46 protein-coding genes and 1 tRNA gene (1 of these 47 running past the window's edge) are annotated in these 57,671 nt (G+C 64.8%); 26 read left to right on the forward strand and 21 right to left on the reverse strand.

Annotation, left to right across the window (positions count from 1 at the left end; genetic code table 11):
- The 3 genes from UYS_RS18420 to UYS_RS18430 form a co-directional block, all read left to right on the forward strand.
- A partial coding sequence (locus tag UYS_RS18420; protein WP_237738433.1) for a hypothetical protein occupies positions 1-2,455 on the forward strand: 2,455 nt, incomplete at its 5' end.
- A gap of 573 nt (positions 2,456-3,028) precedes the next feature.
- Positions 3,029-3,742 carry a hypothetical protein gene (locus tag UYS_RS18425; RefSeq protein WP_156821567.1) on the forward strand — a complete coding sequence of 238 codons (714 nt, stop codon included), beginning with the start codon at positions 3,029-3,031 and terminating at the stop codon, positions 3,740-3,742.
- On the forward strand, positions 3,742-4,044 hold the full coding sequence (locus tag UYS_RS18430; protein WP_156821568.1) for a hypothetical protein: 303 nt from the start codon (positions 3,742-3,744) through the stop codon (positions 4,042-4,044). The genes UYS_RS18425 and UYS_RS18430 overlap by 1 nt, the downstream gene beginning before the upstream one ends.
- Positions 4,045-4,301: 257 nt before the next feature.
- Here the strand turns inward: UYS_RS18430 and UYS_RS18435 are convergent, their stop codons facing one another.
- From UYS_RS18435 to UYS_RS0207105, 8 genes are all read right to left on the reverse strand, one after another.
- Positions 4,302-5,261: a hypothetical protein gene (locus UYS_RS18435; protein WP_156821569.1), complete on the reverse strand. Its 960-nt coding sequence runs from the start codon at positions 5,259-5,261 to the stop codon at positions 4,302-4,304.
- Between the two features lie 195 nt (positions 5,262-5,456).
- A complete protein-coding gene (locus UYS_RS18440; RefSeq protein ID WP_156821570.1) occupies positions 5,457-5,771 on the reverse strand; it encodes a hypothetical protein in 315 nt (104 codons plus the stop codon).
- 376 nt (positions 5,772-6,147) lie between these two features.
- Positions 6,148-7,401 carry an McrC family protein gene (locus UYS_RS0207080; RefSeq protein ID WP_016854809.1) on the reverse strand — a complete coding sequence of 418 codons (1,254 nt, stop codon included), beginning with the start codon at positions 7,399-7,401 and terminating at the stop codon, positions 6,148-6,150.
- Positions 7,398-10,046 carry an McrB family protein gene (locus UYS_RS0207085; RefSeq protein WP_016854810.1) on the reverse strand — a complete coding sequence of 883 codons (2,649 nt, stop codon included), beginning with the start codon at positions 10,044-10,046 and terminating at the stop codon, positions 7,398-7,400. The genes UYS_RS0207080 and UYS_RS0207085 overlap by 4 nt, the downstream gene beginning before the upstream one ends.
- Positions 10,043-14,269, reverse strand: a complete 4,227-nt coding sequence (locus UYS_RS17085) for an Eco57I restriction-modification methylase domain-containing protein (protein ID WP_016854811.1) — start codon at positions 14,267-14,269, stop codon at positions 10,043-10,045. Before UYS_RS17085 ends, UYS_RS0207085 begins: the two co-directional genes overlap by 4 nt.
- Before the next feature lie 29 nt (positions 14,270-14,298).
- Entirely contained in the window at positions 14,299-17,127 is a 2,829-nt protein-coding gene (locus UYS_RS0207095) for a helicase-related protein (RefSeq protein ID WP_026068401.1), read from the reverse strand.
- A gap of 11 nt (positions 17,128-17,138) precedes the next feature.
- Positions 17,139-22,394, reverse strand: coding sequence for a DEAD/DEAH box helicase (locus UYS_RS0207100; protein WP_016854813.1), 5,256 nt, complete (start codon positions 22,392-22,394; stop codon positions 17,139-17,141).
- Positions 22,395-22,709: 315 nt separating this feature from the next.
- Positions 22,710-22,786, reverse strand: a tRNA-Pro gene (locus tag UYS_RS0207105).
- A 185-nt stretch (positions 22,787-22,971) separates the two neighbouring features.
- On the opposite strand from UYS_RS0207105, the gene UYS_RS0207110 reads away from it, so the two are divergent.
- Positions 22,972-23,334 carry a CidA/LrgA family protein gene (locus UYS_RS0207110; RefSeq protein WP_016854814.1) on the forward strand — a complete coding sequence of 121 codons (363 nt, stop codon included), beginning with the start codon at positions 22,972-22,974 and terminating at the stop codon, positions 23,332-23,334.
- Positions 23,331-24,062 (forward strand): LrgB family protein, encoded by a 732-nt coding sequence (locus UYS_RS0207115; RefSeq protein ID WP_016854815.1) that lies wholly within the window; start codon positions 23,331-23,333, stop codon positions 24,060-24,062. The genes UYS_RS0207110 and UYS_RS0207115 overlap by 4 nt, the downstream gene beginning before the upstream one ends.
- 51 nt (positions 24,063-24,113) lie before the next feature.
- Here the strand turns inward: UYS_RS0207115 and UYS_RS0207120 are convergent, their stop codons facing one another.
- The gene (locus UYS_RS0207120; protein WP_016854816.1) at positions 24,114-24,464 is read right to left on the reverse strand and encodes a hypothetical protein; all 351 of its coding nucleotides are present in this window, start codon (positions 24,462-24,464) and stop codon (positions 24,114-24,116) included.
- A gap of 138 nt (positions 24,465-24,602) precedes the next feature.
- On the opposite strand from UYS_RS0207120, the gene UYS_RS17940 reads away from it, so the two are divergent.
- The 4 genes from UYS_RS17940 (at position 24,603) to UYS_RS0207135 (ending at position 28,687) form a co-directional block, all read left to right on the forward strand.
- Complete coding sequence (locus UYS_RS17940; RefSeq protein ID WP_083868095.1) at positions 24,603-24,854, forward strand: DUF2970 domain-containing protein; 252 nt, start codon at positions 24,603-24,605, stop codon at positions 24,852-24,854.
- Between the two features lie 129 nt (positions 24,855-24,983).
- On the forward strand, positions 24,984-26,102 hold the full coding sequence (coxB, locus tag UYS_RS0207125; RefSeq protein ID WP_040478127.1) for a cytochrome c oxidase subunit II: 1,119 nt from the start codon (positions 24,984-24,986) through the stop codon (positions 26,100-26,102).
- 62 nt (positions 26,103-26,164) lie between these two features.
- Complete coding sequence (gene ctaD, locus UYS_RS0207130) at positions 26,165-27,796, forward strand: cytochrome c oxidase subunit I (protein WP_016854818.1); 1,632 nt, start codon at positions 26,165-26,167, stop codon at positions 27,794-27,796.
- 27 nt (positions 27,797-27,823) lie between these two features.
- Complete coding sequence (locus UYS_RS0207135; protein ID WP_016854819.1) at positions 27,824-28,687, forward strand: cytochrome c oxidase subunit 3; 864 nt, start codon at positions 27,824-27,826, stop codon at positions 28,685-28,687.
- A 35-nt stretch (positions 28,688-28,722) separates the two neighbouring features.
- Here the strand turns inward: UYS_RS0207135 and UYS_RS0207140 are convergent, their stop codons facing one another.
- On the reverse strand, positions 28,723-28,914 hold the full coding sequence (locus UYS_RS0207140) for a DUF2909 family protein (protein WP_016854820.1): 192 nt from the start codon (positions 28,912-28,914) through the stop codon (positions 28,723-28,725).
- A gap of 10 nt (positions 28,915-28,924) precedes the next feature.
- On the opposite strand from UYS_RS0207140, the gene UYS_RS0207145 reads away from it, so the two are divergent.
- From UYS_RS0207145 to UYS_RS0207155, 3 genes are read left to right on the forward strand one after another with little or no spacing between them, the layout of a single operon-like run.
- Positions 28,925-29,650, forward strand: a complete 726-nt coding sequence (locus UYS_RS0207145) for an SURF1 family protein (RefSeq protein ID WP_016854821.1) — start codon at positions 28,925-28,927, stop codon at positions 29,648-29,650.
- A gap of 4 nt (positions 29,651-29,654) precedes the next feature.
- Positions 29,655-30,197, forward strand: a complete 543-nt coding sequence (locus UYS_RS0207150; RefSeq protein WP_016854822.1) for a hypothetical protein — start codon at positions 29,655-29,657, stop codon at positions 30,195-30,197.
- 39 nt (positions 30,198-30,236) lie between these two features.
- A complete protein-coding gene (locus UYS_RS0207155) occupies positions 30,237-31,301 on the forward strand; it encodes a COX15/CtaA family protein (RefSeq protein WP_016854823.1) in 1,065 nt (354 codons plus the stop codon).
- On the opposite strand, the gene UYS_RS0207160 is transcribed toward UYS_RS0207155, so the two are convergent.
- On the reverse strand, positions 31,274-32,713 hold the full coding sequence (locus tag UYS_RS0207160; protein ID WP_016854824.1) for an SLC13 family permease: 1,440 nt from the start codon (positions 32,711-32,713) through the stop codon (positions 31,274-31,276). The genes UYS_RS0207155 and UYS_RS0207160 overlap by 28 nt on opposite strands.
- Before the next feature lie 99 nt (positions 32,714-32,812).
- Between UYS_RS0207160 and UYS_RS0207165 the strand changes: the two genes are divergently transcribed.
- The 9 genes from UYS_RS0207165 to UYS_RS0207205 all read left to right on the forward strand — a co-directional run bounded on the left by UYS_RS0207165 (position 32,813) and on the right by UYS_RS0207205 (position 41,658).
- Positions 32,813-33,280: a DUF2489 domain-containing protein gene (locus UYS_RS0207165; RefSeq protein ID WP_026068402.1), complete on the forward strand. Its 468-nt coding sequence runs from the start codon at positions 32,813-32,815 to the stop codon at positions 33,278-33,280.
- A 279-nt stretch (positions 33,281-33,559) separates the two neighbouring features.
- Positions 33,560-34,375, forward strand: coding sequence for an OmpA family protein (locus tag UYS_RS0207170; protein ID WP_026068403.1), 816 nt, complete (start codon positions 33,560-33,562; stop codon positions 34,373-34,375).
- A gap of 232 nt (positions 34,376-34,607) precedes the next feature.
- Positions 34,608-36,506 (forward strand): threonine--tRNA ligase, encoded by a 1,899-nt coding sequence (gene thrS / locus UYS_RS0207175; protein ID WP_016854827.1) that lies wholly within the window; start codon positions 34,608-34,610, stop codon positions 36,504-36,506.
- Between the two features lie 34 nt (positions 36,507-36,540).
- Positions 36,541-37,080 (forward strand): translation initiation factor IF-3, encoded by a 540-nt coding sequence (gene infC, locus UYS_RS0207180; protein ID WP_083868096.1) that lies wholly within the window; start codon positions 36,541-36,543, stop codon positions 37,078-37,080.
- 86 nt (positions 37,081-37,166) lie between these two features.
- Complete coding sequence (rpmI, locus tag UYS_RS0207185) at positions 37,167-37,361, forward strand: 50S ribosomal protein L35 (RefSeq protein ID WP_016854829.1); 195 nt, start codon at positions 37,167-37,169, stop codon at positions 37,359-37,361.
- Positions 37,362-37,397: 36 nt separating this feature from the next.
- Entirely contained in the window at positions 37,398-37,751 is a 354-nt protein-coding gene (gene rplT / locus UYS_RS0207190; protein ID WP_016854830.1) for a 50S ribosomal protein L20, read from the forward strand.
- 131 nt (positions 37,752-37,882) lie between these two features.
- Positions 37,883-38,902, forward strand: coding sequence for a phenylalanine--tRNA ligase subunit alpha (gene pheS, locus UYS_RS0207195; RefSeq protein WP_016854831.1), 1,020 nt, complete (start codon positions 37,883-37,885; stop codon positions 38,900-38,902).
- A 33-nt stretch (positions 38,903-38,935) separates the two neighbouring features.
- Positions 38,936-41,317: a phenylalanine--tRNA ligase subunit beta gene (pheT, locus tag UYS_RS0207200; protein ID WP_016854832.1), complete on the forward strand. Its 2,382-nt coding sequence runs from the start codon at positions 38,936-38,938 to the stop codon at positions 41,315-41,317.
- 38 nt (positions 41,318-41,355) lie between these two features.
- On the forward strand, positions 41,356-41,658 hold the full coding sequence (locus UYS_RS0207205) for an integration host factor subunit alpha (protein ID WP_016854833.1): 303 nt from the start codon (positions 41,356-41,358) through the stop codon (positions 41,656-41,658).
- A 77-nt stretch (positions 41,659-41,735) separates the two neighbouring features.
- Here the strand turns inward: UYS_RS0207205 and UYS_RS0207210 are convergent, their stop codons facing one another.
- Positions 41,736-41,942, reverse strand: a complete 207-nt coding sequence (locus UYS_RS0207210; protein ID WP_016854834.1) for a DUF2788 domain-containing protein — start codon at positions 41,940-41,942, stop codon at positions 41,736-41,738.
- Between the two features lie 132 nt (positions 41,943-42,074).
- Between UYS_RS0207210 and UYS_RS0207215 the strand changes: the two genes are divergently transcribed.
- Together UYS_RS0207215 and UYS_RS0207220 are read left to right on the forward strand one after the other, a co-directional pair.
- A complete protein-coding gene (locus UYS_RS0207215) occupies positions 42,075-42,539 on the forward strand; it encodes a flavodoxin (RefSeq protein WP_016854835.1) in 465 nt (154 codons plus the stop codon).
- Entirely contained in the window at positions 42,539-42,907 is a 369-nt protein-coding gene (locus UYS_RS0207220; protein WP_016854836.1) for a hypothetical protein, read from the forward strand. Before UYS_RS0207215 ends, UYS_RS0207220 begins: the two co-directional genes overlap by 1 nt.
- 74 nt (positions 42,908-42,981) lie before the next feature.
- Here the strand turns inward: UYS_RS0207220 and ppnN are convergent, their stop codons facing one another.
- A complete protein-coding gene (gene ppnN / locus UYS_RS0207225; protein ID WP_016854837.1) occupies positions 42,982-44,343 on the reverse strand; it encodes a nucleotide 5'-monophosphate nucleosidase PpnN in 1,362 nt (453 codons plus the stop codon).
- Positions 44,344-44,552: 209 nt separating this feature from the next.
- Here ppnN and UYS_RS0207230 point away from each other — a divergent pair, with 209 nt between their 5' ends.
- Positions 44,553-45,497 carry a LysR family transcriptional regulator gene (locus UYS_RS0207230; protein WP_016854838.1) on the forward strand — a complete coding sequence of 315 codons (945 nt, stop codon included), beginning with the start codon at positions 44,553-44,555 and terminating at the stop codon, positions 45,495-45,497.
- Between the two features lie 121 nt (positions 45,498-45,618).
- Here the strand turns inward: UYS_RS0207230 and gcvP are convergent, their stop codons facing one another.
- Both gcvP and gcvH read right to left on the reverse strand, forming a co-directional pair.
- On the reverse strand, positions 45,619-48,513 hold the full coding sequence (gcvP, locus tag UYS_RS0207235; protein ID WP_016854839.1) for an aminomethyl-transferring glycine dehydrogenase: 2,895 nt from the start codon (positions 48,511-48,513) through the stop codon (positions 45,619-45,621).
- A gap of 114 nt (positions 48,514-48,627) precedes the next feature.
- Positions 48,628-49,020 (reverse strand): glycine cleavage system protein GcvH, encoded by a 393-nt coding sequence (gcvH, locus tag UYS_RS0207240; protein WP_016854840.1) that lies wholly within the window; start codon positions 49,018-49,020, stop codon positions 48,628-48,630.
- Positions 49,021-49,519: 499 nt separating this feature from the next.
- On the opposite strand from gcvH, the gene UYS_RS0207245 reads away from it, so the two are divergent.
- Together UYS_RS0207245 and gcvT are read left to right on the forward strand one after the other, a co-directional pair.
- Positions 49,520-50,896 (forward strand): alanine/glycine:cation symporter family protein, encoded by a 1,377-nt coding sequence (locus UYS_RS0207245; protein WP_016854841.1) that lies wholly within the window; start codon positions 49,520-49,522, stop codon positions 50,894-50,896.
- Positions 50,897-50,960: 64 nt separating this feature from the next.
- Entirely contained in the window at positions 50,961-52,070 is a 1,110-nt protein-coding gene (gcvT, locus tag UYS_RS0207250; RefSeq protein WP_016854842.1) for a glycine cleavage system aminomethyltransferase GcvT, read from the forward strand.
- A gap of 170 nt (positions 52,071-52,240) precedes the next feature.
- On the opposite strand, the gene UYS_RS0207255 is transcribed toward gcvT, so the two are convergent.
- From UYS_RS0207255 to UYS_RS0207280, 6 genes are all read right to left on the reverse strand, one after another.
- Positions 52,241-52,858, reverse strand: a complete 618-nt coding sequence (locus tag UYS_RS0207255; RefSeq protein WP_016854843.1) for an alpha-ketoglutarate-dependent dioxygenase AlkB family protein — start codon at positions 52,856-52,858, stop codon at positions 52,241-52,243.
- A 38-nt stretch (positions 52,859-52,896) separates the two neighbouring features.
- Positions 52,897-53,439: a phosphatase PAP2 family protein gene (locus tag UYS_RS0207260; protein WP_026068405.1), complete on the reverse strand. Its 543-nt coding sequence runs from the start codon at positions 53,437-53,439 to the stop codon at positions 52,897-52,899.
- Complete coding sequence (locus tag UYS_RS0207265) at positions 53,411-54,568, reverse strand: glycosyltransferase family 4 protein (RefSeq protein ID WP_016854845.1); 1,158 nt, start codon at positions 54,566-54,568, stop codon at positions 53,411-53,413. Before UYS_RS0207265 ends, UYS_RS0207260 begins: the two co-directional genes overlap by 29 nt.
- A gap of 120 nt (positions 54,569-54,688) precedes the next feature.
- Entirely contained in the window at positions 54,689-55,609 is a 921-nt protein-coding gene (locus UYS_RS0207270; protein WP_083868097.1) for a LysM peptidoglycan-binding domain-containing protein, read from the reverse strand.
- Positions 55,558-56,427, reverse strand: coding sequence for an acyltransferase (locus tag UYS_RS0207275; protein ID WP_016854847.1), 870 nt, complete (start codon positions 56,425-56,427; stop codon positions 55,558-55,560). The genes UYS_RS0207270 and UYS_RS0207275 overlap by 52 nt, the downstream gene beginning before the upstream one ends.
- A gap of 160 nt (positions 56,428-56,587) precedes the next feature.
- Positions 56,588-57,671, reverse strand: partial view of an acetoacetate--CoA ligase gene (locus UYS_RS0207280; protein WP_016854848.1) — the 3' portion only. Its footprint extends 866 nt past the window's final position; only the last 1,084 of its 1,950 coding nucleotides appear in the window; its start codon lies beyond the right edge, outside the window; its stop codon occupies positions 56,588-56,590.

The following is a 57,671-nucleotide window of genomic DNA, read 5'->3' on the forward strand; positions in this document are numbered from 1 at the left end:
CCCTGTCCCGCGCACCAAGGAGCACTTTTCGTGGCCTGCTGGAGCTGGTGTGATGATGGCTGATCATGACCCCGCTGATGATGACGGCGAGGCGCAATCCCGTGAAGTCTTGCTGGCGCGACTGTATGCCGCCGTGCCAGCACTGGCTGAGGTGGCAGGGTTGTGGTGGCCGTCATCGTCTAGCCATATTGTGAACACGGAAACAGGCGCCGATTTAACCGGGTTACGTGGTCAACGATTGTATTGGGTGGCTCGTGATGCGCGGGACATAGAACGGGCCGGTAAAGCTCTGCAGACCTACTTATGGGCTGCTGGTGACGGTTGGGTAGAGGTGGGCGCGGCCGGGCAACGGCTCAAACGTACCTTGCTGGATGCCAGCGTCTGGCAGGCCAATCGTCTGGACTTTGCCGCTGGCGCTGAATGTATCGCGCCACTGGAGCAGCACCGCGGAGAGCCGGTATCGGTTGGCGGTCCCGTGGTCTTGCTGGATACCCAGACAATAATCCCAGATCCGGATCCAGGCACCTTGGCCGCTGCTGAGAAAAATCGCGCGGCTGCCATGCTGGATGCCAAGCCTGAGGCCGATCTGATACGAGCCGACTATATCGAAACCCGTGCCAATGAAATGGCTGGCAGTGACGCTGATGACGAGGTATTGGAACGCAGCCGGGAAACTGTGCGCCGGGTTTTAAGTCATGGTGTATTGGCTGGGGACTTCACCATCACTCTGGTGGACGATGCTGGTGTCCAACATCGTGTGACCGTTGGGCAGGTACTGGATAACCCCGCGCGCTACCACAATACCCTAACGTTGGATCCCGTCGAGCCTGAATATCAGAACAGTAAGATAGTGGGCAAGCTGTACTTGATGGGAGCCCGCCCGATCCTGTTTTCCTTCGCGCATGGTGGCAAGACATTTAAGCTGAATAGGCCGCCCGCCTACGTGGAGCTTGTCAAAGGGCGCACCGTGGATGTTGTCGAGCAGGTGCTGGGCATCATGCGCCGAGCACCGGACATCTTTGACTTTGGCGGCCCGTTGGTGACTGCGATGGGAGGGAGCATCTACCCTTTGGATGAACATGCCCTAAAGCATTGGCTTGGGGGAGCGACTCAATTCTGGCGTTGGCAAAAGCTGAGGAATGACGACAGAGTTGAGGTTCTGGAGGACCCACCGGTCAGCGTAGCTAAGATGCTATTGTCGCTTGGCGAACGCCGTGTCTTGAAAAGCCTTAAAGCCATTATCACGGCGCCCACCTTGCGCTTGGATGGCTCGTTGCTAGACCGCCCGGGATTTGACGAAACAACTGGCCTTCTACTGGAAATCGACAGTGACGTAAGCCGCCCGGTGCCTATGCAGCCGACAGAGCAGCAGGTAGAAGAAGCTTTAGAACGTTTGATGAGGCCTTTTGCTGACTTCCCTCTAGTGGCTCCTGTAGATAGAGGGATATTGTTTGCTGCAGTACTGACCGCAGCTGTGCGCCCCATACTACCTACTGCGCCAGCAATTGGTTTTGATGCACCTGCCCAAGGTAGCGGTAAAACCCTTCTAGCCAAGTGCGTGGCTGTCTTGGCGCTTGGAGAGGTCCCAACTATATGGCCGCATACTCACGCACGCGACGATGAAGAGATCCGTAAGCGTATTATGACCATCTTGATGACTGGTACTCGTGCTGTGGTTTGGGATAACGTAATTGGCGTATTCGATAGCGCCGCACTGGCTGGTGCCCTGACCTCTCAACAGTATAGCGACCGAATTTTGGGCAAGACGGGGAGCGTTAATATTCCCAATAAAGCGATGTGGTTGCTGACGGGAAACAACCTTACCTTGGCCGGTGATTTGCCGCGACGCATCCTCAAGTGCCGCATAGATCCCGAAACAGATAGCCCTTTCGCCCGCCAGTTTGATCTAGACCCTGAATCGTACTGCCAGCAGCATCGCCAAGGTATGATTGTCGACGCGCTGACGATTATTCGCGGCTGGCTGATGTCTGGTGATTCACCAGCTCTTGGGAGCATGGCGAGCTTTGAAGAATGGGACTCCATGGTAAGGCAGACAGTGGCATGGGTAGCAAATCGCTTTGATCCGAAGGGAGAATATGCTGACCCGATGGAAGCGGTAAGTGCAGCCCAGGCGGCTGATCCTGAGCAGGAGCAGTTGGACTCGCTGTTGTGCTCACTCTCAGATGTATTTGGCAGTGAGCCTTTTTCCGCGAAAGACGTCAAGAAGATCCATGATGATTTTCACGACCCCCGGTTAAGCGATTTCCACTACTCTGAGAAAAGGCAAGCACTTGCTGAAGTCATAACAGAGTTTCGGAAAGCCAAGCTACTGACTGCTCGTGCAGTGGGGAATGTTCTCAAATTTAGAGCTGATCGTGTGGTCAACGGAAAGCGCTTGCGGCGTCGTGATGGTCGGGGTGGTGTTTCGTTGTGGATTGTTGAAGAGGTTCAGTAATAATTAGCCCAGCGTGGTTGCTTTGGTTGTTCTGGAGAGTCTATTTCCCGCCGCAATGGCATAGGTAACTCAAGAAATAAAGATGCCTTCTGTATGTAAGGGTGAGTATAACCAACCAGAGCCACCAGAGCCACCGATCTGGCGAATCTTCAATCAAGCTATTGTTTTAATTCAGACTTTTGTGGGTTTTTATCGTGATTGATCTGCTATGACCATGCTTTTTACTGCCAGTTAGGTGATTTGTGGATGGCCATTCTTGAAACATTTGAAACTAGAAACGTACAATCCAAATTTTGGGGTAAAGTGAGATTATGAACAAGTCAATAGAGATTCAGCAAGGTCGTGCAGAGACCATCCAGGATCTCGCAGGCTACCTACTTTCAAGCGAGAGTGGAGTGATATGCTCATTGGCTGAAAGAATTATTGAGCTTGCCGCGCTTGTTCAGGAGGATCTTCAGATTGCTCTCGATTCTGAACCCTATGGAACTGTCAGCTGTTGTGATGATTCCATATCAGGTCCTAGTGGAAGTGAGTGCATAAATGTGAGGTGTCGGTATGAGTAAAGGTCGACGTATGAAGAAGAATCATCGAGGAGAGCACCCTGCAAGCCTTGCCAATCTCATGCCAGCAGGACCTGGTAATCAAAGAGCGCGAAAGCACGGTGCCTATTCCCGATATCATCCCCCAGAAATAATTGAGCGCATAACCCCTGAAGCACCAGCCCCAGATCGCCTAGAGGGACTGATTCAGCTTGAGGAGGCAAGGCTTCACTCCTTACTGCAGGAGAAAGCTCGTTGGGATGCCAAGCTTGAGTACTCTGAGCTGGTTCATAATGACTATACGTTGACTTCAATTCGGTCAGACTCGAACAGCACCGTCGCTACCAGAGAGAGGCCAGATTTTGAGCAGTTGATTGATAGGTCAATGGGGAGAATCAGCGCTTTGGTAAGTGAAAAGGAGCGGTTGGCTGCTACCCCGGCTTATGTAGCCGGTCAGGTTAGCCAGCTACTTGATAAAGCCAGCAATGAGGGCATGACTGCTGCAGAGACGGCCGAGCTGTTTGAGCGTGCCGGTATCGAGGCTACTTTCAGTGTCAAGCAGCGTACTCGCGCCGAGCTGGCCTATGCCGAACCAGTCGAGCCCGAGGGCGGCATGACCGACGATGAGTTGGAGGCTTTGTCCGCAGAGTATGCCGAGAAGGCCCAGGCCGAGTCAGACTGGCTGGCTGAGCGCCGCGAGGAGGTTCAAAAGATCCATGCTCAAAAGGAAAGGGAGCGAGTAGGATAATGAGTATTTCCGATTTTACAGCCGAACAGATTAAAGAGGTCACTGACTTGGAGGAGGAGTACGGATTCCCTGGACTAATCATCGCGGCGGGTGATCCAGAAATTTCAGAAACCCTGTCTCCTTTCCAGCGCCAGCATGCATTAAATTGGCTCTTTATTGCACGTCATCGCTTTGGTGAAGAGCTCAGTAGACAGCTGGGTCGTCAGCCGACTTTGAGAGAGCTGGCTGCTCGACTAGAACTGTCTGTTTCTTTTTATCAGCGTAGACGAGAGCGAGCGCAACGCAAAAAAACTCAGCGCTAGCGAGTACCTGAAAGTGTTCTGCCTCGCCTTGGGCGAGGCAGCCTCTATCCCTGGCCGAAGTGCGGCAAGGCCTGCTCGGCCCATGCTTCGCCGTTAGGACCTGGCGGAACCTGAACGTTTTCCAGCACCACTGCTACCTTCATGCCCGGGTGCCGCGTACCCAATGACCTGTGTCAGTACCGATGCAAAAAGTCCCCTGAGTACTGAAATAAGGTGTCCTCCACTCTGCCTCGGGGCTTTATTCATATTATGAACCCTTAGCGGTAGCGAAAGAATGGCATAAAGCTATTTTTCAATGCCTCGCTGATTAATATTCTCTTTCTGTCTTCAGGGGAAAAGTTGCTAAGGCTTTTAGTCCACTCCCAAGACAAGGCTAATATGTCATTCTCGTCAGCTGATAATATAGCTTGGTCCGTATAAGCCTCTTTTATCTCTTCAACAAACAAGTCTGACAAGTGGTTTCTATCTTCCTCTTTTAGGTTTGCTTTCTTTCCCAAAAACTCAGAGGTTTTCGCTTTAAGGAGGCGAAGCCTTTTTTCATTTTCTACATCAATGCTTTTTATGTTTTCTTTTGGAGTAAAGTCTTCGCTCAGTAGGTGGGCGATATTCTCGGAAAGTCTTGATACTGGCTTATTGGAAGTGTTGATGTTGTTTTCGTGCCAGGATAAAAAGTAGTCGCCTCCATGGGATTTGGACCTCGTTGCCTTAAGAGGTTCATTCAATCTATTTATTTTTATCCTGGGGTTTTCATGTTGCATTATTAATAAGTTTTTTTCAGTAATTTTCCTATCCCAGCCAAAGCTTGTGTGCATGAAGCCCTTAATGAAATCGGGAAGGAAGAGGCTTCTTTCCCTGTAGTCTTCTATTGTATGCTTAGGGATACTTTCAAGATCCCTGCCTAGTATGTGACTGGCCAAAGGGGTGTCGTGATTCAGTTCAGTTACAATAGTTGTCTTTTTTTGGCTTCGGATGATCAAGCATGGTCTTTCGACAACAGTAAATACACTGCCGCTTTTCCTAATGGATTCTGCATATTCTTTTGCTGCGGGAAGCGAACTGTAAAAGCTGTTGGCTTGGTATGTTACTACCCACGTAGAGTGCCAGGCATTACGCCCCTCAATAACGTGAAATGTCTTTCCCTTTTCTATTTTTGTAACCGTATCTGAGCCTCCGTGGTTATATTTGTGAAGCCTGCGGTATTTATGATTTATATTCATGTTGCCACTTATCCTTACTAACGATTTTCATTTTTTCAACTTCAATGTTCAGGTTGGCTTGGAAGCCCAGCCCTTTAAGCTCAGATGATTTCTCTACGTTGCACGAAGGATACGCCGAAGTCCTCAGGGTTGAGACTGAGTTTGATCGAGTATTCCTTGCCGTCCTGGTCCGCGAACTCGATTTTATTCTTGCCCTTACCTGGCGGCGTCCTTAACCTCAGTTTCATTTTCAACCATCATGCCGTTGACGCTCACGATGGAATACCCAGGCTGCAAAAGCCGATAGAAGGGCGATGTGGTGAGAATTTCATAGACGACAGCACCATGAGGAGCCACTTTTTCTGGGATGACACTGGCGGATGTTTCCTCGGCCTCGTCACTTGCAGGCGCAGGCGCTGATCCGCTCTTGGTAAAGGCGGAAGGTGCCGGTGCATGACCAGCCGTGATGCGAAGCATGTCGCAGCTGTTCTGGTAAGTGCTGTTGAGGATGCTGAAGATGGCCACGAGCATGGCTGCACCGATGACTGGGCCAAGTGCAGCACCCCGAACGATGTAGTTGGTCTGTTCCGCCCAGGTGACGTCCCCACGGTAGCTCGTCTCGGCACTTCGACTATGCCTCCGGTCCCTATCATCATCAACCCGATTAACAAGGCGAGCGCCACCATGAACCATGCGAACGTCACTCATCCATCCCAGCGATGGCGGTCTGGCAGTTGGCTGTTATCCATTCCCTTTGCTCCTTCCGGCTGTCTTCTTGAGCTCGGTAACAGGCTAACTGACGCTTTGATACGCTGCCACACCCTCTCGCCCGGAATCACGCTCTGAGCGTTTTCCTGCCTGGGGTAGAGAAATTTCTACATCGAAAGAAAACGCCCTTGGGAGCGTCCTAGGGCGGTCTGGAAGGATGCTTCGTGCTGATTATCGGGTTCAGCTCACTTCCGATGGCTGTGCCATCCAGTGGTATGCCGGCAAGTGTCAGCCTGGCACCCGAACCAGCGAGGGTCATGGTATGGCGCTGACCGGCCCGGAGGTGCGCTTGTTCAGGGTAGAGCAACACCACCGACCCGCAGCTATAGGCTGTGGCATAAGCGCTCAGCTGGTAGAGATCCGCCGCGGAGAGTGCAGCCAGTGGGTCGGGCCCCTCGATGCGTTTCCACTTGGTGTCCAGGATGATCACCGGCCGCCGGGATTCGTCCAGCAGGCTGATATCCGGCCGCATAAGGAGCCGGCCGCGGCCGTTCTCCTCGTGACCCAGATAGCGCCGCGGACCCTGCTCCATTAGCTTGAGCCCCTGCCTTCGCGCCAGCGGACGCAGTCGGGAGGCGGTGTAGCGCTCGAAGAGCCGGTTCATGTCGAACAGCAGACTGAAGGCCTGCTGGCTCCCCGAGCGGGCATCCAGGAACTGGCCATCCAGGAAGAGGTGGGCCAGCGCCACCAGCGGGGCGAAGCGGCTCTGCATCCGGTTGAGCTGCTCGGCCGTGGGGCCACGCTCGTGGGGTGCCAGGGTACCGACCCCGCTGAAGCGCATGCGCAGGGCGTGGAGCTGCTGGGCGAGCAGGGGGCTGGTGGCAAGTGAGATCACAAGCCGCAGCGCGGAGTGCAACAGCCGGTTGACCGGTATGTCGGCAACCAGCTCGCTATAGCGGCAGGCCAGACGCTGGGGCTTGAAGAGGTTTTCGCGCTGCTGGCGCACCAGGTCGATGCGGCCGCGCACCTGGTCCAGAGTGTCGTCGATATCCTGGTAGTCGCGCAGCAGCCCCTGCTGCAGCTGTCGCTCCAGCAGGTGCGCGAAGTGGCGGATGAAGAGATCAAGCAGGGTGGTGCGACTGGTGGCCAGCCCGGCGCCGAGCGTATCGACTGCCTCCAGGTCACCGGCGCAAGCCAGCATGGTTAGCAGGGTATCTCGCTGCTGGGCTTCGGTCTGGTAGGGCGTGAGCTTGGGCAGCACCTCCACCTGGAGGCCGCCCACCTGCACCACCCCGCAGAACTGGGTGAACTTGACTCGCCGATGACCCCACTGCAGGCACCCAGCTGGCAGCAAGCTTTCAGCGGAGGCCAGGGCCTCCGCTTCGTGTGGTGCCAGTTCACGATCCTCGCCGACCTCCAGCCATCCGTGTTCGTAGGCGGTGAGTTGCCTCATGCCTCGGCTTCCAGCGACTCGTAGATCTTCTTGATGGCGTCGGCGCTGATCTCTCCCGGCGCCTTGACCTGGTAGTCGGGCCGTTCGGGGAGCAGGTCGTCGCTGCCGGGGAAGAGGCGGGCCGGATCTAGGGTCTCGGCGGTGATCAGCTGCTGTTCCACATCGGCCCCTTCGTCTGCCAGAACGCGGCGGATCTGCTGCCAGTCGTCATAGAAGTACTCCGCAAGCATGGGGATGATGTCGTAAACCATCACCCGACGCAGGGCCTCGAGGTCCTTCACCTCGGTGAAGTAGGCGTGGCCGAAGGTCTGGTCGCGGTGTAGCAGGTAGCGCAGGCGCAGGTTGATCGCCTCCAGCAGGACGCGCAGGTTTAGAAGCCCGCCTTCGCCGTCGGGGATGTAGCCGTCCCCCTGGCTGCCAGGTATTCGCTTGGGTTCCGGCATCAGTTCCTGGAAGTGGAAACGCCGGCGCAGCGCGGCATCCATCAAGGCGATGGAGCGGTCGGCGGTGTTCATGGTGGCGTAGATATCGAGATTCTTGGGCACCCCGAAGCGCTCACTGGAGTAGGGCAGCACCAGCTCGATGCCCTCGACCAGCTGGCCGTCCTCGTCCCACCAGGCGCGCTTGTCGGCCTCGATGAGGGTGATCAGCTCACCGAAGATGCGCGAGATGTTGCCGCGGTTGATCTCGTCTATGAATATTGCGTAGCGCTGGTGAGGGTCCTGGCTGGCCCGTTGGCAGAACGCCTTGAATAGCCCATCTCGTACTTCATAGCTGATGCCGCCGTCTTCGGTGGTCTGTGGCCGGATGCCCTCGACGAAGTCTTCGTAGCTGTAGGACTGATGGAAGGTCACCGTTAGGTGGCGTCTGATGCGGGCGTCATCACTGGCAGGGCCTTGCTTGAGCTGAGTGAGTTTCTCGCGCAGCTCTTCGCCGGTTTCCTCCCACTCGCCGGTCAGGATCCAGCGGCCGCCATGCTGTTTGTCGAAAATCAGCGGTGAGATGCGCTTCTCGGGCGCGGTCTTCACCGTGTCCGATTCCAGCACCGAGTGCTGCTGGAGGGCACCCCAGCAGGTCTGGCGCAGGTGCGGATTGTTTGCCCGCCCCTGCACTCGTGCCTTAGCCTTGAAGTAGGGATGGATGAGCAGCTGATTGACGCTGGCGTTCCCGCCCAGGTCTGCCAGTGCCAGCGCGATGGCTTCCCACCAGGCGGTGCTCACCAACTGCTCCTCCAGCCACTCCCCGGTAGGCGCCCGCTTTGCCTCACTCTCGTAGAGGGGCATCAGATGGGTACGCAGGTGGTAGGTCTTGCCGGTGCCGGGAGGCCCATAGAAGATCGTGTTGATCGGCCGGGTGATCTGGATGGCTTGTTGCCTGGGGGTGTCGGCCTTGGCGGTGGAGACCTTCACGGGTGGCAGCTTCTCCCATAACTTGCCGACCAGCTTGGCTGAGAGTGACTTGATCTCGATGCCGGAGCCCTGGGGGGACCAGTTCTGATCATCGGGGCTGCCGACCTGGAGGTCGGCCATGCTGATGTAGGCGTCCACGTCGGGGTCGCGCAGGTCGGTCAGGGTGATATCGACGAAGCGAGCCGTCTCGCCGTTGGCTGCGCGGTCGGGGTTGTAATGCCCATCCTCGTACGGGGCCGAGGCGATGTTGCCCCGGGCGATCAATCCGCGAGGCTCCTGTCCCACGCGCACCAGGTAGAAGGTGTCGCCCTCGCGGGGCTGAGTGGAAGCGGTGCGCCAGGGCAGGGTGACGTTCTCGCCGCTGGCGATCTTCAGGCGGTCGTCCTGATAGGACCTCCAGGGCCAGTGCTTCGGATTCCAGGCCATCAGCCAGGTTCCAGGAGTCGGGCGCCACTGCTCCAGCCAGGGAGTGTCATAGAAGTCCACTTCAGTGCCGTGCTCTTCCTCCAGTCGCTGGCGCAAGGCCAGTAGTGCCTGGTCGACCTCACGTTCCGAGAGTTGGCGGAGCCGGCGCTTTGAGAGTCCCTCGAAGGCCTCCAGGATCTTCTCCTTGTCGAGGCTGACGGAGATGTACTCGAAGTTGTCCGGGAAGAGCAGGTAGTTGAGGATATGGGGCAGCTGGCGGATGCCGTCGCGGCGCACGGAGCCCATCCAGTCGGCGAAGCCCCATGGATCTTCTGCCTGGTGCTGCTGCTGGTCAGTTGGGAGCGACTTGAAGGCACTCATCAGGTCGATCAGGAAGACCAGCTCGCGCCAGCGGTGAGTATTGAAGCCGGTGCCGGTGCTGCCCACGCCTCCGAGGCTTTCATCATCGAGACCCGGCGCCGACTCGGGGAACGCTTCCCCACTCAGCTCCCAGATCTCCTTCACCATGCGGCGCTTGGTGTCGGGCTTGATGTTGCTCGAGAAGAGCAGCAGCAGCCAGTTGAGCTCCGCCATTAACTGAATGGCAGTGGGAGAGCTGTCGGCCAGCTGCAGTGACAGCTTGTGAACGTAGCTGTCGCCGCCTTCGATGGGGTTCTGGGTGAAGTGGCGATCCAGCTCCTCGAGATTTTCGTGTGTCCAGAGCCTCTTATCGCTGAATAGGCTGCCGTCATGAAGGAGGCAGGTTTCCTTCCAACGCTGGGCGGCGGCCAGCAGGTGCGTGGTTTCGTGCTTGTGGCTATAGCGGCTCATGCGAAGGCTTCCTTGTCGTTCGCAAACTGTTCGGCCAGCGCATCAAATGCCTCCAGAACCCGGCGCTGGGTGCGGTATTCGCCGAACTCGGCAATCTCCTTCCGCTTGAGGCCGGGGAAGGTGACTGAGGGGTAGTCGGGGCCCATGACGTCAGCGGGGTCGAGGATATAGCGCAGCTCGTCGCGGGTGAGGCCGTAGAGGTGGGCGTAGTAAGCGTCGAGCTCGCAGCGCAGCTGGTGGCGGCGTTCCGAATCCCACCCGAAGGGTGCGCACTCGTAGCCGAGGTCGCGGGCGAAGGGCGCCAGGTCGTGGCTGGTGTAGGTCAGCTCCAGAACCCGCGGGACGATGTAGTCGAGGGATTCTTTGTCGTAAGCCTCGGGCGGCAAAACCGGGAGCTGCTTGATGATGAAGAAGTTCATATGGGTGCCGCCCACCTTGTGTCGGGCAACGAAGTCGAACACAAGCGAGGTCAGATTGGCCTGCAAGGCAGCCGTCAGTCGTGCTCCGGTTGCTACTGGTAGAATGCACAATGGGAGGTTGTTGCCGACGGCTGATAGCGGGATGAGACTATCAATCGTGGTGCGCTCATCAGTAGAGCGGCAGATATCGCGGAAGCTCAGTAAGTAGTGGGGGCAGCGACCGAGTAGCAGGTCCTCCACCAGCGCGAAGCGATCTTCACCGCCCTCGAAGCGTCCCAGCCATTCGCCGAGCTGCTCATCGGACATTGGATGAGCCTCGGCCAGCTCGCGAGCGGCGAGGCCGGCCCTGGTCTCTTCGGCCTTGTCGAAAAGGCTGGCGGTGTTCCCTTGCTTGACGACCTGCTGGCCGAGCAGGCGCGAGGCGTAGTCGGTCTCGCCACGCACCAGCAGCAGGCCGGCGAGCCAGGTGCGCAGGGCCCTCTCCAGCTTGTCGCCATCCTCCTTCTTCAGGCCCTTGAGCAGGTCCTGGGGCACATCGGCGGTGCGAAGCACCACCTCCCACTCGTTGACCCAGTAGCGGGGCAGCGGGGCGAAGTCCGGGTCGGCCTTCTCGGTTTCCGTGGTGTCGCGGATCGTCTCGCCATCGGTATCGTAAGTGGCGAAGCGATGGTCGTAATGATGAACCATCTTGGCTTCGTACAGTGGCAGGTAGCGTTGGCTTACAAGGTGGAACTGATTGCCCTCTAGCTGAGCACCAGAAGTATTCAGCTTGTCATACCTTATAAAAAGGTGACTGGCTGAAGTCATATTAAACAGTCCCTGCTTGATATTGACCCCCCAAGGGTTGCTGATTGGATCTTTTTCACGCTCAAATACCGGAACTCGCTTGTAGATTCCTCGTGTGATCTGAGCGTCCCTGTCGGCGCGGAAGGTGGGGGTGGTCAGTGTGTTGGGGTTGATCCTTAAGAAGTCGCCTGGCTCGAGGTGAATGCGACGTGATTCATCCGTGAGGTCGGCTTCATTGGTGGCATAGAAGAGTAGCTCTGCTTCCAGAATGTCATGTGCGAGCGTCAGTAGGCAGAAGGTGTAGCGGGAGTCGACTCGCTTGAACATCTTCTCGCGATTTTCGATGTCGAGCAGAGACGATAGGTATTGTCCCTCAATTATTCTTTGAAAGAACAACTTGTTGGAATCATCTGTGGCGATGCCTCGCTGCACCACAATGCCGGCTCGCCCTTGCTGGCTATATAGACCAAGAGCCAGCTCTGAAAATAGTGGGTATAGGTTGAGCTTGCCGTGCGCCGTAAGGGCAAAGCGGCCACTTCCGCGATAGAAGCGATTGGCGGCGGCGAGGGCGAATCGTGTACTTTCATACTCTGCGTGGAGTGCGGGATTGCTCTCCTTCAAGCTCCTAATAGCCTGCTTACGCGTGTCGCCGGCGAGGCCTGCAACATCCGGGTCACGGGCGGCGAAGAATTCTTCCTCCGAAAGTTGGGAAACCTCCCACGGCGGGTTGCCCAGCACCACATCGAAGCCAGGGGATTCGCGCTCGAAGACTTCCGGGAACTGCAGCCGCCAGTGGAAGAAGCGGTTCTGCTCGGCGCGCAGGCGCACCTCGGCCTCGATCTGCGGATCGAGCTCGTCACGGTTAGCGGCCATCAGCACTTCGTTTGTGACGATGTGATCCTTCAGGTGTTCGGTCTTGGGGATGAAGAAGGCGGCGGTCCAGAGGTCCTGCAGCAGGCGGGCGCGACGGGCCTCGGGACTCTCCTGAGTGGCCTCCCACTGGTGTCGCTTCTCGGCGATATCGGCCAGCGACTCTTCCGGTAGCTCCTCCACCTCGGCCATCTGCCGGGTGTTGATGCGCAGGTCCACGGCTAGGGTGTCGGCCATAGCCTTGTTGCGCTTGCGCAGTTCCTTGAGCAGTTCGTCGTCCTCACCTTCTAAGGGCTTAAAAGCCTCATTAGGAATGCCACTCTCCAGAACTGTCGGGTCGAAGACGCCGATCAGGGCGTTGCCAGGCTGGATATGGCTGTCCAGGAAGGTGAGTGGCTTGCCGGGTTCGAGCGCCTCCATCCAGAGGGCGGTGCGGCAGAGCTCCACCGCCATGGGGTTGACGTCCACCCCGAAGATGCAGTGCTGGGCGACCTCGCGCAGGGCGTGCTGGAACTGCTCTGGGGTGGGCTCGTTGTCCTCGGCATCCAGGCGCGCGATTTCCCGGGCCAGAGTACGGGTGGCGGCGAGCAGGAAGTGCCCGGAGCCACAGGCTGGGTCGACGATGCGCAGCGCAAGCAAGGCCTGGCGCGGCTGTTCGCGGTGCTCTTCCAGGCGCTGGCGGATCACCGGCTTCAAGGCGGTGTCGATCAGTGACTGTACCAGCACGTCCGGGGTGTAGTAGGAGCCGGTGAGCTTGCGCAGGTTGCCTGCGGTGGTATCGCCATCATCGAGCCCCACAAAGCGGAACTGCCAGGGTATATGGCTGACGGCGGGCACCAGCTCGAGGAGGGCTTCATAGACGCTGCCCAGTTCCTCGGCGTCCATGTTGGCGTAGTCGGTGGCGACCAGGCCACGGCGGACGTCGCTTCGATGCCAGGTGAGGGCGCGCATCGCATTGAGCAGCGAGCGGTTGTCGATCAGTGCGGCATCCAGATTGGGACACTGCGCGGCATCGAAGAGCCCGCCCAGGGCCGGCAGCGCCAGCAGTGGCTGCCCGCCGGCCAGGCCTGCAAGGGTCTGCTGGAGCGTCAGCCAGAGGTCATGGTGGCGAGGCTCGAAGCGGTGGGCCTTGCGTGCCGCCTGGCGCAGCAGCTCCAGGCTGTAGCCCTCGCGGTAGCGCTCACAGGCTAGCGGGTCACTACCCGCCGGGTGGAGCAGGTCGCGGGCCTCGGCGCGCAGCAGGAACAGCAGCCGGTAGACCAGGCGCAAGAGCTCCTGGTAGTAAGCATGAGCGTCCAGCTTGCCCTCGATGAAACGCTGGCGCAGGGCGTCGTTCTCGGGGTGGGCGAGGAAGCCATCGCCCAGCGCCTTCAGGGCTTCGGTAACGCCCAGGCGAAGCTTGTCGAGCAGGCGCTCTCCCTGCTCCTCGGCCTCTTCCCGCCACAGCTCCAACCAGCAGGAGGGGTTGCCATCCAGCTCGTGGGGTGCGAAGCGGCTGGCGTGCAGCAGTAGCCACAGCCGGCGGAACTCGGGCAGGCGCTCCTCAGTGAACAGGCTGGCCAGGTCGATTTCGACGAAGGCGGGCCGGGTCATGGAGGGGTTGTCACGCAGGATGCGCAGCCGCTGACCGTCGCTGACCAGCCCCCAGTGGACCTCGTCGCTGGCGTTGAGGTACTCCTGCAGCAGGCCGGTGGGGCTGCGCCGCCGACCCTCGTGACCGAAGCGCGGCAGGCGCTCGTCCATAGCATCATGCTTGGGCGTGCAGAGCACCAGCGGCACGGCACCATCAAAGGCGTAGTGAGTGATGGGGAAGTGGCGCTCGCCGATCACCCGGGCGTGGCCGGCCTCGGTCAGGTCGCTGAATCCGAAGACCTGGGTGAGCAGGCTTTCCATCCAGCTCTGGGCGGTGGCGGTGGGGTCGGAAAGATCCTCGCGTTGGCGCTTGCCGTTGAAGCTGGCCCACTGGGCCTGGGCGATACGCCAGTAGCGGCCGATTTCGTCGCGCAGCGTGAGCCCCTTGGGGATGGCGTAATCGCTGGGCTGCTGGCCGGGGAGCTGTAGTGCATCGAGCTGGTTGAGCAGATCGGCGGGCAGCAGCCCACCTTCCAGGCGGAAGAGCGTGTCCTGAGCGGCGTCCCTGCGGTTCATGCCGGCTCCTTGTTGATTATCAGCGTGTCTCAAAATCCTGCCTCCGGCATCAGCACATAGACGCCCAGTACGTCGGCGGGCAGCTGCGGCTTGACCTCGAAGGTTCCGCGGCCGTCACGCTCGGAGTCGCGCACGCGGCGGTGATCCTGCAGCAGCTTGCGGCCGTGCTCGCGGCCAATCTCATCCAGCACCTCCTGGTGGCTCGACAGGCGTTCCAGTGCCGTCTGCACGGCACGTTCTCGTACCTCGGGAGAAGTGTTCTGGGTGGCTTCATGGGTGAACCAGTTCACCGCTTCCTGGGTGGGGAGGGCGCGGGGTGGCTGGTTGCCCTCCAGCACCACGGTGACGGCCTCCTCGGCGAGCATTTCGCGGCGATTGCCTTCGCGTACCAGGGTGAGGTTGGTGCGTAGGCGCAACAGGGCGACGATCACGCGCTGGGAGACAGCAGAGGTCGTAACGGCGCCAGCACGGCGAGCGGGGCGATCCGCATCGCTGCCGTTCTCGTCCAGCGCGCGTTCGGCCAGTTCGTCGGCCAGCACGGTGACCAGCGGGTGGCTGCGATGGATATAGCTGACGCCGCGGGGTAGCGGCAAGGCGAAGCCGATGGCGTCCAGGTGCTGGATGCCGTGGCTCTCCAGGCGCTCGCGGATGGAGCGGGTGAGCGCGTCCCAGCTCAGGCGCTGGTGACTGTCGCTATTTTCCAGCGGGGCACGCAGGGCGGCCAGGGCCTGGGTAACGAAACGCTCCACGTCCTGCTGGCTGCCCAACACCTCCTGCATGCGCTGCCACTCCGGCAGTACCGCCTCGGGCCGGATGGCCTGCTGGGCGAAGATGGTGCGGTTTCGACGCGCCTTCTCGCGTGCGCTTTCCCAGGCGACCTCGACGCGACTATCCAGCTCGTGGACGCTTTCCATTGGCTCGTCGAAGCCGAGGCCCATCTGGCTCATGCCGCTGTCGGTGCCGCGGGTGAGCAGTACGGTTTGCATGATGGCCTGAGTGACACGGTTCTCGTCCTCCGGCATGGGCACGCTGACGCCGAGCGCCTTGCGGATGGCCTCGGCCTTGCGCAGGATCACCCGCAGTACGGCACCGTCCACCGGGTTGTTGTCGCCGTAGAGCATCAACGCCTTGACCTTGGGAGAGCGCTGACCGAAGCGGTCGACGCGGCCTTCACGCTGCTCATGGCGAGTGGGGTTCCAGGCCAGGTCGTAGTGGACCACCGCATCAAACACCTCTTGAAGGTTGATGCCCTCTGAGAGGCAGTCGGTGGCGACTAGGATCGGCGCCTCTGCCTCATCGGCCAGGGCCTCAACTTGCTCTTCGCGCTCGGCTGGATGCAGCTCGCCGGTGACGCAGGCCACCCGATGCGACTTGAACTTCTTCTGCAGCTCGTCGGCTACATACTGGGCGGTGGCAATATAGCGACAGAACACCACCGGCCGATGGCCCTCTTCGAGGACGGGCTTGAGCGTGGTGATCAGATGCTTGAGCTTGGGGTCCTTGGCAGGCCCATGGAGATTCCCGGCACGTTCGATCAGGCTCTCCAGCAGCGGGCGGTCCTCAAGCTGTGCACCGGGCTCCAAGTCGTCCTGGGTGTCGTCGCTGCTGTCGAGAATGGTACGGCTGGCCTGATCGTCCAGCTCGGCCGCGCTGGCTTGCTTGTCTGCGTTGTGAATGCGGTTCTGCAGGGTGCGAACGGCCGCCGCCGGGGAAGAGGAGATGCAGCGCAGCAGCGCCAGGGCGGCCCACCAGTGCAGGCGCTGGCTGAAGTGGTCGAGGGATTCGGCGCGGTCGACCAGCTCCCGGGCATAGTCCACCACGTCCTGGAACAGGGCCTGCCACTCCCCCTGCATGCGGTAGGCGCTTTCACCCACCTCGCGGTCGGGGAACTGGGTGTTGTCCTGCCACTCGGCAATGTCCTGGCGGCGGCGCTGCACCATGTGGTGGGCCAGGCGCTGGCGCAAGGGGTTACGGGTGTCGTCGAGACGCTCGAGCTGGGCGAAGGCGGGATCGAGTAGTCCCAACAGATTGCGAAAGGCCTCCTCGTCGCCGCTGTGGGGGGTGGCGGTGAGCAGCAGCAAATGGCGGTCGGCATCCTCCGCCAGGCCGCGCAGCAGGGTGTAGCGCTGATGGCGCGACTGGGCGCTGCTCTGCACGCAGGTGTGGGCCTCATCGACGATGACAAAGCCAGGGCAGCTATTCAAGAACTCGTCGCGGCGGCGATCGGACTTGATGTAATCGAGGCTGACCACAGTGTAGGGGTAGCGTTGGAAGATCGACTCGCTCTGCAGCAAGTTGCGTTCGAGACGAGCGGCGCTGTGGCGACTGACGATCTCGGGACGTAGGTGAAACTTCTCGGCGAGTTCTTCCTGCCACTGTTCGCAGAGGTGCGGTGGGCAGAGCACGGTGAAGCCCTTGATCTCGCCGCGGTCGATCAGTTCGCGCACGATCAGTCCTGCCTCGATGGTCTTGCCGATGCCGACGTCGTCTGCGATTAGCAGGCGTACCACCTGCTGGCGCAGGGCCATTAGCAGCGGCACCAGCTGGTAGGCGCGGGGCTCGAAGGCAAGGTTGCCGATGGCGCGGAAGGGGCCGGCACCGGCGCGCAGCTTGAGCAGCAACGCATCGCGCAGCAGCAGGCCAGACTGACGGCTACCATGGCGAGCCTCAGCCGGATCAGGGGCGGGGAAGAGCGCCTGCTCCACGGCCTCCAGGGCGGCCAGTAGGCGTACTTGGTCCTCTTCGCCGCTACCCAACGGGCGCAGGTAGAGGTCCTCGTCGCTGGACCCCGGAAGCACTATCCACTCGCGTCCGCGAGCCTTGACGATGCTGCCGGGCGTGAAATCGGGTCGCGTCATGGGCGCATTCATCAGGGCTGTTCCTCATAGGTAGGGTGATCAGACGGCGTCATGGCACCGAAGACGTCCGGGTGGCGGGCGAAGAGGGCAGGCCAGCGGGCGGTCTCCTTCGGGAAGCGCAGCACCAGGAAACCGGCATCTTCGAGGTCACGGGTCTGGCGTTCATCGATCATGCGCCGCTCGGCGCTGTCGTGATGGGGGCCGTCGACGAAGATCAGCGCGCGGCTGTCGCGATAGGCAAAATCAGGGCGCACACCAAAGGCCTCAAGATAGGGCTGGGCGGCATCTGGCTGGCGCAGGCGATGGGTGTTCAGGGCGTCGAGCCAGGCCTGCTCCAGGCTGCTCCCGCTGGCGCGGCGAAGGCGGTCGCTCTGGTCGCCCGGGGCATGACCGCCGGCACCGCTGGCCAGGGTGAGGTCGGTCAGCTGTGCCAGCCAGGCCAGCGCTTCCTTATCCTGGCGGTCGATCAGGGTGTGATCCGGCTGGTTGAAGTAGCTGAGGATGCAGCGATAGCAGCCCGCCTCGCAATCATCCGATACGTTGTGCCACTGCGACACGGCTTGCTGGTGCCAGGGCATGGCCTCGTCAGCGCGTTGCCAGTGCATCAACTCAAGGGCGGTTGTGGCGACACTCTGCCACGCCGTGGGGTCGGTGGCCAGGCGTGTGAGCACGCCGGCGCCCCCTTCCGCTGCCTCATAGAAAAGCAGGGCATTGCGCTCCAGGGGACTGGGCAGCGGCTCGGCCATCAGCTCGCTCTCCTCGAGCTGGAAGTTGAGCTCGATGCCCCGCTTGATGGCATATTGGAGAGTGGCCGCGGTGGTGGGTGACATATCCAGCTTGGGGCGTATCACCAGGGCGTTGCGCCGGTCGGCCACATAGGGTGAGATTCGCTGGCGCTGGTTGACCGGCTGGTCGGCATCGTCGTCGTCGGCCTCCTGCTCTTCGTCCTTGATCCAGTTGCCGTTGATGGGATCGATCATGAAACCGTCGATGGCGGTGTTCTTGCGCCTCTTCCAGCCCAGGTTGATGCGCCACAGGTGCGCCTGCTGGGCATATTCCATCTCGGCGAGCAGGTCATCGGCCTGGCGCATCTCGCTACGGACTACCTTGAGCTGGCCATTCTCCTCAGGATACTGGAGCGTGGTGCGCAGGTCGTAGCCCTGGCGCATGCGTTCTTCCTCATCGCAGGTGATCCGCGTGACGGGGCGGGTGGCGACGTTCTCGATGCGGAAGAGGTTATGTACCTGCTTGGCTTCGGCCAGAGGCGTGCTGCAGGCCACGCAGAGGTCGAGGTCGAGCTGCTCGTTGAAGTGCCCATAGCCGCAGTTAGGGCATAGCCGGACTTGCTGTTCGGGCAATCTGGCTTCGTTCATTTGCTGCTGTTTCACGGCCCCCAGGATCACACGTTTGACGCGATACTGCTGCCCCTCGTGGTAGATCAGGCTTAGGGGGCCGAACTCCGAGATGGCAAGGAAGCGCGGACGTGAGAGGACTCGACTGTGGCTCTCCCGGCGCCCTTTGCGGGTGCCGGGGATGAAGGCGGCCAGCGGCAGGCGCGGGAAGTTATAACCGGGTAGGAAGCCTTGACCGGCCAGGTAGCGATAGGTCTCGAAGTCCGATTGGCGCCTGCTGTTGTCCTGGAGCAGGCTGAGCTGGACGGAGCCTTCGTCGAAGCGGCGCTTGGCGACCTCGCGCTCCTTTTTGCTGCTGCCGGGATTCATCATCAGCTTAGAGGCTTCTTCGATCTGGCTGAGGGTGGAGGTATAGAGCTCGCGCCAGCGATCGAAACAATCGTCGAGTGTGGCCATGGCCTGGTTGAGCTTACCCTCAGCCCAACGGGCAGCGGCCGTCTCCAGCGAGTCTTCCTTGGAGAGCCAGACCCCTTGGGCCTGTGCCAGCTCGTCACCGAGAAGCCGAATAAGGTGAGCACCTCGTCGCTGGGCGCCCTTGAGTACGGTCTCTCGGCTCAGATCCTGGTGGTAGTCCTCCATCAGCGGCTGATTGTCCTTGGTGACGTCGATCAGCTCGTTGATCGCCGACGGTAGTCGGACGCCGGTTTCAGCGAGCCAGGTAGCATAAAGATGACTGCTTACCAGCTCTTCGTTGGCCAGGTCGAGCATTGGGGGAGTGACCTGCCCGTGTACCATGCGACGCGGCTCACGGAAGAAGTACTGGTCGTGGGGGCTCTGGGCGGCGCAATAGGTGATGACCAGAGCGGGTTGCCCCGAGCGCCCGGCTCGCCCGCTGCGCTGGGCGTAGTTGGCCGGCGTAGGTGGCACGTTGCGCAGGTATACGGTGTTGAGCGAGCTGATATCGACACCCAGTTCCATGGTCGGCGAGCAGAACATCACACGAAGATCGCCGGTACGGAAGTCTCGCTCGCGCTCCTCGCGATCCTCTGGGTCCACCTGGGCGGTGTGTTCATGGGCCATGAACTGAAACCAGTCCTGCTGCTGCTGGGTCAGGCTCTGGGCCACGGCCTGGTAGAGTTCGGTGAAGTAGGGGTTCTGGCTGGCCGCCGGCGCCAGCGGGTCTCGCTCTGGCTCACCCGAGCCAAGCTTCCAGACCAAGGCTTCGCCGATCAGCTGGTAGCCCTGGAGCTGGCTGTCATCGTCGATTTTCACCGATTGCACCAAACCGTATTCCTCGAGGGCAGTGAGGATGGCGTCAATCAGCTCGGGCCAGTTCTTGTCGTCGAGCGGGGTGAAGGGAGCACTGCCCCAGATGCCCGGTTTCTTAAGCTCCTGGGCCAGGCGCGAGCGACTGCCGAGGGAAACCAGATCGAACTCACGATTTTTGGGCCTCGGGCCGGTGATGGCGTAGTTGGCCTTGGCCATATCGCGAACATCACCCGGGCGCCACTTCTCGGTCAGGTGGGTGTAGGCCGCGTTAACGAACTTCTCATGCTCCTCGTGATCGAGGTAGCGGGTGTGCAGGCAGAGATTCTTGCGCAGCACGTCGAGTACCAGCTTGGTGACCCGGAAGCGTACCTCGGGATCGGCCTTGGCCAACATGGGCGGGGCCTTGTCCCAGAACTCCTGAAGCCCAGAGAGCTCATCGAGTCCGCCGTATTCGATCCTCAACAGGCCGACCTGCTCCAGGTTGGGGACGGTGTAGCGCCAGCCCCGGCGGAGGTCGTGATAGGCACGGTAGCCAAGCACGTTGCGCATGGCCTCTTCGGCGCCGCGGCGTGCATGAGGCGCGCGTACATCGGGTTTTTCCAGGAAGTCGGCACGCACCTTGGGATCACTGCTGTTCAGGCCCAGGGAGTTGAAGATGTGCTGGGCCAGGTCTTGATCGGTGAGCTCGGTATTGCTGCCACCATTCAGGGAGGCGAGGATACCGGCGCGCACCAGCAGGATCTGCATGAAATCGTTGAAGTGGCCCGCCTGCAGGGCTGCATCCTGTCGGTTGTCGCTGAAGCCGAGGAGCTTGCGGGCCTCGTCGGCCAGGTCATTATCGGCGCCCAGCAGGTAGCGCAGTGAAGAGAGCGTCAGAGTGGTAGTGGCGGAACTGCGGCCCTCGGCGGAAAGCGAGCCGAGTCGGGTCCAGTCGCGGCCGGCCGTATGGGCCTGTCCGCAGGAAAGGCAGAAGCGAAACCCGCCAGGGATGTAAAAGCCACGTTCTCCCTCCAGGCCCTGGGTGCCGTCAGGAAGCACATGCACCTCCTGAGGACGGTACTTTTTGTAGTGGGGCTTGAGCTTTGGAGGGTCCTTCTTGAAGTCCAGCCAGTTCTCGGGGTACTCCTCCTCGTTCCAGTGACCGAGCATCAGGAAGCCGTAGGTGGTCTCTTCCTCGCCCTTGGCGGTCTCCTTGATATCGCGTGGCTGGAAGCCCATCTCGCCGGTCTCCGGAGAGGCGTCGTGCCAGACCGGGTAATACTCTTGGCCGCAGCCGCGGCAGAAGTGGACGGTATAGAAGCGACGGTCGCGGTCCCCGGGCACGAACTGCTGGCCGTGAAGGTCCAGGTAGCGTTTCCCCGGCGCCTCCAGGGTGGCATAGAGGTTGCCGGCCCCCGAGATGAACTGGTGCAGGCGGAAGGCGAACAGCGGCTTGTCGTTGATATCCCGCGCACGGTAGGCGAGCAGCAGGAAGTGTGCAAGGTAGGTCTGGCAGTGGTCTGGCGCCTGGCCAGAGGTCTCGGCGAGCAAGCCGGCGGCTTCCTCAAGCGTTTTGGGCTTGGCGCGCACCCAGCCATCTTCCCAGACGATACCCAGTGTGAGCTCCACCCAGGCGGCGACCGGTTGCTGGCGAAGCTCCTCGAAGGAGGCGGCTTCATTCAGCGGGATGGTGAGGGCTTTAGACAGCGTCTCCTGCGTGGGCATGTCGCCGGGAATCTGTCGTTGAAGGGTCTCACCGATGATGTTGCCGGCCGGGACATTCTGGCCAAACAGCTTGCTGGCCACTTCGGCGACCTTGGCCTGGCGATCCTCGCGGCTGCCGTCGGTGGCCATGGTGGCCGAGGTGCCGATGCAGACTAGATCAGGGTTCATGCGCTCCCGCACCCGGCGAACCAGCATGGCCACATCGGCACCCTGGCGACCTCGGTAGGTGTGCAGCTCGTCTAGGACGAGGAACTGCAAGCCGTCGGCGTGGCGGATGACCGCCTTGTCGCGCTCGTTCTGCCGCGTCATCAGCAGCTCGAGCATCATGTAGTTGGTGAGGATGATGTCGGGCGGATTGTCCTTGATCCGTTCGCGCTCTTCCTGGCTCTCCTGGCCGGTGTAGCGGGCGTAGGTGACAGGCTTGCCGTCGCTGGGGAAATCAGCCAGGAATTTCTCCAGCTCCTCGCGCTGACTGTTGGCCAGGGCATTCATGGGGTAGATGACGATCGCCTGGATGCGAGGCGTGGGGTCCTCCTCTTTAGACTTCAGGATGGCATCCACCATCGGTATGAAATAGGCGAGCGACTTGCCTGAGCCGGTACCTGTCGTCACCACGTAGGGCTCGAATTTCAAACAGAAGTCGATAGCCTGGCGCTGGTGCTTGTAGAGTGATGCTGGCACCCCAGGTGAAGTCTCACTCTTGCCGAAGCGGAAAATCTCGGCGGTGCGTGGGTGTAGCACGCCCTGAGTGGCGAGCGATTCCACTGTCCCTTCGGTGACATAGGAGGGGTTGATCTGGATGAGCGGAGAGGGCCAGTAGCGGCCGCCCCCGTACTCCCCATCCAGGAAGGTGTTGATGTCATCCGCCTTGGGCTGGATGAAGGAGCGGGTAAAGTCGCGGTAATCCTTGACCAGCTTATCCCTGAACTCGAAAACGTCCATGTGTCCCCCTACGTAATCTGAGTGTCGCTGCGATCGGTTGCCGGCTTCTATAGGCTGGCTGTGGCTGACCGCTGAGCTTAGCACCCTAAGTCTACCAAGTAGGAGGGGGAGGATGGTGCGTATGAGGTATTGGTGAGAAGGCGGCCGCCGGCTCAAAGTAGTGATCAGGCGAAGGAATGATAGGGAAAGAGTTGTTCGTCGCTGGTTGTTGCTCTCGTATGGAACCCATATGGAACCCATATGGAACCCACGAGAGCTACAACGAAAAACCGCCACCCGGAATGACCCGTAAGTGGCGGTTTATCTTGATATTTCTGGTCGGAGCGACTGGATTCGAACCAGCGACCTCTGCAACCCCATTGCAACGCGCTACCAAGCTGCGCCACGCTCCGACGTTCTCTTTTGGGCTTGTTGCCGTTGGGCGTGTCCCCCGAGAACGAGGCGTATATTACCTCGCTCCCCCGCAAATGAAAAGTCCTTTTTGCGCTTTTTTTCAAAAGGTTGGCTAGCCCCGTCGAGAACTGCCGTCGTGCTCCCCGCTTAGTAGAATAGGGGCACACGGATAGGGAGAACGACGATGCCGCTGATCTTGGGAATGAGCATGCTGCTGGCGTGCCAGATGTTGGGGGAACTGCTGGCCAGGGGACTGGCGGTGCCGATCCCGGGGCCGGTGATCGGCATGGTGATCCTGCTGGTGGCCCTGCTGGTGCGTGGCAAGGTGCCGGATAGCCTGAGGGCCTCGGGCGAGGGGCTGCTGCGCTATCTGACGCTGCTGTTCGTGCCGGCCGGCGTCGGGGTGATGGTGCACGGGGCGCTGATCGGCCGCGACATTCTGCCGATCCTGGTGACGCTGGTGGTCTCCACCGCGCTGACGCTGGGCGTCACGGCCTGGGTGCTGTCGCGACTTCAGGGCCGCCTGGGCCAGGGAGGCCGCCGATGAACGTCGCTCGCCTCGACCAGCTTTGGGTCTACCTGTCGGGCAATCCGCTGCTGTCGCTACTGTTGACGCTGGTGGCCTTCACTCTGGCGGTGCGGATCAACAAGATGCTGGGCGGCACGCCGCTGTTGCATCCCGTGATGCTGGCGATTGCCCTGCTGATCGGCAGCCTGCTGCTGCTGGACATGGATTACGCCACCTATTTCGAGGGCGCCCAGTTCATCCACTTCCTGCTGGGGCCGGCCACGGTGGCGCTGGCCATTCCGCTGTACGATCACCGCGAACGGGTGCGGCGCCTGCTGGTGCCGCTGCTGCTGGCCTGTGTGACCGGCATCGTGACGGCCGTGGCCAGCACGCTGGGGCTGGCGCTGGTGCTGGGGGCGCGTCACGAGACGCTGATGTCGCTGGCGCCGAGATCGGTGACGTCACCGATCGCCATGGGCATCGCCGAACAGATCGGCGGCATTCCGTCTCTGGCGGCGGGACTGGTGTTGCTGACCGGGGCTATCGGCTGCGCGCTGGGGCCGGTCATCTTCCGGCTGCTGCGTATCCAGGATCCCGCGGTGCAGGGTTTCGCCATGGGGCTGGCGGCCCATGGCTTCGGCACGGCTCAGTCGTTTGCACGGCTGGGCGCGGTGGCCGGTGCCTTCTCGGGGCTGGCGATGGGCATCACGGGACTGTTGACGGCCTTCCTGCTGCCGCCGCTGGTGCATCTGCTGGGACTGAGCTGATCGCCGAGGCGAGGGCGCCGCAGGGGGCAAGGAGTTCCGCGCGCTGGCCGATCAGATCTCTTCCCAGATCCGCTGGCGGAAGTCCTCTGAGAGCTCGGCGACCTTCTCGAGCCGCTGCCAGTGGACCTGGGCGACATCCTGCATGAGCCGCTGGTAGCACTCGTGGAGCTCGTGCGGATGCGCTTCGCCGCTGTAGCAGCCGGCCATGCGCTCGCCGCTCTCCGCCAGCGCGCGCAGGCACTCGGCCTCGAACTGCATGGCCTCGGCCAGGCTCTCCAGCCAGGCGAACTGCATCCGGGCCAGGGGCGTCGTGCCTTGCGTCAGCTGCTGGGTCCACCATTGGAGCATGGCATCGCTGGCGGGAGGGAGGGCGCTGGTGGTCTCTCCCGTTGACTGGGTCATCTCGAACCTCCCGATCTGTGCGCTGAAGGATGGTGCAACGCCATCCGCTGCCGTCGCTGTCACCCCCGTAGTATAGGCCCTCGCTGCGCCCTCGCTGCGCCCTCGCGTGCGCCGAGCGGGCTTTCCCTTTTTTCCCTGATGCAGGTCAGGGAGTGCGCATATCGGCGATCCCTGGTCTACGGTCTAGGAGTGAGTCGGTCAGTGGGAGCATGTTCATGTGGCGGGTCATCGCGTCGGTGCTGGCGGCCTTCTTCGGGGGTTCAGAAGGAGGCGCGGCGCCAGGAGGATTTCTCCAGAGGCGGGGCGGGGCCCTTCATCGTGGCGGGCGTGGTGCTGGCGATCGTGCTGGTGGTTCTGATCGCCCTGGTGGCGATGCTGGCGGCTCGCTGAGGAATCCGGACTGCGTTGAAGGGGGCGTTGGGTACGGGAGATGGCGCCCGCGGGTCATGCGACAACGGAGTCCTATACTCGATCCAGGCGTGGTGGATACACGTCGACGTTCAGGAGGAGGCGATGCGGATGCGCAAGCGGCTCGTATGGACGGCGAGCGGAACGGCCATGGGCGTTCCGGTGTCGGGGGCCCTGGCCAGCGGCTGGAACATGCCGGTCGGCGTCACCGATCTCAGCCGGGACATCCATGGCCTTCACATGGCCATCTTCTGGATCTGTGTGGTCATCGGCATCGTGGTCTTCGGTGCACTCTTCTACTCGCTTTTCCGCTATCGCCGCTCCCGTGGCGCCAAACCATCGGCCTTTCATGAGCACACCACGGTCGAGGTGATCTGGACGATCGTGCCGCTGCTGATTCTGGTCGTGATCGCGATCCCTGCCACGGCGACGCTCAAGTCGATGTACGACGCCTCCGACGCCGATATGGAGGTGATGATCACCGGGCAGCAATGGCGCTGGCGCTATGAATATCGTGGCGAAGAGGTGTCCTTCATCTCCAGTCTGGCGACCCCTCGCGAGCAGATCGCCGGCCAGCAGGAAAAGGGCGAGCACTACCTGCTCGAGGTCGACCGGTCGCTGGTGCTGCCGGTCGACCGCAAGGTGCGCTTGCTGCTGACCTCCGACGATGTGATCCATTCCTGGTGGGTGCCGGAACTCGGCGTCAAGCAGGATGCCATCCCGGGTTTCGTCAATGAGAACTGGGTGCGCATCAACGAGCCGGGCATCTATCGCGGCCAGTGCGCCGAGCTGTGCGGTCGCGACCACGGTTTCATGCCGGTCGTCGTCGAGGCGGTGGAGCCCGAACGTTTCGATGCCTGGCTGGCCGAGCGCCAGGCCGAGGCCGCCGAGGCCGCCATGGGGCTCGATAGGGAGTGGGCCATGGACGAGCTGATGGCGCGTGGCGAGCAGGTCTACGGCACCATCTGCGCCTCCTGTCACCAGCCCGATGGCAGCGGCAACCCGCCGGTGTTCCCGGCCCTGGCCGGCAACCAGGCGTTGCTGGATGACCGCGAGCGGCACATCGAGACGGTGATCGATGGCATTGCGGGCAGCGCCATGCCGGGCTTTGCCAACACGCTGGATCCGGCGGAGATCGCCGCCGTGATTACCTACGAGCGCAACGCCTGGGGCAACGAGGCCGGCGACACTGTCCAGCCCTCGGCGATCGCCGAGCGACTCGCCGACTAGGCACGCTGGCGGTCCTTCTTTCGACGGGCGCCTCCCCGAGGCGCCAACCAGGGGGAACCACGATGGCTTCGCACCTGCCTCCCAAGTCGACCACGCAGCACAGCCAGCCCACCTCCGCGGGGGTGGCCGCCGAGCCGCACTCGCCACCGGGTGGACTCAAGCGCTGGCTGCTGACCACCAACCACAAGGACATCGGCACGCTCTACATGCTGCTGTCGCTGGCGATGTTCTTCATCGGTGGCCTGTTCGCCATGGTCGTCCGCGCCGAGCTGTTTCAGCCGGGTCTGCAGCTGGTCGAGCCCGAATTCTTCAACCAGATGACGACCATGCACGGGCTGATCATGATCTTCGGCGCGGTGATGCCGGCCTTCGTCGGGCTCGCCAACTGGATGGTGCCGCTGCAGATCGGGGCACCGGACATGGCGCTGCCCCGGCTCAACAACTTCAGCTTCTGGCTGCTGCCGGTGGCCTTCACGCTGCTGCTGTCGACCTTCTTCATGCCCGGCGGGGCGCCCAACTTCGGTTGGACGTCCTACGCGCCGCTGTCCACCACCTATTCGCCACCGTCCACCACCTTCTTCATTCTCTCGCTGCACCTGGCCGGCATCAGTTCGATCCTCGGGGCGATCAACATCATCGCCACCATTCTCAACCTGCGGGCGCCGGGCATGCGGCTGATGGACATGCCGCTGTTCGTGTGGACCTGGCTGATCACCGCCTTCCTGCTGATCGCGGTGATGCCGGTGCTGGCCGGGGTGATCACCATGATGCTGATGGACATCAACTTCGGCACCAGCTTCTTCAACGCCGCCGGCGGCGGCGACCCGGTGCTGTTCCAGCATCTTTTCTGGTTCTTCGGCCATCCGGAGGTCTACATCATGATCCTCCCGGCCTTCGGCATCGTCTCGGTGATCATCCCGACCTTCGCGCGCAAGCCGCTGTTCGGCTACGCCTCCATGGTCTACGCGACGGCGTCCATCGCCATCCTGTCGTTTTTGGTCTGGGCGCATCACATGTTCACGGTGGGCCTGCCGCTGGTGGCCGAGCTGTTCTTCATGTACAGCACCATGCTGATCGCGGTGCCGACCGGGGTGAAGGTCTTCAACTGGGTGACCACGCTGTTTCGCGGCTCCATCACCTTCGAGCCGCCGATGCTGTTCGCCCTGGCCTTCGTGGTGCTGTTCACCATCGGCGGCTTCTCCGGGCTGATGCTGGCCATCTCGCCGGCGGACTTCCAGTACCACGACACCTACTTCGTGGTCGCGCATTTCCACTACGTGCTGGTGCCCGGCGCGGTGTTCGCGATCATGGCCGGCGTCTATTACTGGCTGCCCAAGTGGACCGGCCACTACCCGCACCTGCGACTGTCCCAGTGGCACTTCTGGCTCTCGGTGATCGGCGTCAATCTGACCTTCTTCCCCATGCATTTCGCCGGGTTGGCCGGCATGCCGAGACGGATCCCCGACTACGCGCTGCAGTTCGCCGACTTCAACATGATCACCAGCATCGGCGCCTTCCTGTTCGGGCTGTCCCAGCTGCTGTTCGTGGTGGTGGTGGTGATGTGCGTGCGCGGCGGCGAGAAGGCGCCGGCCCGTGCCTGGGATGGCGCCGAGGACCTGGAGTGGACGGTGCCGAGCCCGGCGCCCCTGCACACCTTCGAGACGCCGCCGGAGTTCGTGCCCCGGCAGCACTGAGCCGTCTCTCGGCGGAGGAGATCGCACATGAGCGGTGGAAGCTACTACGTTCCCCCTTCCAGCAAGTGGCCGGTGCTGGCGTCGCTGGCGCTGGGGGCGATGATGGTCGGCACCGGCACGCTGCTGGTCTTCGGGGTGGTCGGCATGCCGGTGATGGTGGTCGGCCTGCTGGCCGTGCTGGCGGTGATGACGCTGTGGTTCCGGGACGTCATCCATGAGTCGCGCGGTGGACTCTACGATGCCCAGATGGACCGCTCCTTCCGCTGGGGCATGGGCTGGTTCATCTTCTCGGAGGTGATGTTCTTCGCAGCCTTCTTCGGCACGCTGTTCTATGTGCGCACCTTCGCGCTGCCGTGGCTGGACGGGGAGGGCGCCAAGGGCGTGGCGGCCCTGCTGTGGCCCGACTTCACCGCCTCCTGGCCGCTGCTCGAGCCGCCGGGCGAGGGCATCGAAGGGCCCCGTGATGTGCTGTCGCCCTGGCAGTTGCCACTGGTGAATACCCTGATCCTGGTCGGTTCCAGCATCACCCTGACGGTGGCTCACGAAGCGCTCAAGGAGGGCTATCGCACCACGGCGCGACACTGGCTGGCCGGCACCGTGCTGCTTGGGCTGTGTTTCATCGTCGTCCAGGGCGTCGAATACTACGAGGCTTACGCCCACTACGGTCTCACCCTGCAGGCCGGCATCTACGGCGCCACCTTCTTCCTGATGACCGGCTTCCATGGCCTGCACGTGATCATCGGCACCATCATCCTGATCACCATCCTGGCGCGGGTGGTGCGCGGCCACTTCAGCCGTGACGATCACTTCGGCTTCGAGGCCGCGGCCTGGTACTGGCACTTCGTCGACGTGGTGTGGATCGGGTTGTTCACCTTCGTCTATGTGTTCTGAGTGCGTGTGCTCCGAGCACATTCGCGCCGAGTGCGTCAGCCGAGGCGGCCGACATGGAAGCCGTAGAAGAGCAGGGCCAGCAGCAGCGTCGCCAGGGTGACGCGCAGCTTGAGGGAGACGAGGACGCGCCGCGAGCGGCCGCCGTCCTTGATCAGAAACCCGGCGCCGGCGACGAGGCTCGCCACCATGGCCAGGAAAACGAGGGCGATCAGGGTCTTGAGTAGCATCTCACACTCCGTGAAAGACGCCGTCGCGCGTGGCGGGAACGGCCGTCGGCTGGGGCTCTGGATCCTGTGCTGGAGCCTGGTCGTCGCGCTCGGGCTGGCACTGGGACTATGGCAGTGGCAGCGGGCCGCCGACAAGCGCGAGCTGCTGCTGCGCTACGAGACGGCGCCGCGGCTGGAGGCACCCGTCGCAGCGCCGCCGGACGGCGCCCGGCTGACATTGCGCGGCGAGTACCTCGGCGCAGAGACGCTGTTTCTCGACAATCGCACCCATGGCAACCGTCTTGGCGTGGCCGCCCTCACACCGCTGCGTGACGAGGAGGGGCGACTGTGGCTGGTGCAGCGCGGCTTCCTGGCTACCGGTACCCGCCGGGAGACGCCGTCGGTGGCCACGCCCGAGGGCTCGGTGACGCTCAGCGGACGCTGGCAGGCCGCCGGCGACAGCGCACCGCTGTTCGGGCCGAATCGCGAGGGTCGGCGACTGCAGCGTATCACGCTCTCCGCCTGGCCGGCGCTGGAGGGCTTCGCCCATGCCGGCTGGCTGCATCTGGAACAAGGCCCCGGCCACCTCGAGTCCTGGTGGACGCCCGCGGTGCTGCCGCCGGAGCGTCACCGGGCCTATGCCTTCCAATGGTGGGGTCTGGCGCTCGCCGCGCTGACGGTCATGTGGCTGGGAGGCCGACGCCTGGTGCGAGATCGCGCCCCTTCATCTCTCTCCACGCCCGCCCAAGAGGAGTAAGCCGATGCCCGCCGACGCCCGCGTGTCTCCCGTCTCGTCGCGACTCAAGCTGCTGGCGCTGTTTGCGGTGTTCCTGCTGCCCATGGCGGTGGCCTGGGGCATGGTCGAGTGGCGGCTGGGCATTCCCGAGGGCCGCACCGCCCACGGCCAGCTGACGCCGGACCTGCCGCCGCTCGAGGCCTGGCCGCTCGACGGCATGGCCAGGCAGGGCGCCGACGACTGGGTGCTGGCCTTCGACTGTCCGGCGTCGTGCGACGCCCAGGCCGATCGCTGGTGGCGACTGCATCGGGCGCTGGGACGAGACGCCCATCGCATCAGCCGGCTGCGCCTCGGCGGCAGCGGCGAGACGCTGCCCGGCGCCTCGGCGGCCAGCTGGACGGAAGCGGCATCCTGGCGCTCGCCGGGCCGGCTGTGGGTGTTCGACCCCGACGGCCGCGCGGTGCTGGCCTATGCCCCGGACATCGAGACGGCAAGGGTGCTCGAGGACGTCGAGCTGCTGCTCGAGCGCAATCCCGAACCGCCCATGGCGCGTCTCCAGCCCGAGTGATGGCGGTGAGCGAGCGGTCAGCGAGAAAGGAGGAAGGCGATGCGACTCTTCCAGGCGTCTCCGGCATGGCGAAGCGTGATGCGGCTCAGCCTGGCCGGTACCGGGCTCTGCGCCCTGGTGGTGCTGGTCGGGGCAGCGACCCGGCTGATGGATGCGGGACTCGGCTGTCCCGACTGGCCGGGCTGCTACGGTGCGCCGCTGGTGCCCGATGCCGAGCGGGCCCTGGCGCATAGCCCCCATTGGCCGCTCGAGGCGACCAAGGCCTGGATGGAAATGCTGCATCGGTATCTGGCGGCGGGGCTGATCGCCGTGGCGCTGCTGCTGGCGGCACGCGGTCTGCGCCTGCGTCGCGGTCGTGACGACTATCCCTGGCGGCTGACCCTGGGGTTGCTGGTCACGCTGGCGGTGCAGGGCGCCTTCGGTGCCCTTACCGTGACCTTCAAGCTGTGGCCGCAGGTGGTGACTCTGCACCTGCTCGGCGGGCTGTCGGTGATGGCGATGTTCCTGTGGCTGCACCTGCGGCTGCGCCGGCTGGCGTTCGGGGCTCCTGCGGTGATGCGGCCACGGCGCCTGACACCGCTGTGGCGGGCGACGCTGCTGGCCCTGGTGCTGCAGCTGGCGCTGGGCGGCTGGACCTCGAGCAATTATGCCGGCATTGCCTGCCAGGGCTTTCCCACCTGCAACGGGCGCTGGGTCGAGGCGCTGGACTGGGGCGAGGGCTTCCATCTGACTCAGGCGGTGGGGCCCAGCTATCTCTATGGCCAGCTGCACGCCGAGGCGCGCAGCGCCATCCAGGTGGGGCATCGTCTCGGCGGCGCGGCGCTGCTGGCGTGCCTGCTGGTGCTGGGCTGGCGTCATGGCCGCGATCGCGCGATGCGCCCCTGGCTGGCGCTGGCGGTGGGCACCGGCCTGGCCCAGGCGGCACTGGGCGTGGCCAACGTGCTTATGTGGCTGCCGCTGTGGCTGGCGCTGCTGCACACGGCGGGAGCCCTGTGTCTGGTGGTCAGCCTGTTGCTGGCGGGGTGGCGATGGCGCTGGCCGGTGCCGCAGGTGGCGTCGGCCAGCGCTCCCTCGGCTTACCAGAACAGCGTCACCAGCGGATAGGCCAGCAGGCTGACCAGCAGGGTGCCGATCAGGTTGAGGGCGAAGCCGGCGCGGATCATCGAGCGGATACGCAGATGGCCGGTGGCGAACACGATGGCGTTGGGTGGTGTGGCCACCGGCATCATGAAGGCGCAGCTGGCGGCGATGGCCGCGGGCACGGTGATCAGCAGCGGCGAGATATCCAGCGACACGGCCAGCGCCCCGAGCAGCGGCAGGAACGCCGCCGCGGTGGCGGTGTTGGAGGTCACCTCGGTGAGGAAGATGATCACCAGCACCACCACGCCGATCAGGGCCAGCAGCGGGAAGGCGCCGAAGATCTCGAGTCGCTGGGCGATCCATTCGGCGAGTCCCGACCGGCTGATGGCGCCGGCCAGGGTCAGGCCGCCGCCGAACAGCAGCAGGATGCCCCAGGGGAGCGACTGGGCCGCGTCCCAGGTCATCAAGCGCTCGCCGCTGCCGTCACCCGAGGGCACCAAAAACAGCGCGATGCCGGCGGCGATGGCGATGCCGGTGTCCGACAGCCAGTCGAGGCCGGCCTGGTTGAGCAGCGGACGACACACCCAGGCGAGGGCGGCCAGCAGGAAGATCAGGCCGACGCGGCGCTCGGCGGCGCTGCTGCGGCCGAGCGACGCCAGTTCGCGGCGTACCATGTCGGCACTGTCGTCGCCGCCCGCCAGATGAAAGCGGCGGCGTGTCAGCCACCACCAGGCGCAGATCATCATCGTCACGCTGACCGGCAGACCGACCAGCATCCACTGGGCGAAGCCGAGATCGATACCGCGGCTGTCGGCCAGGTAGCCGGCCAGCAGAGCGTTGGGCGGTGTGCCGATCAGGGTGGCGATACCGCCGATGCTGGCGGAATAGGCGATGGCCAGCAGCAGGGCGGTGGCGTAGCGGGCCAGCTCATCGGGATCGCTGTCGTCCAGCAGGCTGATCACCGACATGCCGATGGGCAGCATCATGATCGCCGTGGCGGTGTTGGAGACCCACATGCTGAGAAAGCCGGTGGCCAGCATGAAGCCGCCGATCTGGCGGCGTGGCTCGTGGCCGACCACGCGCAGCACGTGCAGTGCGATGCGGCGGTGCAGGTTCCAGCGCTGCATGGCAATGCCGAGCAGGAAACCGCCCAGGAACAGATAGATGATCGGGTTGGCGTAGCTCGTGGCGACCTGCTTGATGTCGCCGAGGCCCAGTGCCGGGATCAGCACCAGCGGCACCAGCGAGGTGGCGGGAATCGGGATCGCCTCGGTCGACCACCAGGTCGCCATCAGCAGGGCCAGTCCGGCGCAGGCCCAGGCGCTCTCGCTCATGCCGCCGGGCGGCGGCAGCGTCAGCGTCATCAGCAGCCACAGCGGGCCGAGTAACAGCCCGATGCGGGCCGCGGTGGTGGGATGACTCTCCGAATCGCTCATGCATGGCTCCTTGCCGTGAAGGTCCTGAGGGGGATTGGGGCGTTGCGGGGCAGAGTATAAAATGCGTGTCCCTACCCTTCGATGTCTTCGGGAGCCTGAATGTCCCTTACTACCGCGTTGATCCTGCTGGGCATTGCCCTGGCTATCGTGGCCGGCCTGGCGGCCTATGCCGTGACGCTGTGGCGCGAGGTGCGCCGCCGCAAGGCCTTCCGCGAGGAGGAGCTGCGTCGCGCCCATCAGAACTGCCTGGAGAACCTGGAGCTGGTGGCCTCGGCCCTGCAGCAGGAGCAGGTCGACATCACCGAAGGCGCCTGGCGCTGCAAGACGCTGCTCGACATTCTCGACCCGAGCCTGGTCGAGCGCCCCGAATTTCGTGCCTTCGGCGAGGTGCATGGTCGCACTCGCCACCTGCATACGCACTCCGCGCGTCAGGCGCTGACGCCGAAGGCGCGTTTTCAGGAGGATCGTGAGCGCCTGGCCGTGGAAGACGAAATGCGCGACGCCGTGATCGAGGCGGCGGGCGCGGTGCTGCGATTCCGTCGTGAATGGCCGGCGTCCCTGCACTGATGATGAGGTACTGGGCTCCGTCCGCGTGGAAGAGCGATCGGGCAGACAGCGATTGCATCTGACGATCACCTCCGGCAACCTTGTACAGGTATCGTAGATGGCTGATATGTGGAAGGACGCCGGTGCCATCCTGCGGTGCTTGCTGGCTTAAATCACATTTTCGTGCTTTCTTGATCGGTGTAGGCGAACGCTGTTCGCCGCCGCTGGCTAACACCATCGGACCTCACGAATGGCGTCCCCGAGACGTCCATTCGGATTTGTGTGAAGAAGGAGTCTTACATGAAAAAATCAACGACTGGTTTGCTGCTCGGTTCCGCTCTCGTCGTCGGCCTCTCCGGCTGCGCGAGCTCGGCCTCTCAATCCTCCGGCATGGGCGATAGCGCCTCTTCCGATCGTGCCTGGTACCAGCATCCGGCGGTTTGCGGTCTGGCCGGTGGCCTGATCGGCAGCGGCATCGGCTATGCCTCCTCCAGCGAGTCCGACGAGGACACCGGTGCAGCCGTTGGCGGTACCGCCGGCGCCACCATCGGTGCCCTGCTGTGTGCCGAGCCCAACAAGAAGGCCGAGCCGGCTCCCCAAGACACCGACGGCGATGGCGTGATCGACGCCAACGACCAGTGCCCGGGTACCCCGGCCGGCGTGGCCGTCGATGCCGTGGGCTGCCCGCTGGACTCCGACAACGACGGCGTGCCGGATTACCAGGATCAGTGCCCGGGTACCCCGGCCGGTGCCGAGGTCAACGCCCTGGGCTGCGTCGAGGACCTGGTGCTGCGTGACGTCAACTTCGAGTTCGACTCCGCGACCCTGACCATGGGTGCCGAGAGCATCCTCGACGACGTCGCCGACAAGCTGGTGGCCAACGAGAACGTCCGCGTTCGCATCGAAGGCCACACCGACGCCGTGGGTAGCGACAGCTACAACGAAGACCTGTCCCAGCGTCGTGCCGACTCCGTGGCCGACTACCTGGCCTCCCAGGGTGTCGAGCGTAACCGCATGCGTACCATCGGTTACGGCGAAGCCCAGCCGGTCGCCAGCAACGAGACCGACGCCGGCCGTGCCGAGAACCGTCGCGTCGAGCTGGGCGAGTGGGAGTGATCTCCGACTGAGCCCTTGCCCCGGCCAGCCGGGGCATCTCGCGAGTGAAAGAGGCGCCTTCGGGCGCCTCTTTTCGTTGTGGCGGCATGTTTCGCCGCGACGGCATGGCCTCGTGCCGGCGCCGTCTGCTAGGCTAGGCGCGCTTTCGTAAGCGCTTCCGACGACCATTCTTCTTCTGGCGGCATGTGATCCCTGGTATGGATCACCACTGCGCACAAGGAACTTCTTCATCATGCCCATCGTGACCCTGCCGGACGGCAGCCAGAGAACTTACGACGAACCGCTCACCGTGATGCAGGTGGCCGAGAGCATCGGTACCGGCCTGGCCAAGGCCTGCGTGGCCGGCCGCATCGACGGCGAGCTGGTGGACGCCGCGGACGTCATCGACCATGACGCCGAGGTGGCCATCATCACCGCGCGTGACGAGGCCGGCCTGGAGATCATTCGCCACTCCTGCGCCCACCTGATCGGCCATGCGGTGAAGCAGCTCTATCCCGACGCCAAGATGGCGATCGGGCCGGTGATCGACGACGGCTTCTACTACGACGTCGACTTCGGCCGCTCGGCGACCCCCGAGGACCTCGAGGCCATCGAGCAGCGCATGAAGGCGCTGATCGACACCGGCTACGACGTGGTGCGCGAGTATGTCGATCGCGACAAGGCCATGCTGACCTTCCTGCATCGCGACGAGCCCTACAAGCAGGAGATCGTGCGCGAGATTCCCGATGGCGAGACCATTCGTCTCTACCATCACCAGGAATACACCGACATGTGCCGCGGCCCGCACGTGCCGAACACGCGCCACCTCAAGGCCTTCAAGCTCACCAAGCTGGCCGGTGCCTACTGGCGCGGCGACGCCGAACGCCCGATGCTGACCCGCATCTACGGCACCGCCTGGGGCGACAAGAAGCAGCTCAAGGCCTATCTCAAGCGCCTCGAGGAAGCCGAGAAGCGCGATCACCGCAAGCTGGCCAAGAAGATGGATCTCTTCCACCTGCAGGAAGAGGCCCCGGGCATGGTCTTCTGGCACCCCAACGGCTGGACCATGTACCAGGCGCTGGAACAGTACATGCGCCGGGTGCAGATCGAGCACGGCTATCAGGAGATCAAGACGCCCCAGGTGGTCGATCTCTCGCTGTGGAAGGCGTCCGGTCACTGGGGGCACTACAGCGACCTGATGTTCACCACCGAGTCGGAGAAGCGCGAATACGCGGTCAAGCCGATGAACTGCCCCTGCCACGTGCAGGTGTTCAACCAGGGGCTGAAGAGTTACCGTGATCTGCCGCTGCGCCTGGCCGAGTTCGGCAGCTGCCACCGCAACGAGCCTTCCGGCTCGCTGCACGGCCTGATGCGCGTGCGCGGCTTCACCCAGGACGACGCGCACATCTTCTGCACCGAGGGGCAGATCCAGTCCGAGGCCGAGGCCTTCATCGCGCTGACGCTGCAGGTCTACAAGGAGCTGGGCTTCGAGGACGTCGAGCTCAAGCTGTCCACCCGCCCGGATGACTTCATGGGCGAAGCCGAGCTGTGGGATCGCGCCGAGGCTGGGCTCGAGGCCGCGCTGAACAGCACCGGCCTGGACTGGGACCTCCAGCCGGGCGAGGGCGCCTTCTACGGGCCCAAGATCGAGTTCTCGCTGCGTGACTGCCTGAACCGCGTCTGGCAGTGTGGCACCCTGCAGCTCGACTTCAACCTGCCGGGCCGCCTGGGCGCCCAGTTCGTCGACGAGCACGGCGAGCGCAAGACGCCGGTCATGCTGCATCGTGCTATCCTGGGCTCCTTCGAGCGCTTCCTCGGCATCCTCATCGAGCACTACGCCGGGGCCATGCCGCTATGGCTCGCGCCGGAGCAGGCCGTGATCCTCAACATCACCGATTCGCAGCGGGATTTCGTCGAAAATCTCGAACGCCGCTTGCAGAAAATCGGCATGCGCGTCAAGGCGGACTTGAGGAACGAGAAGATCGGCTTTAAAATTCGCGAGCATACGTTGCAGAAGGTCCCCTATCTCCTGGTGGTGGGAGATAAGGAAGTCGAAGCCGATTCCATCGCCGTGCGCACCCGCACCGGCGAAGATCTCGGCACCATGACGGTGGAGACCTTCATCGACAAGGTGCTGGCCGAACGGTTATAACGACATCTTCCAAGACTGAAGTGGAGACGGAACCATCAAGCGAAGCAACCCCAGAGGGCGTCCGCAGGACAAGCGGCCCCCGATGAACGAGCGGATTACCGTAGACGAAGTTCGCCTGATCGACAGCGACGGCGAGCAGCTCGGCGTCATGCCGACTCGCGATGCCCTGGAGCGCGCGGAATCCGCCGGTATGGACCTGGTCCAGATTTCCAATGCCGATCCGATCGTCTGCAAGATCATGGATTACGGCAAGTTCGTCTTCGAGCAGAAGAAGCAGAAGGCGGCTCAGAAGAAGAAGCAGAAGCAGATTCAGGTCAAGGAAGTCAAATTCCGGCCTGGCACCGACGAGGGCGACTATCAGGTCAAGATGAAGAACCTGACGCGTTTCCTCGAAGGTGGCGACAAGGGCAAGGTCACGCTGCGCTTCCGCGGACGCGAAATGGCCCATCAGGACCTCGGTCGTAAACTGATGGAACGGATCGCCGCCGATCTCGAAGATCTCGGTACCGTGGAGTCCTTCCCGAAGATGGAAGGGCGGCAGATGATCATGATCATTGCCCCCAAGAAGAAGTGATCCGACGGCCCGTCAAACGGATGGCCGGCGTCTAGCCGGCCATTGGCCCCGGATTTTCTCAAAAACCTCGAGCGGAGTGTATTCTCATGCCGAAAATCAAGAGCAACAGCGGCGCTGCCAAGCGCTTCAAGAAGACGGCCAACGGCTTCAAGCACAAGCAGTCGTTCCGCAGCCACATCCTGACCAAGAAGTCCACCAAGCGTAAGCGTCAGCTGCGTGGTATGAAGCAGATCCACGACGCCGACAAGCAGCTCGTGCAGCGCATGCTGCCGAACCTGTAATCCTTGGTAGACCATTTTAAACGTCAGGAGTAAGCCATGACTCGCGTCAAGCGTGGTGTCGTCGCACGTCGTCGTCACAAGAAGATTCTCAGCCAGGCCAAGGGTTACTACGGTGCCCGTTCACGCGTCTTCCGCGTTGCCAAGCAGGCCGTCATCAAGGCCGGTCAGTACGCCTACCGTGACCGTCGCCAGCGCAAGCGTCAGTTCCGCGCCCTGTGGATCCAGCGCATCAACGCCGGTGCCCGTCAGCACGGTCTGTCCTACAGCCGCTTCGTCGGTGGCCTGAAGAAGGCCGGCATCGAGATCGACCGCAAGGTCCTAGCCGATCTGGCCGTCAACGAAAAGGCTGCCTTTGCCGCTATCGTCGAGAAGGCCAAGGCTGCCCAGTAAGTGATCTCGTGATGGCATGGTGGGCTCTCCGTGGGCGCGCCATGCCACGGATCGTCGCAGGGGAAGAGCAGCCGCTCTTCCCCTGTTTTTTTGGCATGTGACCCCCTGATCAAGACATCGGAGCACAACGGATGGACCACCTTCCCACTCTGGTCGCCGAGGCCCGCGACGCCGTTCAGGCCGCCGAGAGCATGGCCGCCCTGGACGAGCTGCGGGTGCGTTACCTCGGCAAGAAGGGCGAGATCACCGCGCTGCTCAAGGGACTCGGCAAGCTGCCCCCCGAGGAGCGCCCGGCCGCCGGCGAGCGCATCAACGAGGCCAAGCAGGCCCTGTCGCAGGAGATCGACGCTCGCCGCCAGGCCCTGGAGAAGGCCGACCTGGAAGCGCGTCTGGCCGCCGAGCGCCTCGACGTGACCCTGCCCGGCCGCGGCCAGCCCAGCGGCGGCCTGCACCCGGTGACCCGCACCCTGGAGCGCATCGAGGGACTGTTCACCCGCGTCGGCTTCGACGTGGCGGTCGGCCCGGAGATCGAGGACGACTACCACAACTTCGAGGCCCTCAACATTCCCGCCCATCACCCGGCGCGGGGCATGGCCGATACCTTCTACTTCGACGCCACCCGGCTGCTGCGCACCCATACCTCGCCGGTCCAGGTGCGCACCATGAAGGATCAGGAGCCGCCGATCCGCATCGTCTGCCCGGGCCGCGTCTATCGCAGCGACTCGGACCTGACCCACACCCCGATGTTCCACCAGGTGGAAGGGCTGCTGGTCGACGAGGACGTGCGCTTCTCCGACCTCAAGGGCACCGTCGAGGACTTCCTGCACGCCTTCTTCGAGCGTGACGACCTCTCGGTCCGTTTCCGCCCGTCCTACTTCCCGTTCACCGAGCCCTCCGCCGAGGTCGACATCGAGTGCGTGATGTGCAGCGGCGACGGCTGCCGCGTGTGCTCGCACACCGGCTGGCTCGAGGTGATGGGCTGCGGCATGGTGCACCCCGAGGTGTTCCGCCACGCCGGCATCGACAGCGAGCGCTACAAGGGCTTCGCCTTCGGCATGGGTGCCGAGCGCCTGGCCATGCTGCGCTACGGCGTCAACGACCTGCGGCTGTTCTTCGACAACGACCTGCGTTTCCTCAAGCAGTTCGCCTGATCGACCACCGACTACGCGGAAACAGGAACTGACATGAAATTTTCCGAACAGTGGCTGCGTGAATGGGTCTCCCCGGCGCTGGCGACCCAGGCACTGGCCGACCAGGTCACCATGGCCGGCCTCGAGGTCGATGCCATCGAACCGGTGGCGGCCGAGTTCACCGACGTGGTGGTGGCCGAGGTCGTCGCCCGCGAACAGCACCCCGACGCCGACAAGCTCAACGTCTGCCAGGTCGAGGACGGCAGCGGCGAGCGCGTCCAGGTCGTGTGCGGCGCGCCCAACGTCGACGTCGGCCAGAAGGTGCCCTTCGCCCGGGTCGGCGCGGTGCTGCCCGGCGACTTCAAGATCAAGAAGGCCAAGCTTCGCGGCGTCGAATCACGCGGCATGATCTGCGCCTCCTCCGAGCTCGGTCTCGAGGAAGACGCCTCGCCGGGCATCCTGGTGCTGCCGGCCGACGCGCCGGTGGGCGAGGGCGTGCGCGATTACCTGGGCCTGGACGACCACACCATCGAGGTCGACCTGACCCCCAACCGCGGCGACTGCCTGAGCGTCAAGGGCATGGCCCGTGAGGTCGGCGTGCTCAACCGCCTGCCGGTCGAAGGCCCGGCCATCGCGCCGGTGGCGGCGAGCCACGACGAGACCTTCCCGGTGCGCGTCGAGGACGCCGACTGCTGCCCGCGCTACCTGGGCCGGGTGATCAAGGGCGTCGACGCGACCGCCGAGACGCCGCTGTGGATGGTCGAGCGCCTGCGTCGCAGCGGCATTCGTGCCATCGACCCGGTGGTCGACGTCACCAACTACGTGATGCTCGAGCTCGGTCAGCCGCTGCATGCCTTCGACCGCGCCAACCTCAACGAGGCCGTGGTGGTGCGTCGCGCCCGCGAGGGCGAGCGGCTGGTGCTGCTCGACGGCCAGGAGATCACCCTGAGCGCCAGCACCCTGGTGATCGCCGACGAGCGCGGCCCGCTGGCCATCGCCGGCGTGATGGGCGGCGAACACTCCGGCGTCGGCGCCGAGACCCGCGACATCTTCCTCGAGTCGGCGCACTTCTCGCCGCTGGCGGTGGCCGGACAGGCCCGTTCCTATGGCCTGCACACCGACGCCTCCCACCGCTTCGAGCGCGGCGTGGACCCAGCGCTGGCCCGCGAGGCCGCCGAGCGCGCCACCGCGCTGCTGCTGGAGATCGTCGGCGGCGAGCCCGGCCCGCTGGTCGAGGTGGCCGACGCGGAGCGCCTGCCCGGCGACCGCGAGGTGCTGCTGCGTCGCGAGCGCCTGGACCAGGCCCTGGACAAGGTGCTCGACGGCGAGGAAGTCGGCGAGATCCTCGAGCGCCTCGGCCTCGCGGTCGAGAGCGTAGAGGCGGGCTGGCAGGCGCGCATGCCGAGCTGGCGCTTCGATCTGGCCATCGAGGAAGACCTGATCGAGGAAGTGGCGCGCATCCACGGCTACAACCGCCTGCCGGTGCGTCGTCCCCAGGCCCGCCTGGGCCTCGAGCCCGATGTCGAGGCCCGCACGCCGCTGGCCCGCCTGCGCCACCAGATGGTCGCGCGCGGCTACTTCGAGGCGGTGACCTACAGCTTCGTGGCGCCGGAGCTGCAGTCCACGCTGCTGCCGGAAGCCGTCTCTCCGACGCTGGCCAACCCGATCTCCAGCGACCTGTCGGTGATGCGGGCGAGCCTGTTCCCGGGCCTGGTGCGTGCGCTGCAGCACAACCTCAATCGCCAGCAGACACGGGTGCGTCTGTTCGAGACCGGCCTGGTATTCCGCGGCGAGCTGGACGGCCTGCATCAGGTGCCGATGCTCGGCGCCCTGGTCTGCGGCGCCCGCGATCCGGAAGGCTGGAACGGCGGCAAGGACAAGGTCGACTTCTTCGATCTGAAGGGCGACCTGGAGACCCTGCTGGCCATGGGGGGCGAGCCCGAGGCCTGGCGCTTCGAGCCGGCCGAGCATCCGGCCTTGCATCCCGGCCAGTGCGCGCGGGTGCTGTACCGCGGCGAGGAGGCCGGCTGGATCGGCACCCTGCACCCGGCGGTGCGCGCCGAGCTGGGGCTGAAGGTCGATGCGGTGCTGTTCGAGGTTCGCCTCGAGGCGCTGACCCAGGGCCAGGTGCCGGCCTTCGCGCCGCTGTCGCGCTATCCCGAGGTGCGTCGCGACCTGGCCTTCCTGGTCGACGCCGAGCGTCCGGTCCAGGCGCTGCTCGACACCGTGCACGCCCAGGCCGGCGAATGGCTGGTGGATGTGCGCCTGTTCGACGTCTATCAGGGCAAGGGCGTGGCCGAGGGTCGCAAGAGCGTCGCCCTGGGCTTGACCTGGCAGCATCCTTCGCGCACGCTAAATGACGAGGAAATCAACCACTTGGTCGATGCCATCGTCGAGGAGTCGCGGCTGCATCTGGGCGCCGAGCTTCGCGCATGAGGGATTCCGGGCTCGACCAGCAGCGAGAGGGAAGCGACATGGGGGCGTTGACCAAGGCCGAACTGGCCGAACATCTGCACGCCGACCTCGGTCTCTCCAAGCGTGAGGCCAAGTCCATGGTGGAAGCCTTCTTCGAGGAGATCCGCGCCTGCCTGCGTGAGAACGAGCAGGTCAAGCTGTCGGGCTTCGGGAACTTCGACCTCAGGGACAAGAGCGAGCGGCCGGGCCGGAACCCCAAGACGGGCGAGGAGATTCCGATCTCCGCCCGGCGGGTGGTGACCTTCCGGCCGGGTCAGAAGCTCAAGACGCAGGTCGAGGAGTACCATCCCGAGGAGGGCTGACCCCGCCTCCTTCATGCGCTACGCCGACGCCACCCTCCGGGGTGGCGTCGGCTTTCTTGTGCCTGTCGGGACGGCCGCTAGAGGGCGCCGCGTTCCAGCCACCAGGTGATCACCACCTTGAGCACGTAGCCCAGCATGCCGGCGCCGAGCACCACGAACAGCATCAGGGTGCCGAAGCGCCCGGCCTTCGACTGTCTGGCCAGATCCCAGATGATGAAGCACATGAACAGCATCAGGCCGCCGATCATCAGGGGGGTGATCCAGGCTTCGAAGGTGTGGGTCATGAGGGCTCCCGGAGAGAGGGTGACGGGAGCGTCATTATACGGCCTGGCTCCCTGACCCGCAGGGGCGCAAGGGTGCGGCCTTGCCGGCGGCCGTGTTAAAATCCGATCAAATTTCTCAGGCAAATCCACGACATGCCCAAGCTCAAGATATTCGTCGGCACCATGTACGGCGGTGCCCTGGATGTGGCCGAGCAGGTCCAGCCGCTGTTCGAGGACGCCGGCTACGAGGTCGAGATCTTCGACCAGCCGACCCTGGCCGATCTGACCGATACCCCCACCGATCTGGCGCTGTTCTGCGTGTCCACCACCGGCAGCGGCGACGTGCCGGGCAACCTGGTGCCCTTCGTGCGCGAACTGGACGCCCAGAGCCCCGGGCTCACCGAGCTGCGCTACGGCATGATCGCGCTCGGTGACGGCTCCTACGTCGACTCCTTCTGCGGCGCCGGCCGCTCCCTCGACGAGCAGCTGCAGGGGCAGGGGGCCACGCGGCTGGGCGAGCGCCTCGAGATCGACGCCATGGAGACCTTCATGGCCGACGACGCGGCGATTCCCTGGGTCGAGGAGTGGATCACCACCCAGCAGCTGAAGGTGGCCTGATGGGCGCGACCTCTAGCCCGGAGCGGCTCAGCCTTCTGGTCGGGCTGGCGGTGATGATGGCGGCGACCCTGCCGCGCTATCTGATCGGTGGTCATCAGACGCGCCTGATCCTGTTGGCATTCGCCATCGTCGCGGTGCTCGGCGTGGCGCTGGCCCAGTGGCGTCTGCTGGCCGCCGAGGCCCGCGCCAGGCTGCCGGCGCTGCTGCGCCGTCTGGTGGTCTTCCTGGTGGTGGGGCTGGTGGCGATGGCGGTCTGGCAGGGGCTCGTTGCCGGCTGGAGCGGCTGGGCGCTGCTGGCCTCCCACGGCACCACCCTGGGGCTGCTGCTGCATGCGCTCGGCATCTGGCTCAGGCCGCTGCGAGACTGAACGCCTGCCACGTCAGACGAAAGAGCCCCGCCGGCGGATGCCGGCGGGGCTTTTCGTTGGACGCTTCGCTGGGGTCAGCTCAGCGTGTAGCAGGGCTTGTATTCGCCGGCCAGCTTCATGCGGCCCTGGGCGACGAAGGAGTTCAGCAGCTCGTCGAGCCTGGCCATCAGTTCGGGCTCGGCGTTGAGGCGGAAGGGGCCGTGGGCCTCGATCAGCCGGATCCCGCGTTCCTTGACGTTGCCGGCGACGATGCCGGAGAAGGCCCGGCGCAGGTTGGCGGCCAGCTCGTGCACCGGCTGCTCGCGATGCAGGGCCAGGCCGGCCATGCTCTCGTGGGTCGGGTCGAACGGTGCCTGGAAGTCGCGGGCCACGGTGAGGCGCCAGTTGTAGTAGAAGGCGTCCTGGCGCTGGCGGCGATACTCGGCGACGCCGTCGACGCCCTTGCGCATGGTCCGCGCCACCTCGATCGGGTCGTCGATGATGATGGTGTAGAGCCGGCGCACGGATTCGCCGAGGGTGTAGACCAGGAACTCGTCGATGCGCCTGAAGTAGTCGGCGGAACCGGCGGGGCCGGTGAGGATCACCGGGAGCTCCATGTCGGCGTTGTCCGGGTGCAGCAGGATGCCGAGCAGGTAGAGGATCTCCTCGGCGGTGCCGACCCCGCCGGGGAACACGATGATGCCGTGGCCGAGGCGCACGAAGGCCTCGAGGCGCTTCTCGATGTCCGGCATCACCACCAGTTCGTTGACGATGGGGTTGGGCGCCTCGGCGGCGATGATGCCGGGTTCGGACACGCCCAGGTAGCGGCCCTCGGTGCGGCGCTGCTTGGCGTGGGCCACGTTGGCGCCCTTCATCGGCCCCTTCATGGCGCCGGGGCCGCAGCCGGTGCAGATGTCCAGCTCGCGCAGCCCCAGGTGATAGCCGACGTGCTTGGTGTAGTCGTATTCCTCGCGGGAGATCGAGTGACCGCCCCAGCACACCACCATGCTCGGGTCGCGGCTGGGGTGCAGGGTGCCGGCCTTGCGCAGGATGTGGAAGACGGCGTTGGTGGTGCCTTCGCCGGTGGTCAGGTCGAACCGCTGGTGGGTCTGGATCTCGTTGTAGACGTAGACGATGTCGCGCAGCACCGAGGAGAGGTGCTCGCGGATGCCGCGGATCATCTTGCCATCGACGAAGGCCTCCGCCGGGGCATTGGTCAGCTTGAGGCGAACCCCGCGGTCCTGCTGGATGACCTCGATGTCGAAATCGGAGTAGGTCTCCATCAGCGCCAGGCCGTCGTCGGTCGGGTTGCCGGAGTTCAGCACGGCCAGGGCGCAGCTGCGCAGGAGCCCATGAAGCCCGCTGCGGGAGGTATCGTGCAGCCGGTTGACCTCATGCTGAGAGAGGATCTCGAGGCTGCCTTCCGGGGAGATGATGCTGGAAATGGTATTGGCCATGCAGCGCGTCCGTGTCACTGGAAAGGGAGCGGCGGTGTCCGATCGTGCCTGGCCTTCGCTTGCCGGCGCGTCGGATCGCGCCTGGTGGGCGGCTCGCGGCCGCCTGCCTCGATGCTAACACGCCCCCGCGCAAGGCGCAGCGCTGCGCGCTTCCGGGCGAGCTGGTAGAATGTCGATGTCCGGTCCCTGTGGTCAAGATGTCTTCCGCCATGTTCAATGCCCTGTATTTCCGTACCTTCATCACCCTCGTCGAGACCGGCAGCTTCACCCGGACCGCCCAGCGTCTGGAGATGACACAGCCCGGGGTCAGCCAGCATATCCGCAAGCTGGAGCGCTATCTGGACAAGTCGCTGCTCGACCGCCAGGGACGGCGCTTCGCGCTGACCGAGGCCGGCCGCCGGGCCTATGACTACGCGCTCAAGCTGTTCGCCGAGCACGAGCAGTTCCGGCATTCGCTGGACGACGAGAGCCTCGACAGCGGCGAATGTCGCATCGCCTCGCCGGGCAGCGTGGGGCTGATGTTCTATCCCTTCATCCTCGGCCAGCAGCAGATGCATCCTGGGCTGACGGTGAGCTACAGCTTCGCCTTCAACCACGAGATCGTCACGGACGTGCAGGCCGGCCGGCATGATCTCGGCATCGTCACCGAGGCGGTTCGCCATCCCGAGATCGACTGCGAGGCCTGGCATCAGGAGCCGCTGTGCCTGGTGGTGCCGGCGGACTTCACCGGCACCGGCCTTGCCGACCTGATGGCGCTGGGCTTCATCGGCTATGCCGATGGGGTCAATCGCGCCGGCGGCGTGCTGCGCCAGAACTTCCCCGGGGAGTTCCGCTCGATGAGCCACTTCCCGCGCCAGGGCTTTACCAACGAATCCAGCATGGTGCTCGACGCCGTGGCACGGGGGCTGGGCTTCACCGTGGTGTCGCGGCTGGTGCTCGAGACCTCACCCTGGCAGCGCCAGGTACGCGAGCTGACGCTGCCGCACCCGGTGCAGGAAACGCTCTACCTGGTCACCCGGCGCGGCATGCGCATGCCCCGGCGCTATACCCGCCTGCTCGAGGCGTTCCGCGAGCATCGCCATCACGAACGCTATGGACACGGCGAGCCCGGCCTTGCCGATCTCGGTGAGGTGCCGGGCGAGGGCGCCGGATAGTCGCTCGGCCGACGCGGCGCCGTTTCCCATCGACGGCCCCATCCCCTGATGTGACATCCCCGCAAACGACAAGCGCCCCGCCGAATGGCGGGGCGCTTCGCGTGCGGTCATCCGTGTGGGATCACTCGCGATAGGCGTCGATGCTCGGGCAGGAGCAGATCAGCTGGCGGTCGCCGAGTACGTTGTCGACACGGTTGACGGTCGGCCAGTACTTGGCCGTCTTGACCGCCTCGGAGGGGAAGGCGCCCAGCTCGCGGGAATAGGGGCGCTCCCAGCCGGCGTCCATCAGGTCGGCCATGGTGTGCGGCGCATTGACCAGCGGGTTGTTGTCGGCGGGCCATTCGCCGGCCTCGACCCTGGCCACTTCCTCGCGGATCGCGATCATGGCGTCGCAGAAGCGGTCGAGCTCGTACAGCGACTCGGATTCCGTGGGCTCGATCATCAGCGTGCCGGGCACCGGGAAGGACATGGTCGGGGCGTGGAAGCCGTAGTCCATCAGGCGCTTGGCGATGTCCTCCTCGCTGATGCCGGAGTCGGCCTTGAGCGGGCGGATGTCGATGATGCACTCGTGGGCCACGGTGCCGTTGGCGCCCTTGTAGAGCACCGGATAGTGTTCGCCCAGGCGCGAGGCGATGTAGTTGGCGCCGAGGATGGCGAGCTCGGTGGCCTCGCGCAGGCCGCGGGCGCCCATCATCTTGATGTAGGCCCAGGAGATCGGAAGGATGGAGGCGCTGCCGAAGGGCGCCGCCGCCACCGCGCCGCTGCCGGCCTCGACGCCGTCAAGCGGGCGCACCACATGGTTGGACACGTAGGGCGCCAGGTGCGACTTGACGCCGATCGGGCCCATGCCCGGGCCGCCGCCGCCGTGGGGGATGCAGAAGGTCTTGTGCAGGTTCAGGTGGCTGACGTCGCCGCCGAAGTCGCCGGGGCGGGCCAGGCCCACCTGGGCGTTCATGTTGGCGCCGTCGATGTACACCTGGCCGCCGTGGGCGTGGACGATGTCGCAGGCCTCGCGCACGCCTTCCTCGAACACGCCGTGGGTGGACGGGTAGGTGAGCATGATCGCCGATAGCGACGCGGCGTGCTGCTCGGCCTTGTCACGCAGATCGGCGAGATCGATGTTGCCGTCGTCGTCGCACTCCACCACCACGACCTTCATGTGGGCCATGGCCGCGGACGCCGGATTGGTGCCGTGGGCGGAGCTCGGGATCAGGCAGACGTCGCGATGGCCCTGGCCTTCGGCCTGCTGATAGCGACGGATCGCCACCAGGCCGGCGTACTCGCCCTGGGCGCCGGAGTTCGGCTGCATGGAGATGTGGTCGTAGCCGGTGATCTCCACCAGGAAGTCGGCCAGCTCGTCGATGATCTGCTGGTAGCCGGCCACCTGGTCCTTGGGCGCGAAGGGGTGGATGCGCGCCAGTTCCGGCCAGGTGATGGGGATCATCTCGCTGGTGGCGTTGAGCTTCATGGTACACGAGCCCAGCGGGATCATGGCGTGGGCCAGCGACAGGTCCTTGTTCTCCAGGCGCTTGAGGTAGCGCAGCATCTCCGTCTCGCTGTGGTAGCGGCGGAAGGTCGGATGGGTCAGGAAGTCGGACTCGCGCTCGCTGCCCGCCGGGATGCCGCTCTTGCCGGCCTCGACGATCTCGGCGTCGAGGGCGGCCACGGACTGGCCGTGCTCGGCGTCGAGCAGCACGTCGAACAGCAGGTCGAGATCGTGGGCGGTGGTGGTCTCGTCGAGGCTGACGCCGATGTCGCCGTTGTCGAAGTAGCGCAGGTTGACGTCATGGGCCATGGCACGGCCGTGGATCCTGCGCGGGTCGATGCCGGTCAGGCGCAGGGTGTCGAACCAGCTGTCGTGGGCCAGGCTCACGCCGCCGCGGGCCAGGCCCTCTGCGAGGATGGTGGTCAGGCGATGCACGCGGCCGGCGATGGTGCGCAGGCCCTCGGCGCCGTGATAGACGGCATAGAAGCCGGCGATGTTGGCCAGCAGCGCCTGGGCGGTGCAGATGTTGGAGGTGGCCTTCTCGCGGCGGATATGCTGCTCGCGGGTCTGCATGGCCATGCGCAGTGCGGTCTCGCCTCGGCTGTCCTGGGAGACGCCGATGATGCGGCCCGGGATCGAGCGCTTGAGCTTGTCGGTGGTGGCGAAGAAGGCGGCATGCGGGCCGCCGAAGCCCATCGGAACGCCGAAGCGCTGAGCGGAGCCGACCACCATGTCGGCGCCCATGGCGCCCGGTTCCTTGAGCAGCACCAGCGACAGGATGTCGGCGGCCACGCAGGTCATGATGCCCTTGGCCTTGGCGGCTTCCAGCAGCGGTGCCAGGTCGTGGACGCGGCCGCCGTCGCCCGGGTACTGCAGCAGGGCGCCGAAGACGTCGTGCTCGGCCACTTCCGCGGCCGGGGCGACGATCAGCTCGAAGTCGAAGTAGTGGGCGCGGGTGCGCACCACGTCGAGGGTCTGCGGGAAGACGTCGTCGGCGACGAAGAAGGCGTTGGTCTTGGCCTTCTTGTTGGCGCGACGGCACAGCGCCATGGCCTCGGCGGCGGCGGTGGCCTCATCCAGCAGCGAGGCGTTGGCCAGGCTCATGCCGGTGAGGTCCATGACCATCTGCTGGAAGTTCAGCAGGCCTTCCAGGCGACCCTGGGAGATCTCCGGCTGATAGGGGGTATAGGCGGTGTACCAGCCCGGGTTTTCCAGCACGTTGCGCTGGATGACCGCCGGCAGATGGGTGTCGTAGTAACCCTGCCCGATGTAGCTCCTGGCCACGCGATTCTGGCGGGCCAGGCGATGAAGGTAGTCCAGGGCTTCGGCTTCGCTGCGCGGCGGGTCCAGCTCCAGCTCGCGCCCCAGGCGGATGCCGGCGGGGAGGGTGCGCTCGAGCAGGCTGTCCAGGCTGTCCATGCCCAGAGTGTCCAGCATGGTGGCCACGTCGGAGGCCTCCGGGCCGTTGTGGCGGCGGAGGAAGGCGTCATGGTTGGCCAGTTCGGCCAGGCGGCGTTGTTCGAAAGCCATGGGATACCCTATTGCGGTCGCGCCCGATGCGGGCAGGGAAAAGGGAAAGGGGCGCGGGGCATGGCGTCAGGGGGATTGGCGCCATGCCCCGCCGCCGGGACCGACGGGGTCGGATCAGTCCTCGGCGTCGGCCAGCGCCTGGTAGGCGTCGGCATCGAGCAGGTCGTCGAGAGCGCTGGTTTCCTCGAGGCGAAGCTTCAGGATCCAGCCGTCCTCGTAGGGCGATTCGTTCAGGGTCTCGGGCGCGTCCTCGAGTTCCTCGTTGACCGCGACGACCTCGCCGGACAGCGGGGCGTAGAGATCGGAGGCGGCCTTGACCGACTCGACCACGCCGAACTCGTCGCCCTTGGCCAGGGCGGCACCGACCTCGGGCAGCTCGACGAAGACCACATCGCCGAGGGACTGCTGGGCGTGGTCGGTGATGCCGATGGTTACCGTGCCGTCGCCGTTGTCGAGGATCCACTCGTGGCTTTCGGCGTAGCGCAGGTTGGCGGGGATAGCACTCATGACGTTTTCCTATACGAAAAAGGTTTCTGGTGTGGGGGCATCCTAACGCCCTCGGAGGCGTTTGGCGAGCCCCGGACGCAACGGGACATCACGGGGCGATGCGTGAACGCCTCTCCCAGCGTAGGCCGCCGAGGAGATTCCTGCTCGCTTGCCCCGTGACGAACACGTTCGGCGCCGCGTGGCGAGGGCACCGGGGCGGTGATGTCGGACTTGCTACCCTCGTGGCGGGCGGCTAGAGTGATGCCTGTTTCCGATAAGAAACATATTTCTCCGGCTCCGGCCGAGGTGGCGGCACAGGAATGGGGACGCGCCGCGTCAAATGCGATCTCGGCTATGCTTCATGCTGTGACGCGGGGAAATCGCCGTATTTTCCTATAGGAGACTGGAGCGCCAACGGAATGATCCGCTATGGTACGCGAGTTCGTATCATCGTTGGTATCACTCGCCCGCAAGACAAGTGCACGTTGGTGCATAACAACAAGCTTTAGGGAGACAAGACGTGGAAACCTTGACCAATTTTCTGTCGGCCATCGAGGGGGTCGTATGGGGCCCGCTGATGCTGGTGCTGCTGCTCGGGGTCGGCCTCTATCTGCAGGTCGGCCTGAAGGTGATGCCCATTCGCAAGCTGGGCATGGGCTTCAAGCTGCTGTGGAAGGGGCGCAGCACCGAGAAGGGCGATGAGGGCGAAGGCGAGGTCTCGCCGTTCAACGCGCTGATGACCTCACTGTCCGCGACCATCGGGACCGGTAACATCGCCGGCGTGGCGACCGCCATCTTCCTCGGCGGCCCGGGCGCGGTGTTCTGGATGTGGATCACCGCCCTGGTGGGCATGGCCACCAAGTTCTCCGAGGCGGTGCTGGCCGTGCGCTATCGCCAGGTCGACGAGGCCGGCGATCACGTCGGCGGCCCGATGTACTACATCCGCAACGGCCTGGGCCAGAAGTGGGCCTGGATGGGCGGCGCCTTCGCGCTGTTCGGCGCCGTGGCCGCCTTCGGCATCGGCAACACCGTGCAGTCCAACTCGGTGGCCGACGGCCTGGGCGAATCCCTCGGCCTGCCGCACTGGATCACCGGCCTGGTGATCATGCTGCTGGCCGGCGCGGTCATCCTCGGCGGCATCAAGCGCATCGCCAAGGTGGCGGGCAAGCTGGTGCCGATCATGGCCGTGGCCTACATCCTCTGTGGCCTGCTGGTGCTGATCATCAACGCCGACCAGATCGGCCATGCCCTGGGCCTGATCTTCGGCCACGCCTTCACGCCGATCTCCGCGGCGGGCGGCTTCGCCGGTGCGGCCGTGGCCAAGGCGATCCAGTTCGGCGTCGCCCGCGGTGTGTTCTCCAACGAGGCCGGCCTCGGCAGCGCGCCGATTGCTCACGCCGCCGCGCAGACCAAGAACCCGGTCCGCCAGGGCCTGATCGCGATGCTCGGCACCTTCATCGACACCATCGTGGTGTGCTCGATCACCGCACTGGCGATCCTCACCACCGCCTGGACCTCCGGCGAGACCGGCGCGGCCCTGACCACACTGTCGTTCAACCAGGCGCTGCCGGGCATCGGCCAGTACGTGGTGTCCTTCGCGCTGGCGGTGTTCGCCTTCACCACCATCCTCGGCTGGGCCTTCTACGGTGAGAAGTGCTTCGAGTACCTGTTCGGCGTGGGCGCCATCAAGTACTACCGCGTGATCTACATCCTGGCGATCTTCGTCGGCTCGGTGCTGCCGCTCGGTTTCGTGTGGCTGCTGGCCAGCGTGTTCAACGCCATGATGGCGATCCCGAACCTGATCGCCCTGGCGCTGCTGTCGCCGGTGGTGTTCAAGCTGACCCGCGACTACTTCGACGGCAAGGACGTGCTGCCGGGCGAAGACCTCAACAAGTAAACGACACCCGGCGCGGGTCGGATCCCGCCCCGCGCCTCCGCTTTATGGGAGTGATACGACCGCGATGAACGAACAACGCCAGACGCCGCTTCACGATCTCCATCTCGAACTGGGCGCCAAGATGGTGCCCTTCGCCGGTTACAGCATGCCGGTGCAGTACGCGCTGGGGGTCAAGAAGGAGCACGAGCATACCCGCCAGGCCTGCGGCCTGTTCGATGTCTCGCACATGGGCCAGGTGCTGGTGCGCGGCCCCGAGCCGGCCGAGGCGCTGGAGACCCTGGTGCCCGCCGACCTGGTCGGCCTGGCCGAGGGGCAGCAGCGCTACGGCCTGTTCACCTCCGAGGAAGGCGGCATCCTCGATGACTTGATGATCGTCAACGGGGGGGATCACCTCTATCTGGTCGTCAATGCGGCCTGCAAGGAGCAGGATATCGCGCACCTGCGTCGTGGCCTGTCCGGTCACGAGGTCGAGGTGCTGGATCGTGGCCTGCTGGCGCTGCAGGGACCGAAGGCCGCCGACGTCATGTCACGGCTGTGCCCCGAGGCCTGCGCGATGGTGTTCATGCAGCACGGCCGCTTCTCCATCGACGGCATCGAGGTCTGGGTCAGCCGCAGCGGCTATACCGGCGAGGACGGCTTCGAGATCTCGGTGGCCGCCGAGGACACCGAGACCCTGGCGCGTCGCCTGCTGGCCGAGCAGGAGGTCGAGCCGATCGGTCTGGGGGCGCGCGATTCACTGCGTCTCGAGGCCGGGCTGTGCCTCTATGGTCACGACATCGACACCGCCACCACGCCGGTGGAAGGCGGGCTGATCTGGGCCATCGGCAAGCCGCGTCGCCGCGGCGGCGAGCGGCCCGGCGGTTTCCCCGGCGCCGATTTGATCCTGCATCAGGTGGCCGAGAAGGATCATCGTCGCAAGCGCGTGGGCCTGCTCGGCGAGGGGCGCGCCCCGGTGCGCGAGGGCGCCGAGCTGTTCGACGACGAGGGCCATGTCATCGGCGTGGTGACGTCTGGCGGCTTCGGCCCCGCCGTCGGCAAGCCGGTGGCGATGGGCTACGTGACCATCGAGCGGGCCGAAGTCGGCACCACGGTCTTCGCCGAGGTGCGCGGCAAGCGCCTGCCGATGGTGGTCAGCAAGATGCCCTTCGTTGCGCCGGGCTACCACCGTGGCTGATGTTATACCGTTATCTCGGTTTTCATGACCGAGCGCATCGGCGACATCGAATGTCGCAGGTGCATCGAGCCGGACGCGGCCATCCCGAAAGGGGTGGCCGTTTTTTTATGTGCGTCGTGCGAAGGGGGGTGTGGGGAGTGGGTCGGGTGAGCCACCGGGGAGCGCGGCCCTCAATCGTGCTGTACCCAGCGAAACGTCAGGCTGATGCGTAGCCCGTGGTCGCGCCGCGGCAGCAGGGCATGCTCGAGGTCGGCCTGAACGCCCGACCCCATCAGCAGCAGGCCGTCGTGGGGCTGGCTGACGTTGAAGGCCGGAGCACGGCGATCCTTCCAGCGAAAGCGCAGCGGCCGGTCGGCGCCGAGGCTGACGGCGGCGATCAGCGGCGCCTCGCCGAGTTCCGGCTCGTCGTCGCTGTGCCAGCCCATGCGCTCGTCGCCGTCGGCGTAACGGTTCAGCAGCACGCTGTTGAAGCGGGCCTCGATGCCGGCGCGCGCCAGTCGCGTCACGGCGGCATCACGGATCGCCAGCGCGGCGGGATGCCAGGGCGTCGGCGCGAAGCGCCGGCCCGAGTAGCGGTAGTCGGCGTCGCCCATCCACACCTGGCGGCGGGGAATCGGGTGGTCGCGGCCGTAGAGACGCAGCGTCGGTCGCTGCCAGTCCAGCTCGCCGTCGAGACGGGCCAGGGCCCGGTCGGCGCTATCGGCACCGAGCAGAGGCGCGAAGCGATGCAGCGGGGGATGGTCGAGCAGCCGCTCGCCGTCGTCGGCAGAGGGAGAAAACAGGTCCATGCCCGCAGGGTGCCAGCCCCGGGGCCTGGACACCAGTGTCAGGAGGCCAGCGCCAGGCTCGCCAGCGCCATGGCGTAGCCGATGGCGGCGCCGGCGATCACATCGCTGATGTAGTGCAGGCCGAGGCCGACCCGCGAGACCGCGATCAGGGCGGCGACGGGAATCAGCGCCGGCAGCAGCCAGGGCGTGTGGGCGGCGGCCAGGGTACAGAACAGCACCGCGTGCATGGTGTGGCCGCTGGGGAAGCTGTAGCGATCCCGGGCCGGTTCCTGGCAGGCGATGGTGGTGAAGGTGATGAAGGGGCGCTCGCGACACAGCCGCGTCTTCACCAGTCGATAGAAGGCGATCGCCACCAGGGCGGTCAGGGTGTAGTGGAGGGTCAGCCGCCAGCCCGCTTCGCCACCGTGCAGCCAGGGCTGGGCGGCGATCAGCGCCCCCCAGATCGGCCAGTCGCCGGCCTTGCTGGCCAGGCGCAGCGACCACAGCCAGGGGCGATGGATGCTGAACCCGGCCAGGCGCTGGCAGAGGTGCCATTCGAGCGTATCCAGGCGGTCAAACACGGCAGGGGCGCGAGGTTTCATCGGACATCTCCCGGGCGTGGGTCAGGGCGGCGAGAAAGTCATCGGTGATGGCGGGCCAGCGATAGCCGAGGGCACGCTGGCGGGCGGCGCGGCCGAGGCGGCCGTAGCGGGCCGGCTGCTGACACAGTGCGACCGCGGCGTCGCGGAAGCCGGCCTCGTCGCCGACCGCCAGATGCACGCCGTTGACGTCGTCCTCGATCAGTTCCGCGCCGGCGGCGTGGCGGAAGGCGACGGTCGCCAGGCCGCTGGCCATGGCCTCGAGCAGCACGTTGCCCCAGGTCTCGGAGATCGACGGGAAGACGAACAGGTCGGCGCTGGCGTAGTAGCGGATCAGGTCGTCCGGCGAGACGAAGCCGGCGAAGTGGGCCTGGGGCAGGGCGCGCTCGAGGTTGGCGCGGCCGGGACCGTCGCCGACCACCACCAGCGTGAGGCCGGGATGGGCGTCGAGCATGGCGGCGAAGGTGTCACGCAGCAGGTCGAGGTTCTTCTCCGGCGCCAGGCGGCCCACGTAGAGCGCCACCGGCTGATGCTCGTCGGCCCCCCACTGCTCGCGCAGGGCCGGGTCGCGATGGGCCGGCGAGAAACGCTCGCCGTCGATGCCGCGGGCCATCACCTTGACCCGTTCGAAACCGCGCTGGCCGAGGTCGCGGGCCTGGGCATGGGTCGGCACCAGGGTGGCGCCGCAGCGGTTGTGGAACCGGCGCAGGCGCTGGGTGACCAGCGGGCGCAGCCAGTCGACGCCGTAGTCCCGACAATAATGATCGAAGTTGGTGTGCCAGCCGCTGACCACGGGGATGCCCAGCTTCTCAGCGGCGGCCAGCGCCGACCAGCCGAGCGGGCCCTCGGTGGCCACGTAGACGACGTCGGGTCGCTCGGCCTGCCACAGGCGACGGATGCGGCCGCCGGCGGGAAAGCCGAGGCGCACCTCGCGATAGCCCGGCACGGAGGTACCGCGCACCTGGAGTTCGCTGTCCATGCCCTCGGCGCGATGCTCACCGTCGGCGGGGCGCGGTCGTACCAGCTGCAACGCGAAGCCGCGTTCCCGCAGCTGGCCGCTGAGCTGGGCCAGGGTGTGGGCCACGCCGTTGATGTCCGGCGTCCAGGTTTCGCTGACCAGGCAGATGCGCATGTCCATCCTCGTGACGTCGGTGGCCGGAGTGGCCCCGTTGCCGATTCAGGATGGCCGGGCGGGGTGACAGCATCGCGACATCGTCATGACGCCGCGATGACAATATCGGAGCGGTTCGGCTCAGCGCAGCACGCTGCGCGGATCGATGGGCTTGCCACCGTGGCGCATGTCGAAAAGCAGGTCATGGCGTCCGGTGGCGGCGTGCCGGCTCACGGTGCAAAGCGGTGTGCCCTGGTCGACCCGGGTGCCGCTGTCCACCAGCAGGGTGTCGCACAGCGCATAGACGCTCTGCAGGTTGCCCTCATGATGCACGATCACCACCCGGCCGAGCTGGCGCATGCTGTCGGCGAAGCGCACCTCGCCGTCGGCCACGGCCTTGGCGCGGGCACCCTGGTCGGTGGCCAGCAGCATGGGTTGCAGGGTGCCGCGGCTGTCCTGGCCGAAGGCGCGGGCGACCCGGTAGTCGTCCAGCGGCCAGGGCCAGTCGCGGGCGTCGCTCGGCACCGGACCGGGATCGGGCGCCGGGCTCGGCGACGACGAGCGTGAAGGGGCGCTTGACGTGCTGCCGCGGCTCGAGGCGGCCCGGGTGCCGTGCAGCGGCACCGATACCAGCTGACCGATCTTGAGATCGGTGGGGCTGACGCCGGTGTTGGCCGCGGCGATGCTGACCGGCGAGGTACCGAAGCGCCGGGCGATGGCGCTGTAGGTGTCGCCAGGGCGGATCTGGTAGCGATAGGGGCCCCCGGACGGCGCCCGCTCCCGCTGGCTGGGGACCAGGATGCGCTGACCCACGGCTAGCCCGCGCGGATTCACGCCGGGATTGAAGCGCAGAAGCCGCACCAGCGGCACGTCGGCTCGCCGGGCGATCTCGCCCAGGGTGTCGCCTCGCTGGATGGTCACCCAGTGGCCGGCCGGCGAGCCGCCGCGCATCACCCCCGACGGGCCGGCGCAGCCGGCCAGCAGGACGACCAGCAGCAGCGAGAGAAGGGTCAGGGCGTATCGAGGGCGGCGTCCTTGGCCTGCCACTGGGCGTTGAGCCATGTGTGGAAGCGTTCCTTGTAGGCGGGGTCCTGGTGATAGTCGCCCTGGGTCATCCACTCGGGCGCCGTCAGGCGCCGGGCGCTCAGGTGGATCGCCCCCTCGCGGCCGCAGAGGAAATCCCAGAAGCGGGGCTCGGGGCGCGAGTAGCGCAGGGTCACGTCGAGAATGCCGCTCAGCCGATCCCCGAGCAGGTTCAGCACCTGGGCGATGCCGCCGGCGCGCGGCGGCAGCAGGTGGCGATAGGGACTGTGGCGGGCGGCGTGCTTGGCCGGGGTGAAGCGGGTGCCCTCGACGAAGTTGTAGATGGCGATAGGCCGCTCGCGGGCGTGGGCGCACATGCGCTCGGTGGCCTCCCGGTCGCGGCGGGCCAGGTGCGGATGGCGCTCGCGCTGCTCCCGGGTCAGCCGGCGCAGCATCGGGAACTCCAGCGCCCAGAAGGCCAGCCCGACCACCGGAATCCAGATCAGCTGGCGTTTGACGAAGAAGTGCGGCATCGGCAGCCGGCGATGCAGGGCCAGGAACAGCGCGAAGATATCGGTCCAGCTGCGATGGTTGGCCAGCACCAGCCACCATTCATCGCGGCTCAGGCCGTCCGGCAGGTCGAGGCGCAGATCGGGGCGGATCCAGTGGCGGATCCACCACAGGTTGACGTCGACCCAGCCCAGGGCCACGCCGTTCAGCCAGCGCAGCACCCGGCGCCGCAGCGGGCGGCCCGGGGTGATCAGCTTGAGCAGGGTGAGCGCGATCAGCGGCACCGCCCAGAACAGGGTATTGAGGGTCAGCAGCAGCAGGCTGACGATGCCCCTGAGGGTCGACATGCCGTTGGTCTCCTTGAAGAAAGATGTAAGCGCCAATGCTAATGGATCGTGGCGGGGGTGCCCAGCGCTGCGCGTCAACTCGGTGGCGTCGGTGCCGGCAGGCGAGGAGGCGGCCCCGCTCGTGGACCCCTCGACGGATCGGCCCGTGCATGGTCAGGCATCACTCTCTCAGCTCGGGAAGATCCTCGAACAGCGAGAGCGCCTCGGGATTGGCCAGTGCGTCCCGGTTCCTGACCGGCCGGCCGTGGACCACGTGGCGCACGGCGAGCTCCACCAGCTTGCCTGACAGGGTGCGCGGCAGGTCCTCCACCTGGAGGATCTTCGCCGGCACGTGGCGCGGCGTGGCGTTGGCGCGGATGGTCTCTCGAATGCGCTCGCGCAGGGCGTCGTCGAGGCTCAGCCCCGGGCGCAGGCGCACGAACAGCACCACGCGGATGTCATCCCGCCATTCCTGGCCGATGCACAGCGACTCCAGCACCTCCTCGACCTTCTCCACCTGGCGGTAGATCTCGGCGGTGCCGATGCGCACCCCGCCCGGATTGAGCACCGCATCGGAGCGGCCGTGGATGATCAGGCCGTCCTCCGGGGTGATCTCGGCGTAGTCGCCGTGGGCCCAGACGCCGGGAAAGGTGGAGAAGTAGGCGTCGTGATAGCGCTCGCCGCCGGGATCGTTCCAGAACCCCAGCGGCATGGCGGGGAACGGTTTTGTGCACACCAGTTCGCCCTTGTCGCCGCGCAGCGGCCGGCCGTCGTCGTCGAACACGTCCACCGCCATGGCCAGCCCGCGACACTGGATCTGGCCGCGATGGACCGGGCGGATCGGGCAGCCCAGGGCGAAGCAGGAGACGATATCGGTGCCGCCGGAGATCGAGGTCAGCAGCAGGTCGGCCTTGATGTCGCGGTAGACGTAGTCGAAGGAGGCGTGCGACAGCGCCGAGCCGGTGGACAGCACCACCCGCAGCGCCGAGAGGTCGTGGTCGCGGCCGGGGCGCAGGCCCTGCTTCTCGCAGGCGGCCAGGTAGCGGGCGCTGGTGCCGAACACCGTGACACCCTCGCGCTCGGCCATGGCCCACAGCGCGTCGGGCGAGGGCGCGAAGGGGGCGCCGTCGAACAGCACCAGGGTGGCGCCCGAGGCGAGCCCCGAGACCAGCCAGTTCCACATCATCCAGCCGCAGGTGGTGTAGTAGAACAGCACGTCGCCGGGGCCGATGTCGGTGTGCAGCCGCTGCTCCTTGAGATGCTGC

Origin of the sequence: Halomonas smyrnensis AAD6 (assembly GCF_000265245.1) — a bacterium.
Taxonomy (GTDB): domain Bacteria; phylum Pseudomonadota; class Gammaproteobacteria; order Pseudomonadales; family Halomonadaceae; genus Halomonas; species Halomonas smyrnensis.

Excerpts from the sequence above, each read along its gene's own strand:
- UYS_RS0207120 (WP_016854816.1), bottom strand. The coding sequence starts at position 24,464 with ATGACCCAGTCAACGGGAGAGACCACCAGCGCCCTCCCTCCCGCCAGC.
- UYS_RS0207275 (WP_016854847.1), bottom strand. The coding sequence starts at position 56,427 with ATGTCGACCCTCAGGGGCATCGTCAGCCTGCTGCTGCTGACCCTCAAT.
- UYS_RS18440 (WP_156821570.1), bottom strand. The coding sequence starts at position 5,771 with ATGCTCGTGGCCATCTTCAGCATCCTCAACAGCACTTACCAGAACAGC.
- UYS_RS0207160 (WP_016854824.1), bottom strand. The coding sequence starts at position 32,713 with ATGAGCGATTCGGAGAGTCATCCCACCACCGCGGCCCGCATCGGGCTG.
- UYS_RS0207110 (WP_016854814.1), top strand. The coding sequence starts at position 22,972 with ATGCCGCTGATCTTGGGAATGAGCATGCTGCTGGCGTGCCAGATGTTG.
- UYS_RS0207220 (WP_016854836.1), top strand. The coding sequence starts at position 42,539 with ATGGGCGCGACCTCTAGCCCGGAGCGGCTCAGCCTTCTGGTCGGGCTG.
- gcvH (WP_016854840.1), bottom strand. The coding sequence starts at position 49,020 with ATGAGTGCTATCCCCGCCAACCTGCGCTACGCCGAAAGCCACGAGTGG.
- UYS_RS18425 (WP_156821567.1), top strand. The coding sequence starts at position 3,029 with ATGAAGAAGAATCATCGAGGAGAGCACCCTGCAAGCCTTGCCAATCTC.
- UYS_RS0207270 (WP_083868097.1), bottom strand. The coding sequence starts at position 55,609 with ATGGCTCAACGCCCAGTGGCAGGCCAAGGACGCCGCCCTCGATACGCC.
- rpmI (WP_016854829.1), top strand. The coding sequence starts at position 37,167 with ATGCCGAAAATCAAGAGCAACAGCGGCGCTGCCAAGCGCTTCAAGAAG.
- UYS_RS0207210 (WP_016854834.1), bottom strand. The coding sequence starts at position 41,942 with ATGACCCACACCTTCGAAGCCTGGATCACCCCCCTGATGATCGGCGGC.
- UYS_RS0207260 (WP_026068405.1), bottom strand. The coding sequence starts at position 53,439 with ATGAAACCTCGCGCCCCTGCCGTGTTTGACCGCCTGGATACGCTCGAA.
- ctaD (WP_016854818.1), top strand. The coding sequence starts at position 26,165 with ATGGCTTCGCACCTGCCTCCCAAGTCGACCACGCAGCACAGCCAGCCC.
- UYS_RS0207215 (WP_016854835.1), top strand. The coding sequence starts at position 42,075 with ATGCCCAAGCTCAAGATATTCGTCGGCACCATGTACGGCGGTGCCCTG.
- UYS_RS18430 (WP_156821568.1), top strand. The coding sequence starts at position 3,742 with ATGAGTATTTCCGATTTTACAGCCGAACAGATTAAAGAGGTCACTGAC.
- UYS_RS0207205 (WP_016854833.1), top strand. The coding sequence starts at position 41,356 with ATGGGGGCGTTGACCAAGGCCGAACTGGCCGAACATCTGCACGCCGAC.
- UYS_RS0207230 (WP_016854838.1), top strand. The coding sequence starts at position 44,553 with ATGTTCAATGCCCTGTATTTCCGTACCTTCATCACCCTCGTCGAGACC.
- thrS (WP_016854827.1), top strand. The coding sequence starts at position 34,608 with ATGCCCATCGTGACCCTGCCGGACGGCAGCCAGAGAACTTACGACGAA.
- UYS_RS0207100 (WP_016854813.1), bottom strand. The coding sequence starts at position 22,394 with ATGGACGTTTTCGAGTTCAGGGATAAGCTGGTCAAGGATTACCGCGAC.
- UYS_RS0207080 (WP_016854809.1), bottom strand. The coding sequence starts at position 7,401 with ATGAGGCAACTCACCGCCTACGAACACGGATGGCTGGAGGTCGGCGAG.
- pheS (WP_016854831.1), top strand. The coding sequence starts at position 37,883 with ATGGACCACCTTCCCACTCTGGTCGCCGAGGCCCGCGACGCCGTTCAG.
- UYS_RS0207135 (WP_016854819.1), top strand. The coding sequence starts at position 27,824 with ATGAGCGGTGGAAGCTACTACGTTCCCCCTTCCAGCAAGTGGCCGGTG.
- UYS_RS0207165 (WP_026068402.1), top strand. The coding sequence starts at position 32,813 with ATGTCCCTTACTACCGCGTTGATCCTGCTGGGCATTGCCCTGGCTATC.
- UYS_RS0207140 (WP_016854820.1), bottom strand. The coding sequence starts at position 28,914 with ATGCTACTCAAGACCCTGATCGCCCTCGTTTTCCTGGCCATGGTGGCG.
- UYS_RS18435 (WP_156821569.1), bottom strand. The coding sequence starts at position 5,261 with ATGAATATAAATCATAAATACCGCAGGCTTCACAAATATAACCACGGA.
- ppnN (WP_016854837.1), bottom strand. The coding sequence starts at position 44,343 with ATGGCCAATACCATTTCCAGCATCATCTCCCCGGAAGGCAGCCTCGAG.
- coxB (WP_040478127.1), top strand. The coding sequence starts at position 24,984 with ATGCGCAAGCGGCTCGTATGGACGGCGAGCGGAACGGCCATGGGCGTT.
- UYS_RS0207265 (WP_016854845.1), bottom strand. The coding sequence starts at position 54,568 with ATGCGCATCTGCCTGGTCAGCGAAACCTGGACGCCGGACATCAACGGC.
- rplT (WP_016854830.1), top strand. The coding sequence starts at position 37,398 with ATGACTCGCGTCAAGCGTGGTGTCGTCGCACGTCGTCGTCACAAGAAG.
- gcvT (WP_016854842.1), top strand. The coding sequence starts at position 50,961 with ATGAACGAACAACGCCAGACGCCGCTTCACGATCTCCATCTCGAACTG.
- UYS_RS17085 (WP_016854811.1), bottom strand. The coding sequence starts at position 14,269 with ATGAACCGCAGGGACGCCGCTCAGGACACGCTCTTCCGCCTGGAAGGT.
- UYS_RS0207085 (WP_016854810.1), bottom strand. The coding sequence starts at position 10,046 with ATGAGCCGCTATAGCCACAAGCACGAAACCACGCACCTGCTGGCCGCC.
- UYS_RS0207095 (WP_026068401.1), bottom strand. The coding sequence starts at position 17,127 with ATGACGCGACCCGATTTCACGCCCGGCAGCATCGTCAAGGCTCGCGGA.
- UYS_RS17940 (WP_083868095.1), top strand. The coding sequence starts at position 24,603 with ATGCAGGTCAGGGAGTGCGCATATCGGCGATCCCTGGTCTACGGTCTA.
- gcvP (WP_016854839.1), bottom strand. The coding sequence starts at position 48,513 with ATGGCTTTCGAACAACGCCGCCTGGCCGAACTGGCCAACCATGACGCC.
- UYS_RS0207255 (WP_016854843.1), bottom strand. The coding sequence starts at position 52,858 with ATGGACCTGTTTTCTCCCTCTGCCGACGACGGCGAGCGGCTGCTCGAC.
- pheT (WP_016854832.1), top strand. The coding sequence starts at position 38,936 with ATGAAATTTTCCGAACAGTGGCTGCGTGAATGGGTCTCCCCGGCGCTG.
- UYS_RS0207155 (WP_016854823.1), top strand. The coding sequence starts at position 30,237 with ATGCGACTCTTCCAGGCGTCTCCGGCATGGCGAAGCGTGATGCGGCTC.
- UYS_RS0207170 (WP_026068403.1), top strand. The coding sequence starts at position 33,560 with ATGAAAAAATCAACGACTGGTTTGCTGCTCGGTTCCGCTCTCGTCGTC.
- UYS_RS0207115 (WP_016854815.1), top strand. The coding sequence starts at position 23,331 with ATGAACGTCGCTCGCCTCGACCAGCTTTGGGTCTACCTGTCGGGCAAT.
- UYS_RS0207150 (WP_016854822.1), top strand. The coding sequence starts at position 29,655 with ATGCCCGCCGACGCCCGCGTGTCTCCCGTCTCGTCGCGACTCAAGCTG.